The sequence below is a fragment of the Streptomyces sp. NPDC005820 genome (assembly GCF_040630255.1).
GTDB lineage: Bacteria > Actinomycetota > Actinomycetes > Streptomycetales > Streptomycetaceae > Streptomyces.
Genome location: NZ_JBEXXE010000037.1, coordinates 55419 through 108696, shown reverse-complemented (window position 1 = coordinate 108696; position 53278 = coordinate 55419). Strand labels below are relative to the sequence as shown.

61 protein-coding genes, 1 tRNA gene and 1 pseudogene (1 of these 63 running past the window's edge) are annotated in these 53278 nt (G+C 69.4%); 34 read left to right on the top strand and 29 right to left on the bottom strand.

Translation table 11 applies throughout. From position 1 onward, the window contains the following. The 3 genes from ABZ464_RS36870 to ABZ464_RS36860 form a co-directional block, all read left to right on the top strand. Positions 1 to 547, top strand: the 3' portion of a protein-coding gene (locus tag ABZ464_RS36870) for a DUF2017 domain-containing protein (RefSeq protein WP_359284793.1). The gene continues 62 nt to the left of window position 1, outside the view; the window shows 547 of its 609 coding nt (coding positions 63-609); its start codon lies off the left edge, out of view; its stop codon occupies positions 545 to 547. Positions 548 to 879: 332 nt separating this feature from the next. Then, on the top strand, positions 880 to 2319 hold the full coding sequence (locus ABZ464_RS36865) for an amino acid permease (protein ID WP_359284790.1): 1440 nt from the start codon (positions 880 to 882) through the stop codon (positions 2317 to 2319). A gap of 193 nt (positions 2320 to 2512) precedes the next feature. Next, the gene (locus ABZ464_RS36860; protein ID WP_359284788.1) at positions 2513 to 2935 is read left to right on the top strand and encodes a M67 family metallopeptidase; all 423 of its coding nucleotides are present in this window, start codon (positions 2513 to 2515) and stop codon (positions 2933 to 2935) included. On the opposite strand, the gene ABZ464_RS36855 is transcribed toward ABZ464_RS36860, so the two are convergent. Further along, complete coding sequence (locus ABZ464_RS36855) at positions 2898 to 3401, bottom strand: hypothetical protein (protein ID WP_359284785.1); 504 nt, start codon at positions 3399 to 3401, stop codon at positions 2898 to 2900. The two genes, ABZ464_RS36860 and ABZ464_RS36855, sit on opposite strands and share 38 nt — an antisense overlap. Positions 3402 to 3494: 93 nt before the next feature. Between ABZ464_RS36855 and ABZ464_RS36850 the strand changes: the two genes are divergently transcribed. The 6 genes from ABZ464_RS36850 (at position 3495) to ABZ464_RS36825 (ending at position 8891) form a co-directional block, all read left to right on the top strand. Beyond that, positions 3495 to 4517: a LacI family DNA-binding transcriptional regulator gene (locus ABZ464_RS36850; RefSeq protein WP_359284782.1), complete on the top strand. Its 1023-nt coding sequence runs from the start codon at positions 3495 to 3497 to the stop codon at positions 4515 to 4517. An 83-nt stretch (positions 4518 to 4600) separates the two neighbouring features. Then, positions 4601 to 4696, top strand: a complete 96-nt coding sequence (locus tag ABZ464_RS36845; RefSeq protein WP_020132206.1) for a putative leader peptide — start codon at positions 4601 to 4603, stop codon at positions 4694 to 4696. Positions 4697 to 4796: 100 nt separating this feature from the next. Next, on the top strand, positions 4797 to 5075 hold the full coding sequence (locus ABZ464_RS36840; protein ID WP_359284780.1) for a MoaD/ThiS family protein: 279 nt from the start codon (positions 4797 to 4799) through the stop codon (positions 5073 to 5075). 15 nt (positions 5076 to 5090) lie between these two features. After that, complete coding sequence (locus tag ABZ464_RS36835) at positions 5091 to 6041, top strand: cysteine synthase (protein ID WP_359284778.1); 951 nt, start codon at positions 5091 to 5093, stop codon at positions 6039 to 6041. A 232-nt stretch (positions 6042 to 6273) separates the two neighbouring features. Beyond that, entirely contained in the window at positions 6274 to 8331 is a 2058-nt protein-coding gene (locus tag ABZ464_RS36830; protein WP_359284775.1) for a putative Ig domain-containing protein, read from the top strand. A gap of 83 nt (positions 8332 to 8414) precedes the next feature. Next, a complete protein-coding gene (locus tag ABZ464_RS36825) occupies positions 8415 to 8891 on the top strand; it encodes a hypothetical protein (protein ID WP_359284773.1) in 477 nt (158 codons plus the stop codon). Positions 8892 to 8906: 15 nt separating this feature from the next. Here the strand turns inward: ABZ464_RS36825 and ABZ464_RS36820 are convergent, their stop codons facing one another. After that, positions 8907 to 9365 carry a type II toxin-antitoxin system PemK/MazF family toxin gene (locus tag ABZ464_RS36820; RefSeq protein ID WP_359284770.1) on the bottom strand — a complete coding sequence of 153 codons (459 nt, stop codon included), beginning with the start codon at positions 9363 to 9365 and terminating at the stop codon, positions 8907 to 8909. Positions 9366 to 9589: 224 nt separating this feature from the next. On the opposite strand from ABZ464_RS36820, the gene ABZ464_RS36815 reads away from it, so the two are divergent. After that, on the top strand, positions 9590 to 10342 hold the full coding sequence (locus ABZ464_RS36815; protein ID WP_359284768.1) for an MBL fold metallo-hydrolase: 753 nt from the start codon (positions 9590 to 9592) through the stop codon (positions 10340 to 10342). 92 nt (positions 10343 to 10434) lie between these two features. On the opposite strand, the gene ABZ464_RS36810 is transcribed toward ABZ464_RS36815, so the two are convergent. Together ABZ464_RS36810 and ABZ464_RS36805 are read right to left on the bottom strand one after the other, a co-directional pair. Further along, positions 10435 to 11685, bottom strand: a complete 1251-nt coding sequence (locus tag ABZ464_RS36810; protein WP_359284765.1) for a PTS transporter subunit EIIC — start codon at positions 11683 to 11685, stop codon at positions 10435 to 10437. Positions 11686 to 11778: 93 nt separating this feature from the next. Next, a complete protein-coding gene (locus ABZ464_RS36805) occupies positions 11779 to 11958 on the bottom strand; it encodes a hypothetical protein (RefSeq protein WP_359284819.1) in 180 nt (59 codons plus the stop codon). A gap of 140 nt (positions 11959 to 12098) precedes the next feature. On the opposite strand from ABZ464_RS36805, the gene ABZ464_RS36800 reads away from it, so the two are divergent. The 4 genes from ABZ464_RS36800 (at position 12099) to rdgB (ending at position 14344) form a co-directional block, all read left to right on the top strand. Then, positions 12099 to 12332: a PTS glucose/sucrose transporter subunit IIB gene (locus tag ABZ464_RS36800; protein ID WP_133915021.1), complete on the top strand. Its 234-nt coding sequence runs from the start codon at positions 12099 to 12101 to the stop codon at positions 12330 to 12332. 108 nt (positions 12333 to 12440) lie between these two features. Further along, the gene (gene rph, locus ABZ464_RS36795; RefSeq protein WP_359284761.1) at positions 12441 to 13178 is read left to right on the top strand and encodes a ribonuclease PH; all 738 of its coding nucleotides are present in this window, start codon (positions 12441 to 12443) and stop codon (positions 13176 to 13178) included. Between the two features lie 103 nt (positions 13179 to 13281). After that, positions 13282 to 13695, top strand: coding sequence for a hypothetical protein (locus ABZ464_RS36790; RefSeq protein ID WP_359284816.1), 414 nt, complete (start codon positions 13282 to 13284; stop codon positions 13693 to 13695). A gap of 46 nt (positions 13696 to 13741) precedes the next feature. Beyond that, positions 13742 to 14344, top strand: a complete 603-nt coding sequence (gene rdgB, locus ABZ464_RS36785; protein WP_359284759.1) for an RdgB/HAM1 family non-canonical purine NTP pyrophosphatase — start codon at positions 13742 to 13744, stop codon at positions 14342 to 14344. A gap of 55 nt (positions 14345 to 14399) precedes the next feature. Here rdgB and ABZ464_RS36780 read toward each other — a convergent pair. The 4 genes from ABZ464_RS36780 to bcp form a co-directional block, all read right to left on the bottom strand. After that, positions 14400 to 14474: transfer RNA gene (locus ABZ464_RS36780), tRNA-Leu, on the bottom strand. Between the two features lie 15 nt (positions 14475 to 14489). Further along, entirely contained in the window at positions 14490 to 14996 is a 507-nt protein-coding gene (locus ABZ464_RS36775; RefSeq protein ID WP_359284757.1) for an HNH endonuclease, read from the bottom strand. Then, a complete protein-coding gene (locus ABZ464_RS36770) occupies positions 14993 to 15646 on the bottom strand; it encodes an HNH endonuclease (protein ID WP_359284754.1) in 654 nt (217 codons plus the stop codon). The genes ABZ464_RS36775 and ABZ464_RS36770 overlap by 4 nt, the downstream gene beginning before the upstream one ends. A gap of 143 nt (positions 15647 to 15789) precedes the next feature. Continuing rightward, a complete protein-coding gene (bcp, locus tag ABZ464_RS36765; RefSeq protein WP_359284751.1) occupies positions 15790 to 16257 on the bottom strand; it encodes a thioredoxin-dependent thiol peroxidase in 468 nt (155 codons plus the stop codon). Positions 16258 to 16364: 107 nt separating this feature from the next. On the opposite strand from bcp, the gene ABZ464_RS36760 reads away from it, so the two are divergent. The 3 genes from ABZ464_RS36760 to ABZ464_RS36750 all read left to right on the top strand — a co-directional run bounded on the left by ABZ464_RS36760 (position 16365) and on the right by ABZ464_RS36750 (position 17602). After that, positions 16365 to 16694 carry a DUF3618 domain-containing protein gene (locus ABZ464_RS36760; protein ID WP_359284748.1) on the top strand — a complete coding sequence of 110 codons (330 nt, stop codon included), beginning with the start codon at positions 16365 to 16367 and terminating at the stop codon, positions 16692 to 16694. Positions 16695 to 16744: 50 nt separating this feature from the next. Beyond that, entirely contained in the window at positions 16745 to 17104 is a 360-nt protein-coding gene (locus ABZ464_RS36755; RefSeq protein WP_359284745.1) for a co-chaperone GroES, read from the top strand. A 177-nt stretch (positions 17105 to 17281) separates the two neighbouring features. Beyond that, positions 17282 to 17602, top strand: coding sequence for an SMR family transporter (locus ABZ464_RS36750; protein ID WP_359284742.1), 321 nt, complete (start codon positions 17282 to 17284; stop codon positions 17600 to 17602). A gap of 12 nt (positions 17603 to 17614) precedes the next feature. Here ABZ464_RS36750 and ABZ464_RS36745 read toward each other — a convergent pair whose 3' ends face one another. Next, positions 17615 to 20020 (bottom strand): transglycosylase domain-containing protein, encoded by a 2406-nt coding sequence (locus ABZ464_RS36745; protein ID WP_359284741.1) that lies wholly within the window; start codon positions 20018 to 20020, stop codon positions 17615 to 17617. A 213-nt stretch (positions 20021 to 20233) separates the two neighbouring features. Between ABZ464_RS36745 and ABZ464_RS36740 the strand changes: the two genes are divergently transcribed. From ABZ464_RS36740 to ABZ464_RS36725, 4 genes and pseudogenes are all read left to right on the top strand, one after another. Beyond that, a complete protein-coding gene (locus ABZ464_RS36740; protein ID WP_359284738.1) occupies positions 20234 to 21034 on the top strand; it encodes an ABC-2 family transporter protein in 801 nt (266 codons plus the stop codon). Positions 21035 to 21113: 79 nt separating this feature from the next. After that, positions 21114 to 21890: an ABC transporter permease gene (locus tag ABZ464_RS36735; protein WP_359284814.1), complete on the top strand. Its 777-nt coding sequence runs from the start codon at positions 21114 to 21116 to the stop codon at positions 21888 to 21890. Between the two features lie 13 nt (positions 21891 to 21903). Continuing rightward, on the top strand, positions 21904 to 22905 hold the full coding sequence (locus ABZ464_RS36730) for an ATP-binding cassette domain-containing protein (RefSeq protein ID WP_359284811.1): 1002 nt from the start codon (positions 21904 to 21906) through the stop codon (positions 22903 to 22905). A 9-nt stretch (positions 22906 to 22914) separates the two neighbouring features. Beyond that, positions 22915 to 23562 (top strand): annotated as a pseudogene (locus tag ABZ464_RS36725) (DUF1707 domain-containing protein); the annotation flags it as partial. A 77-nt stretch (positions 23563 to 23639) separates the two neighbouring features. On the opposite strand, the gene ABZ464_RS36720 reads toward ABZ464_RS36725, so the two are convergent. Beyond that, positions 23640 to 24929, bottom strand: coding sequence for an SGNH/GDSL hydrolase family protein (locus ABZ464_RS36720; protein WP_359284735.1), 1290 nt, complete (start codon positions 24927 to 24929; stop codon positions 23640 to 23642). Positions 24930 to 25105: 176 nt separating this feature from the next. Here ABZ464_RS36720 and ABZ464_RS36715 point away from each other — a divergent pair, with 176 nt between their 5' ends. Beyond that, entirely contained in the window at positions 25106 to 26416 is a 1311-nt protein-coding gene (locus ABZ464_RS36715) for a DUF445 domain-containing protein (protein ID WP_359284733.1), read from the top strand. A 15-nt stretch (positions 26417 to 26431) separates the two neighbouring features. Here the strand turns inward: ABZ464_RS36715 and ABZ464_RS36710 are convergent, their stop codons facing one another. Together ABZ464_RS36710 and ABZ464_RS36705 are read right to left on the bottom strand one after the other, a co-directional pair. Then, positions 26432 to 27925 (bottom strand): alginate lyase family protein, encoded by a 1494-nt coding sequence (locus ABZ464_RS36710; RefSeq protein ID WP_359284731.1) that lies wholly within the window; start codon positions 27923 to 27925, stop codon positions 26432 to 26434. 67 nt (positions 27926 to 27992) lie between these two features. After that, on the bottom strand, positions 27993 to 28442 hold the full coding sequence (locus tag ABZ464_RS36705) for a hypothetical protein (RefSeq protein ID WP_359284728.1): 450 nt from the start codon (positions 28440 to 28442) through the stop codon (positions 27993 to 27995). Between the two features lie 186 nt (positions 28443 to 28628). Between ABZ464_RS36705 and ABZ464_RS36700 the strand changes: the two genes are divergently transcribed. The 3 genes from ABZ464_RS36700 to ABZ464_RS36690 all read left to right on the top strand — a co-directional run bounded on the left by ABZ464_RS36700 (position 28629) and on the right by ABZ464_RS36690 (position 30374). Then, positions 28629 to 29588, top strand: coding sequence for a helix-turn-helix domain-containing protein (locus ABZ464_RS36700; protein ID WP_359284726.1), 960 nt, complete (start codon positions 28629 to 28631; stop codon positions 29586 to 29588). Between the two features lie 64 nt (positions 29589 to 29652). Further along, on the top strand, positions 29653 to 30150 hold the full coding sequence (locus ABZ464_RS36695; protein ID WP_359284723.1) for a DUF2975 domain-containing protein: 498 nt from the start codon (positions 29653 to 29655) through the stop codon (positions 30148 to 30150). After that, the gene (locus ABZ464_RS36690; RefSeq protein ID WP_359284721.1) at positions 30150 to 30374 is read left to right on the top strand and encodes a helix-turn-helix transcriptional regulator; all 225 of its coding nucleotides are present in this window, start codon (positions 30150 to 30152) and stop codon (positions 30372 to 30374) included. The genes ABZ464_RS36695 and ABZ464_RS36690 overlap by 1 nt, the downstream gene beginning before the upstream one ends. An 83-nt stretch (positions 30375 to 30457) precedes the next feature. Here ABZ464_RS36690 and ABZ464_RS36685 read toward each other — a convergent pair whose 3' ends face one another. The 3 genes from ABZ464_RS36685 to ABZ464_RS36675 form a co-directional block, all read right to left on the bottom strand. Continuing rightward, positions 30458 to 30760 (bottom strand): hypothetical protein, encoded by a 303-nt coding sequence (locus ABZ464_RS36685; RefSeq protein WP_359284718.1) that lies wholly within the window; start codon positions 30758 to 30760, stop codon positions 30458 to 30460. Between the two features lie 113 nt (positions 30761 to 30873). Next, complete coding sequence (locus ABZ464_RS36680; protein WP_359284715.1) at positions 30874 to 31926, bottom strand: CU044_5270 family protein; 1053 nt, start codon at positions 31924 to 31926, stop codon at positions 30874 to 30876. Next, positions 31923 to 32561 carry an RNA polymerase sigma factor gene (locus tag ABZ464_RS36675; RefSeq protein ID WP_359284808.1) on the bottom strand — a complete coding sequence of 213 codons (639 nt, stop codon included), beginning with the start codon at positions 32559 to 32561 and terminating at the stop codon, positions 31923 to 31925. Before ABZ464_RS36675 ends, ABZ464_RS36680 begins: the two co-directional genes overlap by 4 nt. 170 nt (positions 32562 to 32731) lie before the next feature. Here ABZ464_RS36675 and ABZ464_RS36670 point away from each other — a divergent pair, with 170 nt between their 5' ends. From ABZ464_RS36670 to ABZ464_RS36660, 3 genes are read left to right on the top strand one after another with little or no spacing between them, the layout of a single operon-like run. Then, positions 32732 to 33079, top strand: a complete 348-nt coding sequence (locus ABZ464_RS36670; RefSeq protein ID WP_359284712.1) for a metalloregulator ArsR/SmtB family transcription factor — start codon at positions 32732 to 32734, stop codon at positions 33077 to 33079. Then, complete coding sequence (locus tag ABZ464_RS36665; protein ID WP_359284710.1) at positions 33076 to 33495, top strand: SRPBCC domain-containing protein; 420 nt, start codon at positions 33076 to 33078, stop codon at positions 33493 to 33495. Before ABZ464_RS36670 ends, ABZ464_RS36665 begins: the two co-directional genes overlap by 4 nt. 52 nt (positions 33496 to 33547) lie before the next feature. Further along, the gene (locus tag ABZ464_RS36660; protein ID WP_359284708.1) at positions 33548 to 34771 is read left to right on the top strand and encodes a serine hydrolase domain-containing protein; all 1224 of its coding nucleotides are present in this window, start codon (positions 33548 to 33550) and stop codon (positions 34769 to 34771) included. Here ABZ464_RS36660 and ABZ464_RS36655 read toward each other — a convergent pair. Beyond that, positions 34757 to 35503, bottom strand: a complete 747-nt coding sequence (locus ABZ464_RS36655) for a TioE family transcriptional regulator (protein ID WP_359284707.1) — start codon at positions 35501 to 35503, stop codon at positions 34757 to 34759. The two genes, ABZ464_RS36660 and ABZ464_RS36655, sit on opposite strands and share 15 nt — an antisense overlap. Positions 35504 to 35573: 70 nt before the next feature. Here ABZ464_RS36655 and ABZ464_RS36650 point away from each other — a divergent pair, with 70 nt between their 5' ends. Further along, the gene (locus ABZ464_RS36650; protein WP_359284704.1) at positions 35574 to 36764 is read left to right on the top strand and encodes an erythromycin esterase family protein; all 1191 of its coding nucleotides are present in this window, start codon (positions 35574 to 35576) and stop codon (positions 36762 to 36764) included. On the opposite strand, the gene ABZ464_RS36645 is transcribed toward ABZ464_RS36650, so the two are convergent. From ABZ464_RS36645 to ABZ464_RS36630, 4 genes are all read right to left on the bottom strand, one after another. Then, a complete protein-coding gene (locus ABZ464_RS36645; protein WP_359284702.1) occupies positions 36761 to 37699 on the bottom strand; it encodes an NADP-dependent oxidoreductase in 939 nt (312 codons plus the stop codon). The two genes, ABZ464_RS36650 and ABZ464_RS36645, sit on opposite strands and share 4 nt — an antisense overlap. 317 nt (positions 37700 to 38016) lie before the next feature. Then, on the bottom strand, positions 38017 to 38967 hold the full coding sequence (locus ABZ464_RS36640; protein WP_359284699.1) for an SDR family NAD(P)-dependent oxidoreductase: 951 nt from the start codon (positions 38965 to 38967) through the stop codon (positions 38017 to 38019). Positions 38968 to 39174: 207 nt separating this feature from the next. Then, complete coding sequence (locus tag ABZ464_RS36635; protein ID WP_359284697.1) at positions 39175 to 39897, bottom strand: VOC family protein; 723 nt, start codon at positions 39895 to 39897, stop codon at positions 39175 to 39177. An 84-nt stretch (positions 39898 to 39981) separates the two neighbouring features. Next, entirely contained in the window at positions 39982 to 40290 is a 309-nt protein-coding gene (locus tag ABZ464_RS36630) for a hypothetical protein (protein ID WP_307627865.1), read from the bottom strand. 104 nt (positions 40291 to 40394) lie between these two features. Here ABZ464_RS36630 and ABZ464_RS36625 point away from each other — a divergent pair, with 104 nt between their 5' ends. Both ABZ464_RS36625 and ABZ464_RS36620 read left to right on the top strand, forming a co-directional pair. Next, on the top strand, positions 40395 to 40967 hold the full coding sequence (locus tag ABZ464_RS36625; protein ID WP_359284693.1) for a TetR/AcrR family transcriptional regulator: 573 nt from the start codon (positions 40395 to 40397) through the stop codon (positions 40965 to 40967). Positions 40968 to 41055: 88 nt separating this feature from the next. Next, positions 41056 to 41979 (top strand): transposase family protein, encoded by a 924-nt coding sequence (locus ABZ464_RS36620; RefSeq protein WP_359284690.1) that lies wholly within the window; start codon positions 41056 to 41058, stop codon positions 41977 to 41979. A gap of 185 nt (positions 41980 to 42164) precedes the next feature. Here the strand turns inward: ABZ464_RS36620 and ABZ464_RS36615 are convergent, their stop codons facing one another. Next, positions 42165 to 42677 (bottom strand): DUF6879 family protein, encoded by a 513-nt coding sequence (locus tag ABZ464_RS36615; protein ID WP_359284687.1) that lies wholly within the window; start codon positions 42675 to 42677, stop codon positions 42165 to 42167. A gap of 159 nt (positions 42678 to 42836) precedes the next feature. Between ABZ464_RS36615 and ABZ464_RS36610 the strand changes: the two genes are divergently transcribed. Beyond that, on the top strand, positions 42837 to 43694 hold the full coding sequence (locus ABZ464_RS36610; protein ID WP_359284685.1) for a hypothetical protein: 858 nt from the start codon (positions 42837 to 42839) through the stop codon (positions 43692 to 43694). Here the strand turns inward: ABZ464_RS36610 and ABZ464_RS36605 are convergent. From ABZ464_RS36605 to ABZ464_RS36575, 7 genes are all read right to left on the bottom strand, one after another. Next, positions 43682 to 44071 (bottom strand): hypothetical protein, encoded by a 390-nt coding sequence (locus ABZ464_RS36605; protein WP_359284682.1) that lies wholly within the window; start codon positions 44069 to 44071, stop codon positions 43682 to 43684. The genes ABZ464_RS36610 and ABZ464_RS36605 overlap by 13 nt on opposite strands. A 76-nt stretch (positions 44072 to 44147) precedes the next feature. Beyond that, complete coding sequence (locus ABZ464_RS36600) at positions 44148 to 44588, bottom strand: hypothetical protein (RefSeq protein ID WP_359284680.1); 441 nt, start codon at positions 44586 to 44588, stop codon at positions 44148 to 44150. Positions 44589 to 44736: 148 nt separating this feature from the next. Then, positions 44737 to 45210 (bottom strand): hypothetical protein, encoded by a 474-nt coding sequence (locus ABZ464_RS36595; protein WP_359284678.1) that lies wholly within the window; start codon positions 45208 to 45210, stop codon positions 44737 to 44739. An 87-nt stretch (positions 45211 to 45297) separates the two neighbouring features. Further along, positions 45298 to 46146: a helix-turn-helix transcriptional regulator gene (locus ABZ464_RS36590; RefSeq protein WP_359284676.1), complete on the bottom strand. Its 849-nt coding sequence runs from the start codon at positions 46144 to 46146 to the stop codon at positions 45298 to 45300. Then, complete coding sequence (locus ABZ464_RS36585) at positions 46143 to 46883, bottom strand: DUF6879 family protein (protein WP_359284673.1); 741 nt, start codon at positions 46881 to 46883, stop codon at positions 46143 to 46145. The genes ABZ464_RS36590 and ABZ464_RS36585 overlap by 4 nt, the downstream gene beginning before the upstream one ends. Before the next feature lie 128 nt (positions 46884 to 47011). Next, positions 47012 to 47212 (bottom strand): DUF397 domain-containing protein, encoded by a 201-nt coding sequence (locus tag ABZ464_RS36580; RefSeq protein WP_359284671.1) that lies wholly within the window; start codon positions 47210 to 47212, stop codon positions 47012 to 47014. Then, a complete protein-coding gene (locus ABZ464_RS36575) occupies positions 47212 to 48057 on the bottom strand; it encodes a helix-turn-helix transcriptional regulator (RefSeq protein WP_359284669.1) in 846 nt (281 codons plus the stop codon). Before ABZ464_RS36575 ends, ABZ464_RS36580 begins: the two co-directional genes overlap by 1 nt. A gap of 214 nt (positions 48058 to 48271) precedes the next feature. Between ABZ464_RS36575 and ABZ464_RS36570 the strand changes: the two genes are divergently transcribed. After that, complete coding sequence (locus ABZ464_RS36570) at positions 48272 to 48931, top strand: ATP-binding protein (protein WP_359284667.1); 660 nt, start codon at positions 48272 to 48274, stop codon at positions 48929 to 48931. A 13-nt stretch (positions 48932 to 48944) separates the two neighbouring features. On the opposite strand, the gene ABZ464_RS36565 is transcribed toward ABZ464_RS36570, so the two are convergent. Next, positions 48945 to 52022, bottom strand: a complete 3078-nt coding sequence (locus ABZ464_RS36565) for a DUF3427 domain-containing protein (protein WP_359284665.1) — start codon at positions 52020 to 52022, stop codon at positions 48945 to 48947. Positions 52023 to 52209: 187 nt separating this feature from the next. On the opposite strand from ABZ464_RS36565, the gene ABZ464_RS36560 reads away from it, so the two are divergent. Then, positions 52210 to 53211, top strand: a complete 1002-nt coding sequence (locus ABZ464_RS36560) for a YDG/SRA domain-containing protein (RefSeq protein WP_359284663.1) — start codon at positions 52210 to 52212, stop codon at positions 53209 to 53211. The last annotated feature ends 67 nt before the right edge of the window (positions 53212 to 53278 follow it).

Below are 53278 nucleotides of genomic sequence, written 5' to 3'. Positions count from 1 at the left end.
GATCTCCATCATCCGGTCGCTGGCCGTCCAGCTGCTGGAACTGATCGGCCCCGGCCCCGCCGAGGACGCCCCCGACGACCCGCTCGCCGAGCTCTTCGCGGAGGGCCCGAGCGAGCCGCCCGCCGACCCGGTGCTCCGCCGGCTCTTCCCGGACGCCTACACCGACCCGGAGGGCACCCCGGGGCCACGGCAGGCGGACGAGCAGAAGGCGCACTCCGCCGAGTTCCGCCGCTTCACCGAGAACGACCTCAGGGCCGGCAAGCGCGAGAACGCCCTCGCGGTGGTCCGCACCCTGGACGCGCTGGCCTCCGAGGCGGCCGGCGAGGGCGGTGCGGTGCTCCAGCTGGCGCCCGGGGAGTCCCGGAAGTGGCTCGGCGCGCTCAACGACCTGCGGCTGGCGATCGGCGCCCGCCTGGAGATCGCCGACGAGGACGACACCGACGTCCTCTACGGACTGCCGGACGACGACCCGCGCAAGCCGATGGTGATGGCGTACCTGTGGCTGGGCGGGCTCCAGGAGACCCTGGTGACCACCCTTATGCCGTAGTTCGTCCGCATTCCTGTTCGCATTTGTTCGCTCAGAGGACACTCAAATCCGGATAACGATCGCGTCACCGCGACGGCCGGGAGTGTCCTCTTTGTGGCGCGTTCATCCGCTTCTTCTCGTGTCGTGCGCCACATGATCCCGAGGCGATCATTGTTACGGCCGTGATAAATCTTCACGACCGCCCGGCGAACACCACCCGTATGTTCCGCCGGGTGCGCCACCGAGCCGGTTGATCGCCGGCCAGGCACCGCTCCATCAATCCGGGGGGATCGAAACCCGATCCGAGGCCGACGAGAGGCCCGGGTCGGCATGGAGAAAGGCGCACCACACACATGACCTCCGCTCAGGTCGACACGGACGGCAACGGCGCCGAGACGGCACCCGAAGAGGGGTACGAACGAGGGCTCGGCAGCCGCCAGGTCCAGATGATCGCGATCGGCGGCGCCATCGGCGTCGGCCTCTTCCTGGGCGCCGGCGCGAACATCGCCAAGGCCGGTCCCAGCCTCATCCTGATGTACGCCCTCGCGGGCGCGATCGTCTTCTTCATCATGCGGGCGCTCGGCGAACTGCTGCTGTACCGCCCGGTCTCGGGCTCCTTCGCGGAGTACTCCCGCGAGTTCCTCGGCCCGTTCTTCGGCTACTTCACCGGCTGGACCTACTGGCTGATGTGGGTCGTCACCGGCATGGCCGAACTGACGGCCGCCGCGATCTACGTCAACTACTGGTTCCCGGCCGTCCCGCAATGGGTGACGGCGCTGGTCTTCCTGGTGATCCTCTTCGGGGTCAACCTGATCTCCGTGAAGCTCTTCGGCGAGCTGGAGTTCTGGTTCTCGATGGTCAAGGTCACCGCCCTGATCGGCATGATCGTCATCGGTCTCGGCGTCCTGACCTTCGGCTTCAGCAGCGCCGGCGACACCGCCTCGGTCGCGAACCTCTACCAGTTCGACGGCTTCTTCCCCAAGGGCATCGGCTCCTCCCTGATGACCCTCCAGGGCGTGATGTTCGCCTACCTCGCGGTCGAGCTGGTCGGTGTCACGGCGGGCGAGTCCGAGAACCCGGAGAAGACGCTCCCGAAGGCCATCAACACCCTCCCCTGGCGCATCGCGCTCTTCTACGTCGGCGCGCTCACCGTCATCCTGTGCGTCGTGAAGTGGACCGAGTTCGCCCCGGGCGTCTCGCCGTTCGTCGAGGCCTTCGCGAGGATCGGCATCCCGGCCGGCGCTGGCATCGTCAACTTCGTCGTCCTCACCGCGGCCCTGTCCTCCTGCAACTCCGGCATGTACTCCACCGGCCGCATGCTGCGCACCCTGGCCGACAGCGGCGAGGCCCCGGCGGCCTTCCGCAAGCTGTCCGCCACTAAGACCCCGGCCTTCGGCATCACGGTCTCGGTCCTCTTCATGGGCATCGGCGTCGTCCTCAACTACGTCGTCCCGGAGAAGGCCTTCGCCTACGTCACCTCCGTCGCCACCGCGGCCGGCATCTGGACCTGGCTGATGATCCTGGTCAGCCACGTCCTCTACCGCCGCGCGGTCGACGCGGGCCGGCTGCCGGCCTCCTCCTTCCCGGCCCCGGGCGGCGCGAAGTTCAGCTGGGTGGCCATCGTCTTCCTGCTCTTCGTCACCTGCCTGATCGCCTACGACGCCGACTCCCGGATCTGCCTGTACGTGATGGCCGGCTGGGCCGCCGCGCTCGGCATCGGCTGGACGGTCCTCAAGGGCCGCAACCCGGAGGTCACGAGCCGCCGCGAGCCGGACCTGGAGAAGATCGGCTGACCTCCGCCACGGACGCCCGGACGCCCGGCCGCACGGAGCACTCGTGGCGCCCCGCCGCGGCAGCCGCTCATGACGTCCGGCATGTGGGCCGTCCCGTACCGCACCTCGGTACGGGACGGCCCGCCCGTCGCCCACCACCACCCTGCCTGACGCGCTTCGCGCGCCCCTTTGTCGTCTGCTTATCCTGACGAACATGCTGACCATCACCCAGGCCCTCGTCGACCGGATCGTCGCCCACGCGCGCAAGGACCACCCCGACGAGGCGTGCGGCGTCATCGCCGGGCCGGCCGGCTCCGACCGCCCCGAGCGCTTCATCCCCATGCTGAACGCGGCCATGTCGCCCACGTTCTACGAGTTCGACTCCGGGGACCTCTTCAAGCTCTACCGCGAGATGGACGACCGCGACGAGGAGCCGGTGGTCATCTACCACTCCCACACCGCCACCGAGGCCCACCCCTCCCGCACGGACATCTCCCTCGCCAACGAGCCGGGCGCCCACTACGTCCTCGTCTCGACCCGCGACACCGACGGCCTCGGCGAGTTCCAGTTCCGCTCCTTCCGCATCGTGGAGGGCGAGGTCACGGAGGAGGAGGTCCAGGTCGTCGAGGCCTACTGACCTCCCTCGCCGCCCCCGGACCCGGCGGCGCCAGTGGTGCCGCCGCCCCGGTCCACACCCGGTGCAGATGCCGGATCGCCGTGATGTCGGCACGGTCCTTCGGCCGGTCGGCGGCGAGCTTCCAGCGCAGCACATCGCCCAGCCGCATGAACGGCACCCCGTCGATGACATCGGCGTCGTCGATGAGCGGGTCCGTCGACCAGCCCGGCGTCCATCGGTCCATGATCTCGATCGACGCGGTGGGATGGACCACCCTCAGCCCGTACCCCGAGACCGTCGGACCGGGCGCGCCCAGCGCGAGGGCCCGCTGCCAGGCCGCGCCCCGCGCGAGCACGTCGAGGTCTCCCATCCGCGCCCGCAGCCCACGGACGTAGAGGGCGGCGGACCCGCAGACGACGTACTCGCCGCGCGGCAGCCGCAGTGCGGCCAGGGCCGCGAACAGGCCGTCGGCATCGCTCAGGAGCAAGGGTTCCTCCTTCGAAAAGAGCCCGGGGACGGGCTTCGTCACGGTTACCGTTTCCGTCAGGTGACCTTTCAATTCACGCTCACGGAGACGGTGTTGACCCAACGGACGAACGCAAGGCGGCCCACGCTCGAGGATGTCGCGCGGCAGGCCGGGGTGTCGCGGTCGACCGTGTCGCGGGTGGTGAACGGCGAGGCGCGGGTGAGCGCGGAGGTCGTCGAGACCGTCCGCCGGGTGATCGGCGAGCTGGGGTACGTGCCCAACCAGGCCGCCCGTCAGCTCGTCACCCGCCGCACCGACGCCATCGCGGTCGTCGCCACCCCGCCCGAGGGCCGGCTCTTCCTCGACCCCTTCTTCGATCTCCTCTTACGCGGTGTGCGCCGCGAACTCGCCGAACACGGCGCCCAGGCCGTCCTGCTGTTCCTGGAGGAACCGGACGACCACGCGCGCGTGGCCGACTACCTTGGCGGCGGCCATGTCGACGGCGCCGTGCTGTTCTCGCTGCGCCCCGGCGACCGGCTCCACACGATGATGGACCGGCTCGACATCCCCGCCGTCTTCGGCGGCCGCCCCCTGCTGCGCGACGGCGCCACCGTCCCCGGGCACGCGTACGTCGACGGCGACAACCGCGGGGGAGCCCGCCTGGCCGTCCGGCACCTCGTCGGCCTCGGCCGCCGCCGGATCGCGACCGTCGCCGGCCCCTACGACCAGGAGACCTCCGCCGCCGACCGGCTCGCCGGCTACCGGGACGTCCTGCCCGACGCCCCGTCCGACCTCGTGCAGAGGGCCGACTACAGCCGGGAGGGCGGCGCCGGGGCGATGGCCGCCCTGCTGGACCGCCGGCCCGACCTGGACGCCGTCTTCGTCGCCTCCGACTTCATGGCCTCGGGGGCCCTGCAGACGCTGCGCGAGCGCGGGCGGCGGGTGCCGGAGGACGTGGCCGTGGTCGGCTTCGACGACCTGACGTCCATCGCCGAGACCACCGACCCGCCGCTGACCACCGTCCACCAGGACGCGCTCGAGATGGGCCGCCTCATGGCCCGCCTGCTGTTCGAGCACACCGGCCCGCAGGCGTCGGTCGTGGTGCCGACCCGTCTGGTCCGCCGCCGCTCCGCCTGACCGGTCTCACTCACCGGCCCGATTCCGTCCACCATGTGGGATCACATTCCGGAAGCCGGGACGGGAATCGATACGATGAGCCCATGGTTTTGAACGACGTGAGCGAGAAGACGCCGGGCGCACTGCTCGTGGCGCGGCTGCACGTCGACCTGTGCAGGCTAGCCAGCGCCATCTGTTGACGCGGACCCCTGCCGCCGTACGGCCGTGAGCCGCGGCGATGTCTCACCACGCACCTATCCCGCGCTGCCCACACCTTCCTTCCGACAGGAGCCCTGAGCCATGGCCATCGAGGTCCGCATCCCGACCATCCTCCGCCAGTACACCGACGGTCAGAAGGCGGTGGAGGGCAGCGGTGACACCCTCGCCGACCTCTTCAACGACCTCGAGACCCGGCACACCGGCATCCACGCCCGGATCGTGGACGAGGGCAAGCTGCGCCGCTTCGTCAACGTCTACCTGAACGACGAGGACGTCCGCTTCGTCGACGGCATCAACACCAAGCTGTCCGACGGCGACACCGTGACGATCCTGCCGGCCGTGGCCGGCGGCATGGCCTAGGCCGGCAGACCCGGCATGCGTTACGACTCCCCGCTGGCCGCGGTGGGCAACACCCCTCTGGTGCGCCTGCCGCGGTTGTCGCCGTCCGCCGACGTCCGTATCTGGGCCAAGCTGGAGGACCGCAACCCCACCGGCTCGGTCAAGGACCGCCCCGCCCTGCACATGGTCGAGCAGGCGGAGAAGGACGGCCGGCTCACCCCCGGCTGCACCATCCTGGAGCCGACGAGCGGCAACACCGGCATCTCCCTCGCCATGGCGGCCAAGCTCAAGGGCTACCGCATCGTGTGCGTGATGCCCGAGAACACCTCACAGGAGCGCCGGGACCTGCTCGCGATGTGGGGCGCCGAGATCATCTCCTCCCCGGCCGCGGGCGGCTCCAACACCGCCGTGCGCGTCGCCAAGGAGCTCGCCGCCGAGCACCCCGACTGGGTGATGCTCTACCAGTACGGCAACCCGGACAACGCCGGCGCCCACTACGCGACGACCGGCCCGGAGATCCTCGCCGACCTGCCCTCCGTCACCCACTTCGTCGCGGGCCTCGGCACCACCGGCACCCTGATGGGCGTCGGCCGCTATCTGCGCGAGCACAAGCCGGACGTGAAGATCGTCGCCGCCGAACCGCGCTACGACGACCTGGTGTACGGCCTGCGCAACCTCGACGAGGGCTTCGTACCGGAGCTGTACGACGCCTCCGTCCTCACCACCCGTTTCTCGGTCGGCTCGGCGGACGCCGTGACCCGCACCAGGGAACTCCTCCAGCAGGAGGGCATCTTCGCCGGCGTCTCCACGGGCGCCGCGCTGCACGCCGCGATCGGCGTCGGGAAGAAGGCCGTCAAGGCGGGGGAGAGCGCGGACATCGTGTTCGTCGTCGCGGACGGCGGCTGGAAGTACCTCTCCACCGGCGTCTACACGGCGGCCACCACCGAGGAGGCCATCGAGACGCTCCAGGGTCAGCTCTGGGCATAGGGCTCATCAACCACGCGCCAGCCCCCTCCTATGAGGGGGCTAAACGCTGCCTATGGGGCGGCAAAGAAGGCCCGGGGGTACTGCCGGTAACCGGTCCGGCGGGGCTACGTTCTGCCCGCAGTCCCGTCCGACCCCCTGAGTGTCATGCCCATGACCGCGCCTTCGTCCGCCGCTACGCGCGTCACGTGCCTGCACCCATACGAGAACCCCACTCCCGATGGAGGCAGTACCCATGCGTGAGTCACGCCTGCGAAGACTCCTGAGCGTCGCCGTCCCCGCCCTCACCCTCACCGTCGCCGGACTTCTCGCCGCCCCCGCGGCCGGCGCCCACCCCGCCGCACCAGCCGTGGCGCACACCTCCCGCACCACCCAGAACGCCAAGGCCCTCACCGCCCCCGACCGGCAGACCTTCCACTCCACCGGCAAGGCGGGCCAGAAGGTCCCCACCACCCACCTCTGCGGCGACCCCACCCCCGGCCACGTCTCCTGCTTCGCCCAGCGGCGCACCGACATCAAGCAGAAACTGGCCGCCACGCTCGCCGCCGCGGCCGCCGCCCCCTCCGGCCTCAGCCCCGCCAACCTGCACAGCGCCTACAACCTGCCCTCGACCGGCGGCTCCGGACTGACCGTCGCCGTCGTCGACGCCTACAACGACCCCAACGCCGAGTCCGACCTCGCCACCTACCGCTCCACCTACGGCCTGTCCGCCTGCACCAAGGCCAACGGCTGCTTCAAGCAGGTCGGCCAGACCGGCTCCACCACCTCGCTGCCCACCAACGACAGCGGCTGGGCCGGCGAGGAGGCGCTCGACATCGACATGGTCAGCGCGGTCTGCCCCAACTGCAACATCACCCTCGTCGAGGCGAACTCCGCCACCGACTCCGACCTCGGCACCGCCGAGAACGAGGCCGTCGCCCTCGGCGCCAAGTTCGTCTCCAACAGCTGGGGCGGCGACGAGTCCTCCTCCCAGACCGGCGAGGACACCTCCTACTTCAAGCACCCCGGCGTCGCCATCACGGTGAGCGCGGGCGACTCCGGCTACGGCGCCGAGTACCCGGCCACCTCCCAGTACGTGACGGCCGTCGGCGGCACCGCCCTGACGACGTCCTCCGCCTCCCGCGGCTGGACCGAGTCCGTGTGGAAGACCTCCAGCACCGAGGGCACCGGCTCCGGCTGCTCCGCGTACGACGCCAAGCCGAGCTGGCAGACCGACACCGGCTGCACCAAGCGCATGGAGGCGGACGTCTCCGCCGTCGCCGACCCGGCCACCGGCGTCGCCGTCTACGACACCTACGGCGGCTCCGGCTGGGCGGTCTACGGCGGCACCAGCGCCTCCGCCCCGATCATCGCCGGCGTCTACGCCCTGGCCGGCACCCCGGGCTCCAGTGACTACCCGGCGAAGTACCCCTACGCCCACACCGGGAACCTGTACGACGTCACCAGCGGCAGCAACGGCTCCTGCTCCACCGCGTACTTCTGCACCGCCACCACCGGCTACGACGGCCCGACCGGCTGGGGCACCCCCAACGGCACCACCGCCTTCACCGCCGGCACCAGCACCGGCAACACGGTGACCGTCACCAACCCCGGCAGCCAGTCGACCACCACGGGCGGCTCGGCCAGCCTCCAGATCAGCGCCACCGACAGCGCCGGCGCCACCCTCACCTACAGCGCCTCCGGCCTGCCCACCGGCCTGTCCATCGGCAGCTCCACCGGCAAGATCTCCGGTACGGCGTCCACCGCCGGCACCTACCAGGTCACCGTCACCGCGACCGACTCCACCGGCGCCTCCGGCTCGACCTCCTTCACCTGGACCGTCGGCTCCTCCAGCTCCACCTGCACCTCCGCCCAGCTGCTCGGCAACCCCGGCTTCGAGTCCGGCAACACCACCTGGACGGGCAGCTCCGGCGTCATCACCAACTCCAGCAGCGAGTCCGCCCACGCCGGCTCGTACTACGCCTGGCTGGACGGCTACGGCTCCTCGCACACCGACACGCTCTCCCAGTCGGTGACCGTCCCGAGCGGCTGCAAGGCAACCTTCACCTTCTACCTGCACATCGACACCGCCGAGACCTCCACCAGCACCCAGTACGACAAGCTGACCGTCACGGCGGGCTCGACCACCCTGGCCACCTACTCCAACGTCAACGCGGCCACCGGCTACACCCAGAAGTCCCTCGACCTGTCCGCCTACGCGGGCTCCACGGTCACCCTGAAGTTCAGCGGCGTCGAGGACTCCAGCCTCCAGACGAGCTTCGTCCTCGACGACACGGCCGTCACCACCAGCTGACCCGTCGGAGAGAGATCACCCGTACGCCCGGCACGGATCCGGGCGTACGGGTGGTACGTCGAAGGGGGAGAAAGGAGGCCCCCATGCGCCGTACGACCCGTTCCACCGCCCTCGCCCTCGTGGTGCTCACGCTCGCCTTCGCCGGCTGCGGCACCGAGAGCGACGGCGCCGCCGCACCCCCGCGCTCCTCGGTACCCCCGCCCTCCTCGGCGGCGGCCACCGACGAGGACTGCACGGCCACCCCGCCCGCCGAACTCACCACCGCCGACGACGGCCGCACCTTCTGCCTGACCGTCGGCGGACAGCTCCGGCTGAATCTCGACGGCACGAAGGAACGCCCCTGGTCGGCCGTCGCCGTCAAGGGCGACGACGTGCTGAAGCCCATCAACGCGGGAATCGTCGTCCTGCCGGGCGACGCACTCGCCGCCTACGACGCGGTCGCCGCCGGCACCACCCGCCTCAGTGCCACCCGCCCGCTGTGCGCCACGCCCACCGGACCGAGCCAGGTCTCCTGCAAGGGCATCCAGGAATGGACCGTCACCGTCCGGGTGACCAGGTGAGGGGAGGGACGCGGCTCAGGTCGCCAGATGCCGGACCTGGTCCCACAGCACCGGGTCCATCACGCCCACCCGGCGCCGGAAGTCCCGCACCGGGACCTGCCGCAGCTCGTCCGTCTCCAGGAAGCTCGGCCGCCCCCGCGCGTCACCGACCGCGCCCGGCGGCAGCGGGATCACCCCCGCCCGCTCGTCGCGGTATCTGCTGGTGATCTTCGCGACCGTCACCCGTTCGCCCCGCACCCCCAGCACCAGACACGGCCGGTCCTTCTGCCCCGGCCCGTCCTCGAACGGCACGTTCGCCCACCAGATCTCCGCCGGCCGCGGCCGCCCCCGGGCCCCGCGCCCGCGCGCGGCCCGCCCCGGCGGCCGGGTCCTGCGCCCCTCGGGCCGCCGCCCGCGCCCCCAGCCGTCCACGAGCGTGACGACCAGCGCCAGCGATATCACCGCCGCGAGCGCCGGCCACCAGGACGTGTCCATGGGACGACGTTACCGGCGCGCGCACGACAATGCGCGCCCTCAGTCGCGCCCCGCACACCCCTGGTCCAGCCGAACCGGTGACAGCACAGGTGAGTTCGCCCACAACAGCCCCTGGCGGAGGAGCGACCCGGGGTTTTGCGCCTTACGCTCGACAAACCGCACGACCCCCGTCGCCCCATATCCCTCGAAACTCTTCATATCCCGCCAGCGGAGGTTTCTGCTTTATGAAGCTCACCGTCGTCGGCTGCTCGGGGTCGTTCCCGTCCGCGGAATCGGCCTGCTCGAGCTACCTCGTCGAGGCCGACGGCTACAGGCTGCTTCTCGACATGGGCAACGGCGCCCTCGGCGAGCTGCAGCGCCACTGCGGTCTCTACGACCTCGACGCGATCTTCCTGAGCCATCTGCACGCCGACCACTGCATCGACATGTGCGCCTACTTCGTCGCGCGCTACTACCGCCACGACGGCGGGCGCTGCGACCCCATCCCGGTCTACGGCCCCGAAGGCACCGAACACCGCCTGACCACGGCCTACGCCGACACCCCCTCCGCCTCCTCGATGAGCGAGGTCTTCGACTTCCACACGGTCAAGCCGTCCACCTTCGACATCGGCCCGTTCACCGTGCACACCGAACGCGTGGCCCACCCCGTCGAGGCGTACGGCATCCGCGTCGAACACGGCGGGAAGTCCCTGACGTACTCCGGCGACACGGGCGTCACCCCGGCGCTGGTCGAGCTCGCCCGGGACACCGACCTCTTCCTGTGCGAGGCCGCCTTCACCCACGGCAAGGAGAACATCCCCGACCTCCACCTCAACGGCCGCGAGGCCGGCGAGACGGCGGCCCGGGCCGGCGCGCGCAGACTCGTGCTGACCCACATCCCCCCGTGGACCGACCCCCGGGTCAACCTCGCCGACGCCCGGGCGGTCTACGACGGCCCGGTGGAACTGGCGGCGCCGAGGGTGTCGTACGACATCTGAATCCGCAGCGATGCCGTACGAGGTTCAGGCGCACGGCATCGACGAAGGCCCCGGAGCACACTGCTCCGGGGCCTTCCTCGTGCGGGTCGGGGCTATGCCTTCGTGAGGTCCTCGAGCTCCTCCTCGGGCTCCCGGCCCGGGGTGGGGAGGTTGAACTTCGTGATCGCGAAGCGGAACACGAAGTAGTAGATCGCGCCGAAGACCAGTCCGATCGGGATGATCAGCCACGGCTTGGTGGCCAGATTCCAGTTCAGGGCGTAGTCGATGAAGCCCGCCGAGAACGTGAAGCCGGTGTGCACCCCGAGCGCCCAGGTGACCGCCATGGACAGGGCGGTGAGCACCGCGTGGATGGCGTAGAGCAGCGGGGCGATGAACATGAACGAGAACTCGATCGGCTCGGTCACACCGGTCACGAACGAGGTCAGCGCGACCGAGATCATCATGCCCAGCACGGCCTTGCGGCGCTCCGGACGGGCGGTGTGGGCGATGGCGAGCGCGGCGGCCGGGAGACCGAACATCATGATCGGGAAGAAGCCCGACATGAACTGACCGGCGGTCGGGTCCCCGGCGAAGAAGCGGGTGAGGTCGCCGTGGACGATGTCGCCGGACGCCTCCTTGAAGTCACCGAGCTGGAACCAGGCGACCGAGTTCACGAACTGGTGCATGCCGACCGGGATCAGCGCGCGGTTGATCAGACCGAACAGCGCGGCGCCGAAGGCCCCGAGACCGGTGACCCACTCGCCGACGTCCGAGATGCCCTCGCCGATCGGCTTCCAGACCAGGCCGAAGAAGACACCCATGAGCGTGCCGACGAACGCCATGATGATCGGCACCAGCCGGCGGCCGTTGAAGAAGCCGAGCCAGTCGACCAGCTTCTTGCGGTGGTACCGCTGCCACAGCACCGCCGAGAGCAGGCCCATCAGGATGCCGCCGAGGACACCGGGGTTGTTGTAGGTGGCGGCTATGTCGGCGCCGGCCTGGACCTTGGCCTCGGTGACCGGGAACGCCTTCAGCACATTGCTGTAGACCAGGAAGCCCACCAGCGCGGCGAGGGCGGTCGATCCGTCCGCCTTCTTGGCGAAACCGATCGCGACACCGATGCAGAACAGCATCGGCAGGTTGTCGAAGATGGCGCCGCCGGCCGTGCCGAACACCGCCGTGACCTTGTCGGGCAGGTGGAGCTTGTCTTGCACGTCCGTCTGGCCGAGGCGGAGCAGGATGCCCGCCGCCGGCAGTACGGCGATGGGGAGCTGAAGGCTGCGGCCGACCTTCTGCAGGCCCTGGAGCAGGCCGGATCCCCGCTTCTTCGCGGGGGCCGCCGATGGCGCGGTGGCGGTGGTCATGGTTCCTCCATCTGGGTGATGGTCTACACCACTCAGTGGTGTAGACCATGTTGTAGCAGATGAAGAACGCATAAGGAACCCACTGCGCGGGCGCTATGCCTTTGTGACGTCTTCGTGCTCTTCCTCACGCTCCCGACCGGGCGTTTTCAGGTCGAACCGGGCGATCGCGAACCGGAAGACCACGTAGTAGACCACGGCGAAGCCCAGCCCGTCGTCCCCGAACACATCAGGCTGCCCCAGCCGGTTGAGGATCCCCGCCGCCGGCGGCCTCATTGTCGGAACTCATGGGTTGGCGACCACCTGTCATGTGGTGTAGACCAGTTACCGACGATTGGGTTGCTGTGACGTCATCCTTCGGTACGCACGACGCAATCGCTCGCGAAGCTGGGCCAACTGTGCGTGAGGAGACCGACATGGCCACCAAGGCAGAGAAGATCGTCGCCGGACTCGGCGGCATCGACAACATCGAGGAGATCGAGGGCTGCATCACCCGTCTCCGCACCGAGGTCTCCGACGCCTCACTGGTCGACGACGCCGCCCTCAAGGCCGCCGGCGCCCACGGCGTCGTCAAGATGGGCACCGCCATCCAGGTCGTCATCGGCACCGACGCCGACCCGATCGCCGCGGAGATCGAAGACATGATGTGACCCGCCCGCGGCACCGCGGCGGACGTCACCTGTAGCGGACATCACCTGTAAGGGGCTTCTCCCACCACGGGAGGAGCCCCTTCCCCGTCTACGACTAGGCTCGGCGCCATGTCACGCATCGACGGCCGCACCCCCGAACAGCTCCGCCCCGTCACCATCGAACGCGGCTGGAGCAAGCACGCAGAGGGCTCCGTCCTCATCTCCTTCGGCGACACCAAGGTCTTCTGCACCGCCTCCGTCACCGAAGGCGTCCCCCGCTGGCGCAAGGGCAGCGGCGAAGGCTGGGTCACCGCCGAGTACTCCATGCTCCCCCGCGCCACCAACACCCGCGGCGACCGCGAGTCCGTCCGCGGCAAGATCGGCGGCCGCACCCACGAGATCTCCCGCCTCATCGGCCGCTCCCTGCGCGCCGTCATCGACTACAAGGCGCTCGGCGAGAACACCATCGTCCTCGACTGCGACGTCCTCCAGGCCGACGGCGGCACGCGTACGGCGGCCATCACCGGCGCGTACGTCGCCCTCGCGGACGCGGTCGCGTGGGCCCAGGGCCGGAAACTGATCCGGGCCGGCCGCCAGCCCCTCACCGGCACCGTCTCCGCCGTCTCCGTCGGCATCGTCGGCGGCGTCCCCCTCCTCGACCTCCGCTACGAGGAAGACGTCAAGGCCGAGACCGACATGAACGTCGTCTGCACCGGCGACGGCCGCTTCGTCGAGGTCCAGGGCACCGCCGAGGCCGAACCCTTCGCCCGCGAGGAACTCAACTCCCTGCTGGACCTCGCCGTCTCCGGCTGCAAGGAATTGACCGCCCTCCAGCGCGCGGCACTTGATACCGTCCTCGAAAAGTAAAGGGCGGACCAAGAGATCAGGGTGCGCGGTGGCAACCCCACCGCGCGCCACGGCGTCTTGGGCAATACGCACCGCACCAACGGGGAGGAACCCAGCCATGGCCATGTCCGCGAGCCGCCGACACCGGGGCCGAGCCCGCCGTACCGCCATCGCCGCGGCCACGGCGGCCGTCGCTCTCACCCTGGGCTTCACGGTGACCGGCTGCGACGCCGTCAACAAGGCCCTGGACTGCGTCCAGACCGCCGACGCCATCGCCGACAGCGTCACCGACCTCCAGCAGGCCGTGGAGAGCGCGTCGAACGACCCGACACAGCTCGACGAGTCCCTCACGTCCATCGAGAACGACCTCGACCAGATCGGCGACAAGACGGACAACACCGACGTCAACAAGGCGGTCGACGACCTGAACAAGGCCGTCACCAACGTCCGTACGGCGGTGGACAACGGCGACACCACCCCTGACCTCAGCCCGGTCACGGACGCGGCGGGCGAACTGACGAAGGTCTGCACGCCGTAACGAACCGGTGGCGGGGCTCGGTGGCGGGGCTCGGGATACTGGGAGCATGACCCGCCTGATCCTCGCCACCCGCAACGCCGGAAAGATCACCGAACTCAGGTCGATCCTCGCCGACGCAGGTCTCCCGCACGACCTCGTCGGCGCGGACGCCTACCCGGAGATCCCCGACGTCAAGGAAACCGGAGTGACGTTCGCCGAGAACGCCCTCCTCAAGGCCCACGCCCTCGCCCGGGCCACCGGCCTCCCGGCCGTCGCCGACGACTCCGGCCTCTGCGTGGACGTCCTGAACGGCGCCCCCGGCATCTTCTCCGCCCGCTGGTCCGGCACCCACGGCGACGACAAGGCCAACCTGGACCTCCTCCTCGCACAGCTCTCCGACATCGCGGACCCCCACCGCGGCGCCCACTTCGCCTGCGCCGCCGCCCTGGCCCTCCCCGACGGCACGGAACGCGTGGTCGAGGGCCGCCTCCGCGGCATCCTGCGCCACACCCCCACCGGCACGAACGGCTTCGGCTACGACCCGATCCTCCAGCCGGAGGGCGAGACCCGCACCTGCGCGGAACTGACGGCGCAGGAGAAGAACGCGATCAGCCACCGGGGGAAGGCGTTCCGGGGGTTGGTGCCGGTGGTACGGGAGCTGCTGGGCTGACTTAAGGATCAAGCCCCGCACCTTTGAATCGAAGGTGCGGGGCCCGCCTTATGCGTGGGCCCGGTGGGACTCGAACCCACGACATACCGGATCTAAACCGGCATCCTCTTGCCAGCTGGGATACGGGCCCGCAGCGTTGCCTACTCTACTGGTCGCTGCGGGCGCTTCGCTGTCGGCTGCCTCCTCTGCACCAGGTGTTGGTGACCGCGTGGCAGTTAGGGCACAACAACCGCAGGTTCTCCCGCCGGTCGTCACTCCAGTCCCCGTTGATGTGATCGACCTCCAGGGTCATGGGCTTGCCGAGCCACTCGGGGCCGACGCCGCAGTCGGCGCACTCCTCCGGCGCGCCCACTTCCAGGAGCGCTCTACGCAGCAGATGGGTTCTCGTCCGCCTCGTGCCGTCATGCTGGACCAGGATGTCCGCGGCGCGCCTGAACGGCACGGTGCCGGGGCCGCCCCTTTGATGTGCTTGCCCGAGGAAGTGTGCCGTCGTCAGATCCTCCTCGGCGATCCACTCGCGCAGTAGCGCACGCTGCGTGCCGTTTTCCGGACGCCCCAGCCTGCGCAGTACCCCGGCGATGGAGACCGACTCGGTGACAGCCTCGCCCAATTCTTGCGACGTGGGCCGGGGCAGCCTGCACCACTTGCTCACAGGGCACCGCCTTGGTTGCGCCCCTTGCCGCGACTCCGGTAACTGTCAGTTGTCGAATGACAGTTGGGGCACAGGAAGCGCAGGTTCTCGATGCGGCTGTTCCGCCAGTTGCCGTCGATGTGATCGACCTCCAGCGGCAGTGGCCGGTCTTGCCAGACTGCCTCCGTTCCGCACAGGGCGCATTGTTCTGCAACCCCCGTGGTCGTCATCGCCCATTTCAGCCTGTCACTGGGGATGCGTCGGGCGGCACCGGCAGGCTGCTCGACAAGCAGGCCTTCGGGTGTCCGGGGACGCCATGGCTTGCCTCGCCGGGTGGGCACATGGAAATGCGAGGTGTCGATCTCGTACGCCTTGATCCGGCGGCTGATGTGCGTGTGGTGCCCGCCGACGACCTCCAGTCCGAGACGCCGCAAGACCTCGCACATGTTCGTCGAGGCGGCCACGGCGGACTCAAGGATCGCCCGCGTCCACTTCACCCCCTCCCGCTCGAAGTGTGATGTATCGACGCCCAGCTTCCTCATCCGTTCCCGGACATATCTCCGCGTCGCACTCCCCGGCTCCACCCCCAGCCTCCCGCAAGCCTCCGACAACGTCCGCGCCCCCCGAGCCGCCTCCTCCAGCCGCTCCCTGCTGTACGCGCTCGTGCCCATCCGGAACCCCCTCCGTCTCCGGCCACCCGTTCGTGGCCCGTACGGAGTAACGAACCGTTTATCGGACAGTCACGCCTGAAACGTGAAGCGGCCCGCGTCGGGGTCCTCCGACGCGGGCCGCCAGGCAGCGGGAACGGGAAGCCTCAGATCCCCAGGTCCTTGATGATCTTGGCCACGTGGCCCGTCGCGCGGACGTTGTAGAAGGCGTGCTCGACCTTGCCCTCCTCGTCGACCACGATCGTGGAGCGGATCACGCCCATGTACGTCTTGCCGTAGTTCTTCTTCTCGCCGAACGCCCCGTACGCGTCGAGCGCCGTCTTCTCGGGGTCGGCCAGGAGGGTGACCTTCAGGGACTCCTTCTCGCGGAACTTGCCCAGCTTCTCGGGGCTGTCCGGGGAGATGCCGACGACGTCGTAGCCGGCGCCGGCCAGGAGGTCGAGGTTGTCCGTGAAGTCGCAGGCCTGCTTGGTGCAACCGGGGGTCAGGGCCGCCGGGTAGAAGTACACGATGACCTTGCGGCCCTTGTGGTCCGACAGGGACACCTCGTTGCCGTCGGCGTCGGGGAGGGTGAAGGCGGGGGCCACGTCCCCGGGCTGGAGTCGCTCGCTCATCGGTCCAGCGTAACCGGGGGTCCTGACAGTGCGGTCGCGGGCAGAGCTGACAGACTGTCCAGAACAGGTATCGGCAACAACGTATCGGCGACTTCGGAGGCCTCACCGTGGCGGACACGTCGGACACCAGAACCCCGGCGCAGATCGAGGCGGACATCAAGGCCCGCCGTGCGAAGCTGGCCGAGACGCTGGACGAGCTCGGGGTGCGGGTGCACCCGAAGACCATCGTCGGAGACGCCAAGGCCAGGGTCGTCGCCAACGTGGACCACACCCTCGGCAAGGCCTACGTCCAGGTCAACCGGGTCGTGACGGACGTCAGGGCGCAGTTCGTGGACGAGGACGGCGCACCCCGTCTGGAGCGGGTCGTGCCGGTCGCGCTCGTCGTGGTGGGCGTGGTCGGGCTGCTCGCCCTGAGCGGCCGGCGCCGCAAGAGGTGAGGAGCCACCCGGTAGCCCTCCCGTACGGCGAAGGCAGGTAGGTTCGAGGCGTGAGCGGTAAAAGAAGCGACCACAGCGGTCCCCAGCACGACAAGCTTCCCATCCGGATGCTCCACGACCGGGTCCTCGTACGGCAGGACACCAGCGAGGGCGAGCGGCGTTCCGGCGGCGGGATCCTGATCCCCGCGACGGCGGCCGTGGGCAGGCGTCTGGCGTGGGCGGAGGTCGTCGCGGTGGGGCAGAACGTACGGACCGTGGAGCCGGGCGACCGGGTCCTGTACGACCCGGAGGACCGGGCCGAGGTGGAGGTGCGCGGCGTGGCCTATGTGCTGATGCGCGAGCGCGACCTGCACGCGGTGGCCGCGGACCGGTTCGAGGGCTCGGAGGACACGACCGGCCTGTACCTCTGACCGGCTACCTCTGAATCAGTGGCCGAAAGGGGCTGGTGACCATCGTCACCAGCCCCTTTTGCCGTTCCTTTGCTAGTTTTGAAAGTGCCCGACGAGACGCGCCGTACCGGGATGTACGTGAGTACGCAAAGACGACGCACCTGTGAAGACAGAACGCTCGCGTCTCGGAGGTGCCCCATGGCCTGGGTCCTGCTCGTCGTCGCCGGTCTGCTCGAGGTCGGCTGGTCGATCGGTATGAAGTACACCGACGGTTTCACCCGGCTCGTGCCCAGTGTGCTCACCGGCGCCGGGATCGCCGCCAGCATGCTGCTGCTGTCGTACGCCGCCCGTTCCCTGCCCATCGGTACCGCCTACGGCGTCTGGGTGGGGATCGGTGCGGCCGGTGCGGCGGTGCTCGGGATGGCGGTGCTGGGGGAGCCCGTCACCGCCGCCCGGATCTTCTTCGTGGCCCTGCTGCTGGTCGCCGTGATCGGCCTCAAGGCGACCGGCGGCCACTAGGTCAGCTGTCTCCTAGTCGATCTCTCTGCGGGTCGTGAGCTGCGTCCCCGTCCCCGTCGTCGTGCCCTGGGAGCTGCCGGGGGTGCCGGTGTCGCCGGTGCCGGTGGTGGTGCCCGCGTCGCCCGTGCCCGTGGTGGTGCCCGCGTCTCCGGTGCCGGTCGTGGTGCCCGCGTCGCCGGTGCCGCCGTCGGCGGTGCCGGTGGTGGTGCCGGCGTCGGTGGTGCCGCCGGAGCTGTCCGTGCCGGAGGTGGCGGAGCCGCCGTCCGTCGTACCGCCGTCGGTCTGCCCCTGGGTCTGGCCCTGCGTCTGGCCCTGGTCGCCCTGGCCGCCGGTGTCGGCCTCGTCGCCGCCGGGGGAGGCGGCCGGGGAGGACGGGGTGACGGGGAGGCCGGTGTCCGCGGAGCCGGCCTGGACGTCGAGGTCGAAGTCGTGGGCCGTGGTGCCCTTCAGGGCCTCCTTGGTGAACTGCGCCCAGATCTCGGTGGGCGCGCCGCCGCCGTTGATGCGGGCGAGGCCCATCGCGCCCTTGAGGGACTTGTGGGCGGCGGTCTCGGGGTCCTGGCCCATCACGGCGACGACGGTGGCGAGGTCGGGGGTGTACCCGGCGAACCAGGCGGCCTGGTCCTCCTCCGCGGTGCCGGTCTTGCCGGCGGCGGGGCGGCCGGCGGCGAGGGCGGCGGTGGCGGTGCCCTGGTTGACGACGCTCCGCAGGACGGAGGTGGTGGTGTCGGCGGCCTCGCGGCTGACGGCCTGGGTGGTCTTGCGCCGGGGCAGCTCGACCGTCTTGCCGTCCTTGGTGAGCTTCTCGATGATCGTGTACGTGCCGTGCTTGCCGTGGTTGGCGAGCGTGGCGTACGCCTCGGCCATGTCGAGGACGCTCGCGGTGGCGGTGCCCAGCGCGATGGACGGGTACGGCTGGAGGTCGGGGGTGTCGGTGGGCAGGCCCAGGTCGATCGCGGTCTGCTTGACCTTGGCGGGGCCGACGTCGACGGCCATCTGCGCGTACACGGAGTTCACCGACTTGTCGGTGGCCTGGCGCACGGTGATGTTGCCGTAGTTGACGTAGTCCTCGTTCTCGGGGGCGTAGCTGCCGCCGTTCCAGCCCTGCACGGGGCGCCTGTTGGTGCCGTCGTAGACCGTGTTCGGGGTGATGGTGCGGCCGTCCTGGGTGGTGGAGTCGTTCTCGACGGCGGAGGTGAACACGAACGGCTTGAAGGTGGAGCCGACCTGGAAGTCCTGGCGGGTGGCGTTGTTGGTGTACTGCTTGACGTAGTCGATGCCGCCGTACATCGCGAGGATCTTGCCGGTCTTGGGGTCGACGGCGGCGCCGCCCGCGCGGACGTAGGTGTCGACCTTGCGGTTCTTCTTGTCGAGCTTGTCCATCAGCTTGTCGTTGACGGCGTCGACGAAGGCGTTCTGCTTCTTCTTCTGGATGGTGGTGGTGATCCGGTAGCCGCCGGCGTCGAGCTGGTCCGAGGTGACGATCTTGTTGTCGAGCAGATAGTCCTTGATGGCGTTGACGAGGTAGCCGCGCTGTCCGGACATGCCGGTGGCGGCGCCCGAGGTCTCCTTCGGCGTGGGGAACTTCATGCCCTCGCGCTTGGACTCGTCGAGCCAGCCCTTGGTGACCATGCCGTCGAGGACGTAGTTCCAGCGGGCCTCGGCGGCCTTCTTGTTCTCGGGGTGGGCGATCACGTCGTACTCGCTGGGCGCGTTGACCAGCGCGGCGAGGTAGGCGCCCTGTTCGGCGGTCAGTCCGGCGGCGTCGATGCCGTAGTAGGCCTTGGCGGCGGCCTCGATGCCGTACGCGTTGCGGCCGAAGTAGCTGGTGTTGAGGTAGCCCTCGAGGATCTCGTCCTTGGACTTCTCGCGGTCCAGCTTGATCGCGATGAAGAACTCCTTCACCTTGCGGGTGACGGTCTGCTCCTGCGCGAGGTAGTAGTTCTTGACGTACTGCTGGGTGATCGTGGAACCGGACTGCTTGCCCTTGCCCGTGGCGGTGTTCCAGCCGGCCCGCAGCATGGCCTTGGGGTCGATCGCGGACTCGGTGTAGAAGTCGCGGTCCTCGGCGGCGAGGATCGCGTGCTGGGCGTCCTTCGAGATCTGGGAGAGGTCGACGTTCTCCCGGTTGATCTCGCCGTCGCGGGCGATCTCGGTGCCGTCCGCGTACAGGTAGACGTTGGACTGCTTGGTGGCGAGCGCGTTGGCCGGGGGGATCTTGACCGTGGAGTAGCCGAGGTAGAACAGGCCGACCAGGAGGAGCACGCCCAGGACGAAGGTGGCGAGCACCATCCGCCAGGTGGGGATCAGCCGCCGCCAACCGGTGCGCTTGGGGCGCTTGGGCATCTTGGCCTCCCCCGGTTCCTCACTCGGTGCCCAGCCCTCGGTCGGCTGCTGCGGCTGCGGCTCGTCGCTCATGTGCTGCTCGGACTCCTGTTTCGCGTCGTACGTTCCCGTACGCCTCATACGCCATTTGCGCCCCCTGTTAGAGACTCTCGCACCAAGCGTTCCGTTCCCGGCAATCGGCACGAGTTGTGCCGGAAAACGCGTGGCACGTCGCTGTGCCTGCGGGCTAGGCTCCTGCGCTTCGGTGTCGTAGAGGTGGACGAACGGGCGAGGAGGAAGGTTGCCGTGGGTTCGGCGCGGTTGTACGCGGCCGTCGCAGCGGGGGGTTTCAGAAGGTACGCGACCTATCGGGCGGCCACTGCCGCGGGGGTGTTCACCAACACGGTTTTCGGCCTGATCCTCGTCTACACATACCTGGCGTTGTGGGACGAGCGGCCGCACCTCGGGGGCTATGACCAGGCCCAGGCGGTGACGTTCGTGTGGCTGGGGCAGGCGTTGTACGCGACGCTGGCGATCCAGGGCGGCGGCTTCGAGATCGATCTCATGGAGCGCATCCGTACGGGTGACATCGCGATCGACCTCTACCGTCCGGCGGATCTGCAGGCGTGGTCGCTGGCGAACGACCTGGGGCGGGCGGTGTTCCAGTTGCTGGGGCGCGGTGTGATCCCTTTCATGTTCGGGGTGTTGTGCTTCCCCACCGCGCTTCCGGGTGATCCGGGGACCTGGCTGGCCTTTCTGGTCACGCTGGTGCTCGCGATGATCGTCAGTTTCGGGATCCGCTTCCTGGTGGCGCTGAGCGGCTTCTGGCTGATGGACGGCACCGGCGCGTTGCAGGTGCTGATGGTCACGGGGATCTTCTGTTCGGGGATGACGCTGCCGCTGAACGCGTTCCCGGGGGCGCTCGGCGAGGCGGTGCGGGTGCTGCCGTGGGCGGCGCAGCTGCAGATGCCCGCCGATGTGCTGATGGGGGAGGCGGATCCGCTGCCGGTGTTCGCCTTCCAGGCGGCGTGGGCGGTGGCGCTGCTGGCGGCGGGCCGGCTGATGCAGTCGGCGGCGACGCGGCGGGTGGTGGTGCAGGGTGGCTGAGGATCTTCGGTTCGCCGCGCGCGACCCGATCCCGCCCGTCGGGCGCGGCCGGGTCCTGGAGGGGCTGCGGACCTATCGGATGATCGCCGGGATGTGGATCCGTTCCACGATGGCCTACCGCGTGTCGTTCGTGATGACGGCGCTCGGCGGGGCGGTGGTGACCGGGCTGGACTTTGTCGCGATCTTGCTGATGTTCTCCCGGGTGGACAGCATCGGCGGTTATGAACTGCCCGAGGTCGCCCTGTTGTACGGGCTGTCGGCGACGTCCTTCGGGATCGCGGACCTGGTGATGGGGTCGGCGGGCCGGCTGGGCACGCGCGTGCGTGACGGCACGCTGGACACACTGCTGGTGCGGCCGGCGCCGGTGCTGGCGCAGGTCGCCGCGGACCGGTTCGCGCTGCGCCGGCTGGGCCGGATCACCCAGGGGGCCGTCGTGCTCGGGTACGCCCTGCTCGCCCTCGACGTCCACTGGACGGCGGCGAAGGCGGTGCTGCTGCCGCTGACGGTGGTGTGCGGCGGGGTGATCTTCTCCGCGGTGTTCGTGGCGGGAGCGTCCTTCCAGTTCGTCGCGCAGGACGCCTCGGAGGTGCAGAGCGCGTTCACGTACGGCGGTCAGACCCTGCTGCAGTATCCGCCGACGGTGTTCGGCAAGGAGCTGGTGCGCGGGGTGACGTTCATGTTCCCGCTGGCCTTCGTCAACTGGGTGCCCGCCGCCTATGTGCTGGACCGTCCGTATCCGCTGGGGCTGCCGCAGTGGGCGGCGTTCGCCCCACCGCTGGTGGCGGTGGTCTGCTGGGTCCTGGCCGGGCTGGCGTGGCGGGCGGGGCTCAGGTCGTATCGGAGTACGGGGAGTTGATCCGGAGGTGACGGTGGAACGAGAGCCGACGGTGGACGCTTTCATCGAACTGGACCGCGTCGAGAAGGTCTTCGACGTGCGCAAGAAGACCGGCTTCCTGAAGCGGGAGGTGCGGCGGGTGCGGGCGGTCGACGCGATCTCGTTCACCGTGGCGCGCGGCGAGATGGTCGGCTACATCGGGCCGAACGGCGCGGGGAAGTCGACGACGATCAAGATGCTGACCGGCATCCTGGTGCCGAGCGGCGGCCGGCTGCGGGTGGCGGGCATCGATCCGTCCCGGGAGCGGACCCGGCTCGCACACCGCATCGGGGTGGTGTTCGGCCAGCGGACGACGCTCTGGTGGGACCTCCCGCTCATCGACTCCTACCGGCTGATGCACCGCATGTACCGCATCCCGGACGCCCGTTACCGCGACAACCTCGACCGCCTCGTCGAACTCCTCGACCTGGAAGCCCTGTTGGACGTCCCGGTACGCCAGCTCTCGCTCGGTCAGCGGATGCGCGGCGACATCGCGGCGGCCCTGCTGCACGACCCCGAGGTGCTCTACCTGGACGAGCCGACGATCGGCCTCGACGTCGTCTCCAAGGCGCGGGTGCGGGAGTTCCTGCGCGAGCTGAACGCCGAGCGCGGCACGACGGTTCTGCTCACCACCCATGACCTCCAGGACATCGAGCAGCTGTGCTCCCGGGTCATGGTCATCGACCACGGGCGCCTGGTCTACGACGGTGCGCTCGCCGGGCTGCACGAGGCGGGGGAGAGCGAGCGGACCCTGGTGGTGGACCTGGAGCGGGAGGTGCCGCCGATCGAGGTGGTCGGCGCGCGGGTGGTGAAGGTGGAGGGGCCCCGGCAGTGGCTGGCGTTCCCGGCGTCGGCGTCGGCGGCGCCGCTGGTCGCCAGGATCGCGGCGGAGTACCCGCTGCTGGACCTGTCGGTGCGCGAGCCCGACATCGAGGCCGTCATCGCGCGCATGTACGTCGAACGGGAGACCGTAGTGCCGGGCGCGCAGAGCTCGTAGGCTGCTGTCATGACCGACGACGCCGCAGTCCCGGACCTGAGAGCATCCGACGCCGACCGTGAACGGGTCGCCGAGGTCCTGCGGGACGCCCTGGCCGAGGGGCGGCTCGACATGGCGGAGTTCGAGGAGCGGCTGGAACAGACGTACCGGGCGCGGACGTACGGCGAGTTGACGCCGATCACCCGCGATCTGCCGGCCGCCGGGGTCGCGCCCGCCGTCTCCCTGCGCAAGGAACCGGTGCCGGAGGGCAGTTGGGCCGGGCGGATCGCGGGCGGCGAGGGTTCGTCGACCTGGGCCGTGGCGCTGCTGTCGGGGTTCCAGCGCAAGGGGCGCTGGATCGTGCCCCGCCGGTTCACCGCGGTGGCGTTCTGGGGCGGCGGGGAGATCGATCTGCGCGAGGCGGACTTCGCGGCCGGCGAGGTCGAGATCAACTGCGTCGCGATCATGGGCGGCATCCAGATCGTGGTGCCGCCCGGGGTGGAGGTCGTGGTCCGGGGCATCGGGATCATGGGCGGCTTCGACCAGCGGGAGACGGGGGTGCCGGGGGAGCCGGGCGCGCCCCGGGTGATCGTGAGCGGCTTCGCGTTCTGGGGCGGCGTGGGCGTGGAACGCAAACTGAGCCGAGCGGCCCGCAAACAGGCAAAGCTGGAGCGCCGGGCAGCACGGAAGGAGCTCTGAGCGCAGGGCGCAGCGGCACCCTTCGGCGGGCGGCGCCTGGCCCCACCCCCGAGCGCCTACGCCGCCGAGCCCCGAAGGTCCCCCAGGTCCAGCGTCTGCGCCATCACGCGGTAGCCCAGGTCGCTCGGATGGAGATGGTCCCCCGAGTCGTACTCCGGCCGCAGACTGCGCGGGTCGTACGGATCCCGCAGCGCCTTGTCGAAGTCGACGACCGTGTCGTACACCCCGCCCGCACGGATCACCTCGTTGATCCGCTGCCGTACGTCCTCACGGGCCCGTGTGTAGCCGCGGTGCCCGTGGAACGGGGTGAGGGTGCTGCCGACGACCTCGATGCCGTGGGCGTGGGCGCGCTCGGTGAGGGTGCGCAGACCGGCCACGATCGCGTCGGGGTCGGCGCGCCCCGGGTCGCGGAGGATGTCGTTTACGCCGAGGTCGATGACGACGACCTTGACGTTCGGACGGCCGAGGACGTCCCGTGCGAAGCGGTTGAGGCCGGCGGCGCCCCGGCGGGGGTCGTCGGCGAGGACCCGGTTGCCGCTGATGCCCTCGTTGACGACGCCGTGGTGGGGCGCGTCGGCGCCGGAGCGGGCGGCGGCGCGCAGTCGGTCGGCGAGGACGTCCGGCCAGCGGCGGTCGGCGCCGGCGGTGGCGGTGACCCCGTCGGTGATGGAGTCGCCGAGGGCGACGACGGTGCCGTCGGCCTCGGTGCCGAGGACGTCGAGCGCGGTGAGGTAGCGCCAGCGGTCGGTGGTGCCGGTGTAGGCGGCGCCGGTCTCGTCCCCGGTGTGCTCGCCGTCGGCGACATAGCTGGTCTGCCGGGCGTGCGGATGGTAGGTGACCGGGCCGGCGGAGGTGGGGGCGTAGGTGCTGACGACGACGTCGGCGTCGGACGGGACGGCGACGGGGACGGGGTCGCTGACGGTCTGGCCGCCGGGCGGGACGGTGACCGTGCCGGAGCCGCCGAAGGTGAGCCGGCGCAGGGTGCCGGGGGCCACGGCCGGGCCGTCCGCGCCCGCCGCGACCGCGAGGGTGGCGTGGGTGACGGTCAGCGGGCGGGTGCCGTACAGGTTGGACAGGGTGACGCGGGCGCTCGTGCCGCCGACGCTGGTGTGCACGATGTTGCGGACCGTGCGCCCCGCCATGCCGTCGGCCGCGGTGCCCGGTTCGCCGCCGACGGGGGAGGCGCCCCAGGTGCCGACCCACACCCCGGCCGAGGCGGGGGTGACGGACCCGGCCCCGCCGCGGCGTGCCGCGGCGTCGGCCGCCCCGGCGTAGATGCCGGCGGACAGGGCCACGACGAGTGCGACGACCGCGCACAGCAACGCGTAGCCCTTTTGCCTGGTCATACGGTGTGGTTCTCCTCGGTGCGGGAGCCGTGGGGCCCCGGCGGACAGCGCAGGAGTTCACCGTCGAGCTCCCCCGTACGAATGACGTCGGGAACTCTTGTTCCGTTCCGGGAGTCGGTCAAGCAGGGACAATATTTGCGTGCGGGACACGGGGGATCGGGGAACGGGTGGAGTTGATGGATCGTACGGATGCGGTACCGACCGGGAAGTCCCCGGCGCGCGCGATGACCGTCTTCAGCGCCGCCGACGAGGAGAAGCAGCGCGGCGTACGGCGGATGAAACTGACCGCCGCCGGGCTGCTGCTGTTCGTCGCCGTGGTCTACGGGCTCGCGGAGTGGGCGTCCCACCGGGGCGCCGGCCCCTGGGCGGGGTATGTGGCGGCGGCGGCCGAGGCCGGCATGGTGGGTGCGCTGGCCGACTGGTTCGCGGTCACCGCCCTCTTCCGCCATCCCCTGGGCCTGCCCATCCCGCACACGGCGATCATCCCGAACAAGAAGGACCAGCTGGGTGTCTCGCTGGGTGAGTTCGTCGGGGAGAACTTCCTCTCCGAGGACGTCGTACGGCAGCGGCTGCGGGTCGTCGGCATCGGCACCCGGCTCGGTTCCTGGCTGGCTGAGCCGGAGCACGCGGACCGGGTCACGGCCGAGCTGGCGACGGCCCTGCGGGGCGCCCTGACCGTGCTGCGCGACACGGACGTCCAGGCGGTGGTCGGCGAGGCGATCACCCGGCGCGCGGACGCCCAGGAGATCGCGCCCGGCATGGGCAAGATGCTCGAGAAGATCGTCGCGGACGGCGGGCACCGGCGGGCGGTGGACCTGGTGGTCGCGCGGGCCTACGACTGGCTGACGCTGCACGGCGACTCGGTGATGGACGCGGTGGAGGGCGGCGCCCCCGGCTGGACGCCCCGCTTCGTCGACAAGCGGATCGGCGAGCGCGTCTACAAGGAGCTGCTGCGTTTCTGCGCCGAGATCCGCGACATGCCCTCCCACCCGGCCCGGGGCGCCCTGGACACCTTCCTCACCGACTTCGCCTCCGACCTGCAGTCCGACACGGACACCCGGGCGCGGGTGGAGCGGCTCAAGGGCGAGGTGCTGGGCAGGGGCGAGGTCCAGGACCTGATCGCGTCCGCCTGGACCGCCGTACGCTCCATGATCGTCGCGGCGGCGGAGGACGAGCGCAGCGAACTGCGGCTGCGGGTGCGGGCCTCGCTGCTCACGCTGGGCGCGCGGATGGCGACCGAGCCGAAGGTGCAGGCGAAGGTCGACGGCTGGGTCGAGGGCGTGGCGGTGCACGTCGTGACGACGTACCGGAAGGAGATCACCTCCCTGATCACCGACACGGTGGCGGGCTGGGACCCGGAGCACACGACCCGCAAGATCGAGGCCAACATCGGCCGCGACCTGCAGTTCATCCGTATCAACGGCACGGTGGTGGGCTCCCTGGCGGGCCTGCTGATCTACACGGTGGCCCGGGCGCTGGGGGCGTAGGCCCGGGCAGGGGGACTACTCGGTTCCGCGCCGCACCCGATCCCGACGGCGCAGCAGAAGCAAACCTCCCGCGAGCGCCGTGAGACCCGTGGCCGCGGTCCAGGCGACGACATCGCCGGACCCCGTGGCGGCGAGGTCACCGCTTTTGCCCTGCGCGCTCTTCCCACTGGAGCCGGAGGCGGAAGCAGAGGGAGACGTCGAGGCGGACGCGGGCGCAGACGCAGAGGCAGACGCTGTGGGGCTGCTCGAAGCCCCGCCGGATGCCCCGCCGGAAGCGCCGCTCGCCCTGTCCCGGGTGAACGCCAGCGTCCCGAACCCCAGCTGGTCGTACCCCCCGCTGGCGTCCCCGTAGTCCCCGCCCCCGCCCTCGGGCGCCGCCTTGGCCGCGATCTGCGTGAGGTAGGGCGCCGACAGCCCCCGCCGCTTGGTGTAGTGGTTGGCGATCATCGCCCAGACGGGCCGGGTCATCGCCGGGTCCACCCCGGCCGCGGCGGACGCGGTCTCGCTCCCGGACCACCCGTTCACCGCGCCCTTGCGACGCGTGTTGGCGGTGTACGTCGCCTTCCCGCCCATGGCCCACTTGGCCACGTACTGCGCGCCCTTGAAGAAGCGGTTGTCGTCGTAGCCGTACAGATCGATGCCCTGGTTCCACGCCATCTCGCACACGGTCCCCATCAGCCCCACCCCGAGCAGCGTGTGCCCCTGGTCGCGGCCGGCCTCCAGCCATTCGGCGAGGCCGTCCTCGTGGACGACGGGGATGGCGTTCCTCACGGAGCCCAGCCCGGTGCCGTGCTTGAAGTACTCCACGGCCTGCTCGACCTTCGCGCTGTCGTCGCAGAAGATCCCGGTCGCGAGGACGCAGGCCATGGCGGTGAGGTCCCAGTTGGGCCAGTAGTTGGTGAGGACCGCGCCGTTGTGCTGGACCAGGAAGCTCTCGCTGAGCGGCGAGAACACGGTCGTCAGCATCTTCTGGAAGCGTTCGAGTTCGAAGTCCGGCCGGTCCCGGACGAGTTCGGCGGCGTTGGCGGCCTGGTAGCCGTACAGCCCGGCGGCCAGGAACCGGTCGGCGGAGCCCGCGAGCGAGGTGAGCGTCCCGGACCAGGCGTTGAGGATGGCGACGGCGGTGTCGGCGTGGGCGGTGTCGCCGCCGACGTGGTAGCGCAGACCGTTCTGGTAGGCGGCGGCCAGGTCCTTGTAGAGCAGCGCGTAGTTCTGGGGCGAGCCCGCTCCCCGGTACACGGTCTGCTGCGGACGCGGCGTCCAGCTGCTGTGCGAACGCCCGTTGGCGGTCAGCTTGGCGTATCCGGCGGTGTAGGGCGCGGCGCCGGCCTTCACCTTGGCGGCCATCCGGTCCAGGTCGGCGCGGGTGTGCAGCAGCCCGGGGTGGGCGTAGCCCGCGGCGCTCGCCGTGGGGGCGGCGGTGACACCGAGGGCGCCGGCCCCGGCCGCCGCCCCGGCGGCCTTCAGCATGCTGCGGCGGCTGATCTGCAGAGGTCGAGTCAGGTGCATGCCCGAGGAGACGGACTGCGCCCCACGGGATAACGAAAACTGCCCCCGCGGTCGGTCGCCGACGTCTCTACGCCCCGGTGGTCGACCCCGGCCGTACGATCATCAGAACCGTCACCGTCGCCCACAGCAGGTTGAAGATCCCGGTGAACATGGCGAGCCGCACGGTGGTCTCCCGGCCGCCCCGGCCCTCGACGAGGACCTCCTGCCGGGGCAGCACGAGGACGAGCAGCACCCCGGCGGCCAGCACGGTCAGCACGGTCGACGCGATCAGCCAGCTGTCGCCCATCACCCCCATCGCGCCCGCCGTGGCGAACCCGAACACGGGGACGGCGATGCCGACGGCGGCGTACACCTGGCAGATGCGATGCAGCAGCCGTACGGTCGCGCCCGCGCGTTCGTCGTCGGGTGCCGCGAGGAAGCGGCGGGCGGCGGGCGGGAACATGCTGGCGGCGACGGTGACGGGACCGACGGCGCATATCGCGGCGAGGACGTGGACGGCGAGCAGGAACTTGGTCACGCCCCGACGCTAGGCGGCGCGGGTGATCCCGGAGAAGTGGCGGGACTGCCAGGGAGCGACGGATTCTCGCCACCCGGCGATCGCGTGCGACCGGGGCTGCCGAGGCGATGGCCGGGCCGCCGAGGCCATGGCCGGGCCGCCGAGGCGATGGGCGGCGGGAACCCGTCGTATCCCTACACTCTCGCCATGCACACCGTGGCCGTACTCGCACTGGACGGGGTCATCCCCTTCGACCTGTCCGCCCCGATCGACACCTTCGGCTGGGCCCGGCTGCCCGACGGCCGCGAGGCCTACCGGGTGCGGGTCTGCTCGCCCGAGCCGGGCGGGGAGGTGCGGGCGGGGGCGTTCACCGTGCGCGCGCCGTACGGCCTGGAGGCGCTGGCGGAGGCGGACACGATCGTGCTGCCGGGGGTCGCGCAGCCCCCGGAGACGCTGCCGCCGGGCGTGGCGGAGGCGCTGCGCGAGGCGGCGGCGCACGGCACGCGCATCGCGTCGATCTGCGTGGGCGCGTTCCTCCTCGCCGCGACCGGTCTGCTGGACGGTCTGCGCGCGACGACGCACTGGATCGCCGCGCCGGACCTGGCGGCCAGGTATCCGAAGGTCACCGTCGACCCGAACGTCCTGTACGTCGACAACGGCCGGGTCCTCACCTCGGCGGGCGCGGCGGCGGCCCTGGACATGTGTCTGCACATGATCCGCAAGGACTACGGCTCGGCGGTCGCCGCGCACACGGCCCGCCTGTCCGTCATGCCGCTCGAACGGGAGGGCGGCCAGGCCCAGTTCATCGTCCACGACCTGCCGCCGGCGCCCGCCGGGGCCGCTCTGGAGCCGCTGCTGTCCTGGCTGGAGAACCACTGCGAACGGGACTTGACGCTGGATCAGATCGCGGAGCGGGCCGGCATGAGCAGCCGCACCCTCAACCGCCGTTTCCGCGAGCAGACCGGGACGACCCCGCTCCAGTGGCTGCACCGGGCGCGGGTGCGGCGCGCGCAGCACCTGCTGGAGACCACGGCCCACCCGGTCGAACGCATCGCCGCCCAGGCGGGCTTCGGCTCCCCGACGGCGTTCCGGGAGCGCTTCCGCCGGGTGGTGGGGACGAGTCCGCAGGGGTACCGGAGGGCGTTCCGGACAGGGGCGGACGCGTAATCAGCCTATTGAGTTCCGATAGAAACCTATTGATTTTCGATAGGGGTCGATCGACAATCGATGCATGCATCGACTCTTCGTCGCCGCGCTGCGCGCCGGCATCATCGCCGCCTTCCTGGGCGGACTCTTCGGTCAGATCGTCGTCATCCCCGGCACCGCGGCCGACGAGGCGGACCGGTTCCCGCCGTACGAGCCCTTCGCCCTGCCCTACGCCACCGTGGCGATCCTCGGGATCGTGTGCGTCCAGGTCGTGCTCGTCGCGATGTGGATGCTGCTCGGCATGATCGAACGCGACGCGATCTTCACGGCACGGGCCTTCCGCTGGGTCGACGTCATCATCGGCGCCGCCGTCACGGCCACCCTGCTGGCGCTCGGCACCACCGGCCACCTGGCCTTCGCCGACATCCCGACCCCCGACGGCAACATGCAGATCATCAGCGCGCTCGGGGCGGCGGGGCTGGCGGTCGGGGTCGGGGCGGCGTTCGCGATGCTCGTCGTCGTGATGCGCGGGCTGCTGCGCAAGGCGACGGACCTCCAGACCGAGATCGCCGAGGTCGTCTGATGGCGATCGTCGTCGACCTCGACCTGCTGCTCGCCCGGCGCGGTCTGTCGGTGGGCGAGTTCGCCGAGGCCGTCGGCATCACCCCCGCCAACGTGGCCGTCCTGAAGAACGGCCGCGCCAAGGCGGTCCGCTTCACCACCCTCGACGCGATCTGCCGCACCCTCGACTGCCAGCCCGGCGACGTGTTGCGCTGGGTGCCGGACGAGGGCACGGAGGGGGCCTGAGGGCCTCCCGGGGAACCCCTGAGGGCCTCCCGGGGAACCCCTGAGGTGAGGGGGATCGGGGCTCGGCCCAGCCGGTCCCCGGCTCAGCCCCGCCGGTCCGCCACCGCCCACGAGGCCAGCGCGACGGCACCCGCCACACCGAAGACGGCCGGCCAGGCGCCCACCTTCTTCGCCAGCGGATGCGACCCGGCGAAGGCGGCGACATACGCGGCGCCCAACGCCCCCGCGGCCTTCCCGCCGGCCCGCTCCCGCCACTGCTGCGCGGCCGCCGCCCCGGCGACGGCCAGCACGACCCCGCCGAGCTGCCGCTTCCTGGTCCACCGGGCCACCCCGTACCCACCGACAAGCCCACCGGCCGCGATCACCGAGCTGGGAACCCTAGCCATGTCCGCCTCCTCCACAAGGCCCTTCTCCGCAAGGCCCTTCTCCTGGCTACGAGGCTAACCACGCCTCTCTTCATCCCAGGACGGACCCCCGAATCGCGAGCCCGTGGCGCGCCCTAACTCCGCGAGACCCGCCGCCGCCCGCTCGGCTCCTGCCCCCGCTTGTCGACCACCGCCCGCTCCAGCACCGCGCGGGTGTCGAACACGGTCCCCGCCTTGCCCATGGCGGAAGTCCGGGTGAGCACGGACCGCTCGCCGAGATATCCGAGGGTGTCGGGGTCGAAGATCCACTCGGTGCGCAGGCCCATCCGGGCGTCCTCCCGCGCGATGGCGATACCGTGCCGCCCCGCCGCGTCCACCGCGTCGGCGACCTCCGTCACCCCCGGAATCCGCGCGGTGGCCTGGTAGATCGCGGCGGCCGTGGCGGACGGCAGGATCTGCTCCTGGACGAGTTCACCGATCCGCGAGAACACGGCCTGGTCCCGGTCCTCCCCCTCGGAGACGGGCGTCTCGGCGTACAGCTTCTTCAGCAGCGCGCCGGGATCGGTCGGCAGCGTGGCGAGCCAGGCGTAGGTGGGCCGGTCGATCCCGGCGCGTTCCCCGTCCGAGCCCTTGGGCACCAGGATCCGGATCGCGTAGTCGTCCCCGTTCTCCCGACCGAGCCCGTACTCGACCAACGGCCCCTGCTCCTGCGAGAACCACACCTCCCGGTCGTGCAGCGCGCCGGGCTTCACCGGCTGCCCCCAGTCGGCCTCGTTCTCGGAGGCCCGGGTGCGTACGTACACGAACTGACTGTCCTTCACCGGCCCGACCTCGGTCCGCATCGCGACGGCGGCGATCCGGTCGAGCGTGACGACCGCGCTGTGACTCCCGCCGCTGGGCGCGCCGCTCACCGCGGCACGGTCGGGCGTGGTGCCCGCGTCCCGGCCCGCGCCGATCCCGAAGGTCAGCCCGGCGGCCAGCGCGACGGCGACGGCCCCGGCGAGAAGAGCGGGCCGGGGGAGCCGCACCGGCGAGGTGCGAGGGCGGCGATCGCGGTCGTCGTCCCGGTCGATGAGCTGCATCAGTACGTCCTTGTGGTGAGAGTGACGCTCAGCAGGCAGCCCCCGCTCGACGGGAGCGACCGGCAGCAGCCGGCTCAGTTCCTCGCGCTCGTCGTGCTCGTTCATCGGGCTTCCTCCTGAAAGGGCAGGGCCACGAACGCGGCCTCACTCTCTACCTCTCCGCGACGCGCGAGCGGTTCCATAAATCCCGTACGAGACGTATGCGCCGTACGTCCCTCCTCCTCCACGAAGGTCCGCAGCCGGGCCCGCGCCCGCGACAGCCGCGACCGTACGGTCCCGACGGGCACCCCGAGCGCCTCCGCGGCCTGGGCGTAGTCGAGCCCGCCCCACGCGCACAGCGCGATGACCTCGCGCTCGTGCCGCCGCAGCCGCCCCAGCACCCGCCGCACCTCGGCGAGGCGCCGGGTGTCGTCCACCCGCCCCGCGACGTCCTCGGCGAAGTCGTCGACCGCCTCCTCCGTGGACCGCCGGGCGAGGAAGGCGAGCCGCCGCCGCAGACCGCGGTCGGCGTTGCGGGCCTTGTTGGTGGCGATCCCGAACAGCCAGGGCCGCAGCGACCCCCCTCCGGCCTCCACGTCCTCCCGCCCCCGCCAGGCGGCGAGAAACGTCTCGGACATGACCTCCTCGGCCGCCGACCAGTCGCCCGTCAGCCGCAGGGCGTGGTGGTAGACGGCCGTGGAGTGCAGCTCGTACAGCTCGGCGAACGCCTCACGTTCCCCGCCCCGCACCCGCCCGCGCAGCCGGCCGTCGTCGTCATCGTTGGACCTTCCAGACCTCACAGACCTCACACATGTACCTCTCCGGGCCACACGGCCGGTTCCCGTGGCGTGGCTCACAGTCGAGAGGCCACCCCCGCCTCCCCCGCCGGCCGTCATTGACGCGTCGGAAATCTCCGACGTATCGTCGGGTCATGCCCCCGGACGTCTTCGGCGCCCTCGCCAATCCCGTACGACGCCAACTCCTCGATGCCCTGAGGGACGGCCCCCGCGCGGTCAACGACCTAGCCGGCAGCTTCGCACTGAGCCGCCCGGCCATCTCCGAGCACCTCCAGGTACTGCGCCACGCCCACCTCGTACGCGAGGAACCGCGCGGCCGCCAGCGCTTCTACCACCTGGAACCGGCACCGCTGGCCGAGGTCGGCGCATGGCTGCACCCGTTCGAACACTACTGGCGCACCCGCATGAGCTCGTTGGCCGACGTGCTGGACGAGCAGAGCGGGCAGAACGAGCAGAACACCACAGAGGACCCCCCGTCATGAGCAAGCCCCCCGTGATCCACTGCGACCAGTTCCTCCCGCACCCCCCGGCCACCGTCTGGAAGGCCCTCACGGATCCGGACCTGCACGCCCGCTGGTGGGCCGCCGGTGACGTACGCCCGGTCGTCGGCCACCGCTTCACCCTCGACATGGGCCCCTGGGGCGTACAGCCCTGCGAGGTCCTGGCCGCCGACCCGGAACGCCTGCTGCGCCACAGCTTCGCCGAGGGCAGCCTCGATACGACGATCACCTGGCGCCTGGAGCCGGAGGGCACCGGCACCCGTCTCTTCCTCACCCACGAGGGCTTCGACCTCGACTCCCCGCTGGGCAGGGCGGCGCTGGACGGCATGGGAGAGGGCTGGCCGCACGTCCTGGCCCACCTGGCGAAGACCCTGGACGAGCTGCCGCCCGGCCGGTGACGGGTGGCTGAAACCGCGCTCGCGCAGGAAGCGCACTGCCAGGATGGGCGGCATGACGACGACCGAGGGCAGCGACGGCAACAAGGGCTTCAAGGGCATCGAGGGTGAGGTCGCGCCCGGGTTCGAGCCGGTGCGCGAGGCGTTCGCGGCGAACTTCGCCCAGCGCGGCGACATCGGCGCGGCGGTGTGCGTGTACCACCGGGGCCGCCCGGTGGTGGACCTCTGGGCCGGGACCGCCGACCCGGAATCGGACACGGACACCGGCCGCCCCTGGACCCGGGACACCCTCCAACTCGTCTACTCGGGGACCAAGGGCGCGACCGCGACCGCCGCGCACCTGCTCGCCCAGCGCGGCGAACTGGACCTGGACGCGCCGGTGGCCGAGTACTGGCCGGAGTTCGCCGCGCAAGGCAAGGCCGACATCCCGGTGCGGTGGCTCCTGTCCCACCGGGCCGGCCTGGTGGCGCTGGACCGGCCGGTGCCCCTGTCCGACGCCCTGGCCTGGCACCCGATGGTCGCCGCCCTGGCGGCCCAACGCCCCGCCTGGACCCCGGGAACCGCCCACGGCTACCACGGCCGCACCTACGGCTGGCTGGTCGGCGAGGTGATCCGCAGGGTGTCCGGCCGCACCCCGGGCCGCTTCTTTGCTGACGAGATCGCGGCCCCCCTCGGCCTGGACGTCTTTATCGGCCTGCCGGAGTCGGAGCGTGCCCGGGTGAGCCGCATCGTCTACCGACAGCCGACGGTCGACTTCTCCACCGTCCCCCTGGAGGCCGTCCCGGAGGAGTTCCGCGCCGCGGTGGCCGCCATGCTGGACCCGGACTCCCTGGCCAACAGGGCGTTCGCCATCACGGACCCGCCGGAGATCGACTTCAACTCCCCGGAGGTCCAGGCGGCGGAACTCCCCGCCTCCAACGGCATCTGCACCGCCCACGGCCTCGCCCGCATGTACGCGGCCCTGATCGGCGAGGTCGACGGCGTACGCCTGCTCACCCCCGAGACGGTCGCCTCGGCGACGAAGGAACAGTCCGTCGGCCAGGACCGCGTCATCATGCTGCCGATGCGCTTCGCCTCCGGCTACATGCTCCCCACCGACACCGCCCCCCTCACCGGCCCCCAGGCCTTCGGCCACCCCGGCCGAGGCGGCTCCCTGGGCTTCGCCGACCCAGAACATGACATCGCCTTCGGCTACGTCATGAACCACATCAGCGAGGACCCGACCGACTCCCGGGCGGCGTTCCTGGTGGAGGCCGTGAAGACCTCACTGGCGGGCTGATCCGCCCGCGGGGCCGCGTTCGCGGAGGTAGGTGTTCAACTCGGCGGCCCCGCCCAGCAGCGCACGCCCACGATCGGCCAGCCGGCCGTGCCAGTCGCCCAGGGCGGACTCCAGCGGCTCCAGCCCGCCGGCCGCCCGCACCTGCGCGATCAACGGCGCGATCTGCTCCAGCAGATAACCGCCCCGCCTGAGCTGGTGGGCCAGCCGGGCATCCCGTACGTCGGCGTTGTCGTACACCCGGTACCCGGTCCGCCCATCACGCCGCGGCCGCACCACCCCGGCCCGCTCCCACGCCCGTAGCGTCGCGGGCCGGATCCGCAGCGCGCGTGCCAGCGGCCCGATGAAGGTCGCACCACCCCCGGACACCTCCATGGACTCCCTCCAGTCCAGATCCCGCAGCGCACCCTCCACGGCCCGCAGGGTCCGCCGATCGTCGAGAAGCTGGGCATGACTCTCGTCGATCAGCCGAAACGCCTCCTCCTCCGCCCCCTCGTTCACGGCCCGCATGATCGCCGCGGCCGTCCGATGCCCGTGCCCCGGCACCAGGGCGAGGAACGCGCGCAACGCCGCCGCGTGCAGCGGGGTGTAGGTGCGATAGCCGTGCGCGGTCCGCGCGGCGGCGGGAAGGATCCCGTCCTCCTCGTAGTTCCTTACGGCCTGGGTCGACAACCCATGCGCACGCGCCAGATCGACAGGCCGAAGGCGCTCCCGGGTTTGAAACTTCTGCCCCATACCCCCGCCGTTTTCTTCGCCGATTTCTTCCCGAAGTCTCAACCGAATGTTCAACGATAGCGTTGAAGGCATGGCGACTGACATCAAGGACACCGCCCATGCCGTCGACGCCGCCTCCGTGATGAGGCTGCTCGGACGCCGACCGCGCCTCCTCGCCCTGGGCGAACCCACCCACGGCGAGGACACCCTGCTCGAGGCCCGCAACGACCTCTTCCGGCAACTGATCGAGCACGAGGGCTACCGGACGATCGCGATCGAGAGCGACTGCCTGGCGGCCCAACTGGTGGACGACTACGTCACGTCGGGCACAGGCACCCTCGACGAGGTCATGGAGCACGGCTTCACCCACGGCTTCGGCGCATCGGCGGCCAACCGCGACCTCGTACGCTGGATGCGCGCCCACAACGAAACCCGCCCCGCCCGGGACCACGTCCACTTCGCGGGCTTCGACGGCCCCCTGGAAATCACCGGAGCGGAAAGCCCCCGCCGGGCCCTGACCGGACTCCACACCTACCTCGCCCCACTGACCGACCCGGCACTGCTCCCCACCCCGGACAGGCTGGACGCCCTCCTCGGCCCGGACACCCGCTGGACCGACCCGGCGGCGATGCTGGACCCGACGGAGTCATGCGGCCACTCACCCGAGGCGAAGGAACTCCGCCTCCTGACCGACGACTTGACGGCCCTATTGGACACACAGGTACCCGAGCAAGGGGCCAGGGAGGCGTGGAACCGAGCCCGCCTCCACGCCCGCACCGCCACCGGCCTCCTCCGCTACCACGCGGCCATGGCCGACCCCTCCGAGAGCCGCATGTCCCGACTCCTCGCCCTACGCGCCCGCATGATGGCCGACAACCTCCTCGCCCTGACCGAACACGCCCCCACCCTCGCCCACGCCCACAACGCCCACCTCCAACGCCCCGAGAGCAGCATGCGCATGGGAGGCCGCCACCTGTCCTGGTGGAGCGCCGGCGCCCTGGCCGAAACCCACCTCAACAAGGACTACGCCTTCCTGGCCACAGCCATAGGCACCATCCCCCACCACGGCGTAACCACCCCACCCCCCACCACCCTCGAAGGCCTCCTGTACGACCTCCCACCCACCCCCCACCTCATCGACGCCCCTCGCCTGTTCACGACCCTCACCGCCCGACAGCCCGCTGCCCGGGTGTCTCCGTACTACGGCTACGCACCCCTGGACCCGTCCCACCTGGCCACGTACGACGGACTCGTCTTCATCAGGGACATCGCACAGACCTAGGGAACGAGGACGATCTTGCCCTGGACCCGGCCCGTCTCGCTGAGGTCGTGGGCCTTCGCGGCCTGCGTCAGCGGGAGGGTCTCGGCGATCGTGGGGCGTATCCCGTGGGCGTCGACGAGCTCGGCGAAGGCGGTCAGCACCCGCGGGGTGGGCTCGAGGAAGAACTCGACGAACCGTACGCCGAGTTCGGCGGCGCGCGCCGTCACCTCGGTCCGGTCGACGCCCACGCCGACCACGTCGACGAGGATGCCGCCCGGCTTGAGGGTGGGCAGGGAGCGCGGTCCGTAGTCGTTGCTGATGGTGTCGAGCACGGCGTCGATGTCGCGCAGGGTGGAGAAGTCCTCCACCGTGTAGTCGACGAGCTCGTCGGCGCCCAGTCCGCGCACGTAGTCGTGCTTGGCGGCGCGGGCGGTGCCGATGACGTACGCGCCCCGGGCCTTGGCCAGTTGTACGGCGAGGTGGCCGACGCCGCCGGCCGCGCCGTGGATCAGGACCCGCCGGCCCGGCTGTACGTCGGCGAGGGTGACGAGGGCCTGGTAGGCCGTGAAGCCCGAGATCGGCAGCGCGGCGGCACCGATGTGGTCCAGGGTGCGAGGCCCCGGTGCGATGCGGTCCTCCGTCACCACCACGTGGTCGGCATGACTGCCGTGCGGCGGGACGGTCCAGCCGTACACGTCCTCCCCCACCGCGAAGCGGGTCGCCCCCTCGCCCACGGCCTCGACCGTGCCGCTGAACTCGTGGCCGAGTACGTACGGCGGCGGCCCGAAGAAGTCCACCTTGCCGATGCGGACCTTCCAGTCCGCGGGGTTCATGCCGGTGGCCCGTACCCGGACCAGGACTTCACCTGGCCCCGGCGAGGGAAGGGGGATCTCGGCGAGTTCCAGTACGTCGGAGCCGCCGATGGCCCGCTGCGTGATCACTCGTGTCGTCGTCATGTTGATCATTTTCTACACGCCGGTCAGGAACACGAACGGATTCCGGCCTCCGGACTCCGGTGGTCCTGGGCCGCCGGCGCCCAGGACCTCGGACTCGACCGACCAGTAGGCCGTCTCTTCCGGATTTCGCCCGACCCGCGCCGCCCCGGCACCGCACCTCTCTCCCGGCTACCGCTGGGAGGTGCCCCCTGCGTTGTCGAGACACCCGAGTACGTCCGGTCATCGGGAGCCTTTCCGCCTTGCGAGGCGCGGCACCGGACGACGCGGGCTCAACCGGCACTGGGCCACCGGATGGCCGCTCTGGGTGCGGCTCCGGCCTACCGAAAGCCGAGGTACGGATCTGTGCCGGCCAGCTCACCGCTGGCGGCCCACAGGCGAGCGGCGACGGCCGGGTCGGCCATGTGAGAGGGGACGGGCTCACGCCGTGGTATGCCACGCAGGCCGAAGACCCTCGGCCCCCACAGCTGCCCTCCCTGCACCTGCGAGTCGAGGACGGCCCGGACGACGGGCCATGCTCCGGCGTCCTTGCCCTGCACCAAGAGCCCGGCGGGCAAGGCTCGCAGCCGCTCACCGGGGGTTGTCACGTGTACCGGTGGGCGGGACGGAGTGAGGGAGTCCAGTGCGCCGCCGGGGTGGGCCACCACACTGAGCACCGTGCTGCCGACGGCGCGCAGGCGGCGATCGAGTTCGAAGCCGAAGCACATCTGCGCCAGCTTCGATCGGCCGTAGGTGCGCTTGGGCTGGTAGTCCTGGGTCGACTGCAGATCGCCCAGGTCCAGTCGCTCGGACCGCGCAGCGAAGCTTCCCGTCGTCACGATGCGACCCGCCGGAGCCGCGGACAGCAGGGGGGCCAGCCACTGGGTGAGCGCGAAGTGCCCGAGGTGGTTGGTGCCGAACATCAGCTCGTGGCCGTCCTCGGTCTCTCGACGCGGCGGGTCGTCGAGTGCGACCCCTGCGTTGTAGACCACAGCGTCGAGACGCTCGAGGTCCAGCCTGTCCACGGCGGTCTTCAGGGACGACAGGTCGGCGAGGTCCAGTTGAAGGTGCCGCACATGCGCGCCGGAGACGCGCGAGCGGATCGAGGCCATGGCGGCCTCGGCCTTCGTCGCGTCCCGGCAGCCGAGTACGACGACGGCGCCGGTGGCGGCGAGCTGCTCCGCGGCGAAGTAGCCGATCCCGGCGTTACCCCCAGTGACCAGGAAGATCCTGCTCTGGGCAGACGGCAGCCGGTGAACGTCCCACGGTCGACTCTGGGATGCGGAAGACACGATGACAAGCTCCTGGCTCTCTGGGACAGCGTGCTCATGAGGAGCACCAACCCACCCAAGGTCGCAACCTCCACCGACATACCGCCGACAGATCACGGACACCGCCGACAGGCTTCCGACACCCCTGCGGAGAACTACCGAGAGCAAGAAGGCTGCTAACAACTTGGTGCGCGATTGCTCGGGGCAACGCGTTCGGGCGGAGCGGGACTATCGGACGTGCTGGGTAAGGCCGAACAGAGCGCCGGTGGGATCGCGCATGACCACGTCTCCGTTGGAGTCCTGGCGAACTTCGGTCGCACCGAGCTGTCGGGCCTGCTTGGCGTCGGCATCGGGTCTGTTGCTGGCGAAGCTGACCAGCCAGAGTGATCGCTGCACTGTTGGTTTCCCTGGCGGCTTGCCGTTGGTGGCGATGGAGTTGTCCGGCAACCGGAACTCGGTGTGCTCAGGGTTGGAGTTCCAGTGCAGTGCTGGTCGGTAGAAGGCGGCGGCATGCGCGGAGTGCTCGGTGAGAAGGCTGATGCCGGCGAAGGTGCCCGGTTCGTGGTTCAGCTGCATGCCGGTGTGGGTGCCGGGCTGCCAGAGTGACAGTGGTGCGCCGACGGGGTCGAGAGCGACGGCGTAGTGGCCGAGGGTCCCGACTGCGGTGGGTGCCACGATGATCTGGGCGCCCAGGTTCGTGAAGCGGGTGGCGGTGGCTTGGATGTCCGACACGGTGACGTTGGTCGTCCAGTAGGGTGCGCCTGCGTCCTCGGCCGGCCCCAGGGCGGCGACGAGATGTCCGCGCAGCGTACAGAGCCGGTAGCCGTCGGGGTCCGGTTGGGCGACGGTCCAGCCGAACAGCGCGGTGTAGAACGCCGTCGTCGTCCCCATATCGGGAGTGCCGAGGTCGATCCAGCTCACGGTGTTCTCGGGGTGCCGCGTGATGTTCATCGAGATGCCTCTCCGTTGGGACCGCCTCGCCCCGGCAGTGGAGCGAGGCAGTGTCCAGAGCTGACTCCGCGGCGCCCTGCGGTGTCAGGTGTAGTAGGGCGAGTTCAGGTCGATACTGGCGTCCTTGACGATGTCGCCGTCGAACAGTCGTGTCGTTGCCGGGGCTCCAGCCCGGCGGGCTTCTTCGGCGAAGGGGCCCTGGGCGAAGGCCAGGGCGTTCTCGGCGCTGTCGAACTCGTAGAAACCACCGATGGTGTGGGTGCCGATCCCGGACAGCCACGTCTTGCGGATCAGGCCCGGCGCTGTCTTCAGAGCCACGTTGACCTGGTGCCAGTCGAACTGATCGAACGGTACTGCCGCCTGGATCTCGGTGTAGAGAAAGGTCTTGCCCATCACGAACCTCCGGTTTCGGGGGCTGTCCAGCCCACGCTACTAGTACGTGCGTCCTAGTGGGCCGAGCATGGACTAGGATGGCCGTACTAGTCAAGGGGGTCGCGATGGCCGCGGACACGAAGTCCCGCATGATCAGCGCAGCGATCGGACTGCTGCAGCGTCACGGCCTGGCCGCGATGTCCTTCACCGACGTCCTGGCCGAGAGTGGTGCCGCGCGCGGAGCGATCTATCACCATTTCCCGGGCGGCAAACAGCAACTCGCGCTCGAAGCCGCTCGCCGCAACGCGGAGGACGTCCGCAGCCACCTGCGCGAACTGCCGGCCCGCACGCCACGCGAGGTCGTGGAGGCGTTCCTTGGCAACGTCCGCCCTGTCGTGCAGGCGTCCGCGGGGGGCGGCGGTTGCGCAGTCGCGGCGGTCACCGTCGACGGCGGTGCGGCCATTGCCGACCAGGGCAGCCTGCGCACTGTCGCGGCCGAAGGGTTCGCCGGCTGGGTCGGCGAGCTCACCGGCAAACTCACCCACGCCGGAATGAGTTCATCCCAGGCTGCTGATCTGGCCACCCTCATGATCGTCACACTTGAAGGCGCCCACATCCTGTGTCGCGCTGCGGGCAGCGTCGCCCCTTTCGATAGAGCTGCTGCGGCCCTGCTCTCCGGCCTCCCGAGCTCGGGTTGAGCCGGTGCCGGAACACCACAACGTGGCGCGCTGACACGATCAGGCTTCTGCGATGGCAGGCACAGGGCCGTGCGGCCTGGGTGTGGCTGTGACGCAATACCTTGGCCGCACGGCCTTGTCCCATCGTGTCTTCACCGGCCTGAAGCGCCGTCGACTCGGTTCGCTGATCGCAGAGTTGGCCGAGGCGTGGATGGCCGCCGAGGAGGGCCGCCTGCACGAGCGTCGAGGCCGCAGCCGGTTGCGTGCGGCCGGCGCGGGACCGAATCACCAGCTGGTGTTCACCGACCGGGTCATCGCCACGCTGGTCGTCCTGCGATTCCAGCTCCCGCACGGGGCTCTGGCCCTGCTCTACGGAGTGGACCGCTTCACGATCACCCGGGCTGTCCACGAGGTCCGTCCCCTTCTGGCCGCTCGTGGCTTTGCTGTTCCCGGGCAGGGTGACCGGCGGCTTCGCACGCTCGCGGACGTCTTCGCCTATGCGGCGGCTGAGGATGTCGAGCTGCGGCTGGACGAGACGGAGGTCCGGGTTCGACGACCCCGGGCGAACAAGCCGGGCCGTCGCGCCTACGTCTCGGGCAAGATGCGGCAGAACACCAAGAAGGCCGCCGTCGTCACTGACGGGCAGGGCCGCACCCTGTGGGCCGGGGCCTTCCGGCCCGGCCGAATGCACGACCAGACAGCCGTGAAGACCGAGGGAATCTGCGAGCTGTTCGAGCAGTACCCCCAGGTCAGGGCCAAGGCCGACGCGGGCTACCGGGGACTTGCCAAGCAGTTCCCCGACCAGGTCCAAGCCCCGCCGCTCAAACCGAAGAAGGGCGCCGCGCCCGAAGACATCGCCGCCTGGGACGCAGCCCGCCATCAGCAGTGCTCGGAGCGCATCTGCGTCGAGCACGCCAACGCTGAACACAAGCAGTGGCGAACCCTCCAGCGCTACCTCGGACGCCGCGAGTACTTCGACGAGACCTACGCGGCAGTCGCCGCCCTGGTCTCCGACCGCGCCGCCGAGAGGTGAGCACCCATCAGGCAACCCGCCAGGCCAACACGCCCCGACCTCATTCGTACACAAGGCCGTAAGGCCCTGGCGGGGCCCGCTCAACAGCACGTGGGCCACCGCACCAGCTCATCGGCCACCGCCACGCCGCCGACCACTCCGAAGAAGCGATGCTGCACGCCATCAGCTGAGCCGCCCCGTGCCGATCACACGATCCGGTAGGCGGAGTGAGGTACGCCCAGTTCCCAGACCGACTCGAAGGCGTCGGCACACAGCTCGACCTCATGCGGATCCGCGCTGGTGGACGACTCCAGCCACTCGCCCTCGCCGTCGAAGTGGTTCACCAGCAACAAGGACGAGTCGAACAGCCAGAAGTCGTTGCCGGGCAGGGCGATGCCGGTGGCCTTCCTGCGCGGCAGCCAGCGCACCTCCTCGCCTGCCGCGATGTTCAGGCCGTCCGTCACCTCGTACTCGAACCGGATGTACTGGCTCACCGGCTCGGACACAATGCGTGCCCGCCGCACGTTCACCCCCCGTCGCGTGGCCTCCGAGACCAGACCAAGCCAGTCGGCCCACCGCTCAGCGGGATCGAAGGCGACACCGGCGACCCAATCCACGTAGGCCGGGTCCGACTTCATATAGCTGTCCCGCATCTCGAGATGGACCGCCGACTCACGGCAGTCGCGGAACAGTTCCTCAAACGTCGGAACCGCGGTCACCCTGTACCTCCAGGAATAACTGGACCATGCGTCGCGGGATCTTTGATCACGGGGCCTTCCTACCCGTGGAGGCTTGTTCTGCTCCGGGCGTTCAGGATGGTCAGCGCGTGTCCGGAGAGACGAAAGTCGCATACGGGCCCTGCTGCTACGGTCCCTTGTATGACGCTCCCGGTGGCCTCTGTTCGCTCCGTTGATCTCCGCGTTCAACCGGTCGGCGAAATCCTCGATCGCGTCGGGCGCTCCTTCCAAACGGACTTGGACCTGAACACCGTCGTACGCAAGCGTCGATCCGTGGGAGCCCGTACAGACCGCGGCACCTGGATCCGGGTAGAGCGCCGCCTGCTCGAAAGGATCGGTGACCAGGGCTGGAACGGAACAGAGCGCGCCGCTCGGCTCGCGGACATCGCCCAACCCGCGTGGCAGGGGTGCGTGGTCTGGCAGGACCCGAACGAACCCGTGATGTGGCGGGCGGACGAGACCGAACTCCTGCCAGGGAGCCCCGTAGGCGCAGCCGTGCTGAGTGACGATCCCGAGCTGGCGGACACGTGGTGGCAGGAGTTCAACGACTCGCTGGACGCGCTCGCGGCGCAGCACACCGGCCGCACGGCCACGCCGGACACCGTCACCATCACCCAGACCCTGCTCACCGAGACCATCCGCACCGCGTTCCCCGACGACTTCGACACCACCGTCGAGCGGTGGGTCCCGGCCCACGCCGATCTGAACTGGGCCAACATGACCGCCCCGACGTTCTGCCTCTTCGATTGGGAGGACTGGGGGACCGCCCCGCGAGGACTGGACTCCGCGACCTTGTGGGGAAGTTCCCTCGCCGTCCCGGCCCTGGCCGACCGCGTACTGCACGAACGGCGCCACGACTTCGAGAGCCGGGACGGCAAGCTGATGACCCTTTTCACCTGCGCGAAGATCCTCGGCCCGGGCGCGCATCCGGAGGACCCTCGCCTGGAGCCGGCCCGCCGTAGGGCGGAGCAGGTGATCTCGGAGCTTCAGGCGGGCTGACGCAGGCCGGAGTGCGACAGCGCGATCCGTCCCGTCATGAGGATCTCGTGGTTTGCGAACAGTGCCCCGAGCTCGAAGCGTCGGCGGATGTGTGCCGTCCACTTGGTGTCCGGCAGATCGGTGTACGCCTTGACCATGCGGGCCCGGCCGGCCTGGGTGAGGATCCAGCGAGCCTGGTCCGCACCCTGGGTGCGACCACCGAGGTCACGGGCGAGGCGCCACAGCTCTTCGCCGTCGGCCTGTTCGTCCACGACCGTGACGAGCCCGATGTCCCCGAGCCCGCGCGCGTCGCTGGACTGGGTGGTGTAGGCGACGGTGAGTTCCTCCAGGGGGAACACGGTCACCCGACTGGTCGCGGTCAGCTCGATCAGGGACACGAGGACGAGTCCGTTCTGGTGTGGGGAGGAGCGGGCCGACTGCGGGAGGGCCGACCCGCAAGGGGAGGAGCAGGCGTCAACAGCCGTCGCCGTCGCCGCAACAGGCCGGCGGATTGCAGTCGGCGGCCGTACCCCACAGCCGCTCGTCGACCTCGAACCCGGCCGCACGCATGCGGCCGACGACATCGACCATCAGCCCACGCGTACGGACCTTGGCGTTCGGCTGGTGATGCAGGAAGTAACCGAAACTCCGCTCACACCAGTCGGCGTACCAACCGGTGTGCAGGATGAGCGTGTGCCACCCCGGATCGACCTGCTGCGACGGCGCCATGCTCGCGCCCTCACCGCTGATGCCCATCACGTAGACGAGCGCGAGCGCCTGGTCGACGACCCGGTCCGCGACACAGCGCTCCAGGCCGTACTCGTCGGCACAGAACGCGGCGAGTGTGCCGAACTCGGCGTCGGTGACGAGGGAGCGGCCGGTGCGGGTCCGGGCGGCGACGGCAGTCGAGGGCATGGGGGTACTCCTTTGTCGTGGGGACTTTCTGGAGAGCCCCTCCCAGATCGCGGGATGCGGATTCGCCTGCTCTGCGAGAGGGGTTCGCGCCCGTCGCGCAGCCCCAGCCGGAGCGAGGCGCGCAACGGTACGTGGAGGTGAGGAGCGGTCAGTAGGACCGCTGCGGCGGCCTCGGACGGCCATTCACCGAGCGCGCCTGGTCGAATGCTGCGCTGAGTTCCACCGGGTCGGTGAGGTCGCCGGAACCGTCGGGACGCTCCAGCCATCCGCGTTCCCCGACCGGCCGCAGAACGGGCGGGCACATGAGCGGCCAACCGGATGCATGCACGGTTAGCTGTCGTATGTGGTCCAGCCCGCCACCGGGATCGGCAGGGATCAGCCACCAAGCCAGCCCGGCCGCGACATCCACCAGGACCGGGCCAAGTCGCCCAGCCCCCAGGAACTTCATCACTCGGAGAGACGGAAGCAACGAGCCCTCGGCCACCATCCAGTGGCCGCCGCTGGGGATACAGGCGCACTCGTCGGCGGCCCACGCCCGGCGCACGGCCGTGGGATTCCGGGCGCAGGACAGCAACCAGTCCTGACCTGCCAACCAGGTCGGCTGAGCGAGTTGTGGTGCCATGAGCAGGACGTTAGGTGGCGCAATTGCTCACGTGCGCGGCGATTGCGCGCGATTGCGCAGACGACCGTGGCGCTTGCAGCCGATTACCTACGAGAGATCCAAGCAAGCCCTCGCCCGACCGATCAATCGGCGAGCGGGTGCCCCGTACTCGGCAGATTCGGCGAGCCAGTCCCACGCCCGTTCATACAACTGGAGGTCCTCGTCACCGGTGAGCCACAGTTCTTCGCTGATCGTCTCGACGATGACAAGCCGACGATCGTAGATCCAGAATGCGTGCGGTGCCGTACGGCGCAACTGCGTACCGAAGGGCAGGACGCCGACTTCGACACGGTGCCGGCCGACGAGGTTGTACAGCCGGTCGAGTTGCTCGGCCATCACCTCGGCGGGGCATGAGCGGTGGTACAAGGCCGCTTCGCACAAGAGGAATCGGAAGGATTTCGAGGGGTCGTACAGCGCCTCCTGGCGACGCATCCGTGCCTCGACGGCCGCTTCCGTAGTCGGCGCGATGCCCCGGAACTCCGCGTTGGAGTCGAAGATGACGCGGGCGTATTCCGGCGTCTGGAACAGCCCGGGCACGCGGGACACTTCGAGGCCACGAATGGTCTTCGTGGCCTCTGTCTGACGTACGGCGATCTCCTGGCGACCCCGGTGCCCACCGGCCAGTTGGCGTCGCCACGAGCGGTGCCTCTGCTTCATCTCCAGCCCGGCTCGCAACCCCTGAAGCTCGGCCTCGACATCCGGTCGATCGCAAGCCCGCGCCCACGCGGTCAGGTCAGTAGCGGTCGGGGTCTGCTTGCCGTTCTGGAGCCGTGACACCTTCGACGGCTGGCAGCCGATCCTGTCGGCGAGGCCCTTCCCTTCCAGACCGGCCTCGGTGCGCAGCTCGCGCAGCCGCGCCCCGAGGGCTTCTCTCGCGGTCTGGTAGTCCGTGCTCACATGGTGGAACGTACTCGCTCGGCGAACTCTTCGGTACGGACGGCATGGTGCCAGGCGGCGTCCCGTGCCTGGCAGGCCGCGAGTACGTCCGCCGGGTCTTCGCTGACGTAGACCCCCAAGGTCACGTCCTCGTCGTCGAACGCGAAGCGAGCGACGGTCTTCGAGTCGAAGAGCCAGAAGTCGTAGTCGGGCAGCCGCAGCTCGCGTGCCTGGGCACGGGTGAGGTTACGGATGTCCTCCCCTGCGGCGACATTGCCGGGAGCGCTGGCCAGGAGGAACGCTTGCCCCTGCGTGAGGGGTTCGTCGACCAGCCTCACTCGCTCGAACCGCTTGCCCTGTGCCGTCTGCGCTCGGACGTTCTCCCGCCAGGCGTTGTCCGGGTCGCGACCGATGTCCTCACCTGAGAGGAACCGGGCCCATTTGGCGCTGTTCCGGTCGGAGGCGTAGCCAGGCCGTGTCTCCAGCCGCCAAGCGGTGTGCCTGAACTCGCGGAAAAAGGAGGAGATCGAGGCGAACGGCTGGAGTGCCGGCGCCTCGGCCGTGGGCGCGTAACGGATCAGCAGACTGCGCGGCACACGGACGAACGTCTCGGACTCTTTGACGTCCCTCAACTGAGCCAGATGCTCCGGGTCCGTCTCCCGCTCGCCCTGGACGAGGATTTCGTTGGTCCCCTGAATGTCGTACAGGGTGGGGCAGTCGCCGTCGTCGCTGCTCGTACCGATGAACCTGAGCGTCATGCTTGGCCTCCGGCTGTGGGGGATGGGAGATCCAGGATGTGGCTACGTGAGAGGGGCCGCCCCGACGATTGCAGCTGATTGCGCAAGCTGAGCGATGTATCGAGATTGCGAGCAATTCATAGGCACCCTCAGTGATCGCCTTCCCCTCGCGGTAGCGAGTCCACAAAGAGGATCCACGTTTGATGCTGGACGGCTATGACAGGTCCTCTGTCGCGCTTGGAGTCTCGTACGAGGATGCTGCCGACCTCACGCGCGCACTCCACACACTCAGTCCCACTGCCGCCGCTGTAGGAGGACTTGAACCATTCATGCGGGGAGAGTGAGGTCATCAAGACTCCTTGCTTATACGGTCGATGATCTCCGCCGAGGACTCGAGATCGAGTGCCTGGGCGCTGAGGTACTCGAACGCCAACCTATAGCGGTCCAACTCCTGCGGCTTCTCCATGAAGAGACCGCCGCCGATCAGGTCCACATAGACCACGTCCAGTTCTCGGGTCGGGCCTCGGAGGACGGCGAAGCTCCCCACGGCGGCTGCATGTGCTCCCTTGGTGAACGGCAGGACCTGGACTGTCACATGGGGGCGTTGAGACACCGTGAGTAGGTGTCGGAGTTGCTCCTGCATGACGTCGACACCGCCCACCCGGCGCCGTAGCGCTGCCTCGTCGATCACGCACCAGAGATGGGGAGGTTCAGCTCTGTCCAGCAGTTCTTGCCGCTTCATGCGAATGTCCACCATGTGCTGCACCTCCCGCTCTGGACACTGCACCTCTGACGCTCGATGCACGGCTTCGGCGTATGCGCGTGTCTGGAGGAGCCCGGGGATGTACATGGAGGCGTAGTGGTCCTCACGTACGACCTCGTCCTCAAGGGTGAGCATGAGGTTCATGGACTCGGGGATGGGGTCGGCGAGTGATCGCCACCAGCCCTGGATCTTGGCTCCCTTGGCGAGTTCGACCAGGGCGAGTCGCTCTTCGTCTGGGGCGCCGTACTCGCGGCACAGGGCGTCTACCGCTGGCCACTTGACGGTGCCCTCCTTGGTCTCGTAACGGCTCAGGGTCGCCTTGGAGATCCCCACTCGTGCGCCTGCCTCCTCCAGAGGGAGGCCCTTCGCTTCGCGAAGGCGGCGTAGGGCGGCGCCGAGTTGGCGTCTGCGGGTCGTGGGTCCAACTGCCATGTTCGGGACCTTTCGTGTTGATCCGTTAGATCGTGCGCGCCCTCGGAGCGTGAGAGCAAGACAGCGTGCGCCGGGGGCGTGCCCATGAACCTCGCGCTTCTCTTCGTCCCTCTTCGCGCATTCTGAGAGTTCCATTTTGAGAGTTTCAGTGCAACTCTCGGTGTGTCACCGATTGCGAAGAGCGACCGAGCTCACGTGGGAAGGACTTGCCGTGATGCAGAACGACCTGTGCACGCTCAGGAAGCCGTGGAGCCTCGCCTTCGCGGCAGAGCCAGAGGAAGCGGCCGCCCTGCGCCGCTTGCTGCGCCTGCACTTGGGCCTCTGGGGGCTGTCCGAAGTCGTCGAGGACGCCCAACTGTGCGTGACCGAACTGGTTTCCAACGTCATTGCGCACGTAGGTGCCGGTACGCCAACCACCCTCGCCGTCTCCATGAACGGACCCCGCCTACGGATCGAGATCCAGGACCCGGACACCCGGGCTCTCCCCACCCTGCTCCAGTCGGGAGCTGATGCCGAAGGTGGTCGTGGGATGGCCCTCGTCGATGCCGTCGCCGCGCGCTGGGGTGTTGAGCTTCACGGAGATCGGAAAGTTACGTGGTGTGAGTTGGCGGCAGAGCGAGGCTTGCCCATCTCGAGGCATGACAGCCCGCGTCTGAGCAGAGCGGAGGGGCTCCTGGACCTCTACAGGGTTCAGGAGGTTCCGATTGCGGCAACTGCCAGCTCGCAGCGGCTGAGTGTCGCCTTGGCGGAGGAAGCGGCGATCGACATCATTACCGACCTCCTCCATTGGCTTCACCAGCATGGCAGGGACGCCGACGACCTCCTTGACAGAGCTCAGACGCACTTCGAGGCAGAGTCCCAGCCCTCTGCCTGAGCAAGCGGCTGGATCAGCTGGTAATCGAAGCGTACGAGCTCACATCGGCAGGAAGCCCGTGGTGCAGATCCCAGGTGATCGCCATGGGCTTGCTGCCGGTGTGCTCCTTGTAGGTCGCGGGCCCCAGGAGCATCCACGGCTCGGCCTTGCCGATGCTGTTGCGCTTGTAGCGGCGCAGGAAGAGCAGGACATGGCTCCCCTGCTGGGCGTGTTGTTGGTAGCGCAGACCAGTCGCGGAGTTTTCCGGAGTCGTGCTCTGAGATTCCCAGTGAAAGCGTGTTGGGCTGAGGGCGTAGTCCTTGTAGCGGACCGTCGGGGAGAAGTCGCGCTCGCTCTTTTCCAGGGTGATGAGGAGGGCGTCGGTCTTGAGTTCCTCGACCCAGCGCACTCCTTGCCCGAAGTCCCTCGGCATCTGGCCGCCCAGTTGGGCCACACCCAGGGCCGACAAGATCTCGGAGCGGTTGTAGGAGCTGTGGATCTTCAACGGGATGTGGGCGAGTGGACCTTCCAGCGGGAGCGGGAAGTGGTCAGCCGCTTCGAGGGCGTACGACAGGATCTGCTGGAGTTCGTCACGCAGCACTGGCTGGGCGCGCAGTGATTCAAGGCCCTGGTGGTACCTGGAGAAACCGCCGGCGTTGTCCCACAGGTTGAAGAAGAGCATGCGGGCGTATGCCTGCTCCTTCACCGACAGAGAGTCATAGTCCGGGGCGTCATCTGCGAGCAGCCGCAGATACGCCTGGATACGGTCAGGGTCGTCGACGTGCAGGAAGGCGTGAGCACGCTTGAGGAGCTCTGCTTCGCCCGACGGCGCGTCCTCGCGGAGGAAACCTGCCTTACGCAGCACCTTGGTCCAGGAGTTGTCGCTCTTGTAGAGCTCCTGGATGTCTCGTCGGCTCTCGCGAAGGTAGTCGGCTAGCTTGGGAGTGCTGTAGTCCCTTGCCTCCTTGGCCAACGTGGTGATGGTGGCCTTGAGCTGAGTGCGGATGTTGTCGAGGACTAGGTCTTTGGCCTTGCCCTCCAGAATGATCTGACACCCGGACGGCAGCAGCGGGAAGTCGTGCTCCATGCTCTCGACGAGGCGGTTCCGGGAGAGATTGGTCAGGGCGCGGAACTGCTCTTCGAAGCGGAACTCGGCTCGATGCTGACCGATGAAGTCAAGCACGGTCAGGACAGGCTTGTTGGGCGTGCGGCGCAGACCTCGTCCAAGTTGCTGGAGGAAGACGGTCGCGCTGTTGGTAGGGCGCAGAAGCAGGAGCGTGTCGACGTCGGGGATATCCAGGCCCTCGTTGAACAGGTCGACGGAGAAGATCACCTGGATACGACCTGCCTTGAGATCGTCAAGCGTCCGCTGGCGTACCTCAGCTTTGGAGTCACTGTCGAGGGCCGCGGCTTGGAACCCCGCTCGGCGGAAACACTCCGCCATGAAGTGCGCATGGTCCTTGGTCACGCAGAAGCCCAGCGCCCGCATGGTGGCAGGGGCAGAGATCTTGTCCTCGACCTGCCTGATGACGATCCGTGCCCGAGCCTCATCAGCCGTGTACAGCCGGCCGAGCTGCTCCCTGTCATAGACACCCGAACGCCAGTCGAGACGGGTGAGATCGGTGCCATCTGGCAGTCCGAAGTAGTGGAAGGGGCAGAGCAGGTCGTTTTCCAGGGCCTCCCAGAGCCGTAGCTCGGCAGCGATCCGCCCGTTGAAGAACTCGTCCTGCACATTGCGCCCGTCCATCCGCTCCGGGGTGGCCGTGAGGCCCAGGAGCTCGGCCGGCTTGAAGTGCTCGATGACCCGGCGGTAGGTCTCAGCGGTGGCGTGGTGGAACTCGTCGATGACGATGACATCGAAGTGCTCCGGGTCGAGCTGCTCCAGCCGCTGGACGTTGAGTGACTGGACGCTTGCGAACACGTGCGTCCAGTCGCGTGGTTCTTTGCCGCTGTGGAGTAGCTCGCCGAAGGAGGCGTTGTCGAGCACCTCTTGGTAGGCCCGCAGGGACTGGTTCAGGATCTCCTTGCGGTGGGCGACGAAGAGGAGGCGGGGAAGTTGGCCGCCGCGTGTGTCGCGCATGGTGCGGTAGTCCAGTGCAGCCATGACCGTCTTGCCCGTCCCCGTCGCGGCAACGAGAAGATTTTGATTGCGGCCGCGGACGTCACGCTCCACACGAAGGCGCTCCAGCATGTCCTTCTGATGCGGGAGGGGATGCACCTCCAGACCGGAGAGGCTGATTCTGAGGTCCCCAGCAGGTCCGGTCCCGCCCGCTCGGGTGAGCGCCTCATCGAGTCGCTCACCATCGCGGTCAGGGTCGTAGGCCTCGAAGGCCACGTCGGCCCAATACGCATCGAAAGTCGCCTCGAACTTGTCGAGCACCCTGGGGGTGGCGACCGAGGACAGTCGTACGTTCCACTCCAAGCCGTCAAGCAACGCGGCCTTCGACAGGTTGGAGCTGCCCACATACGCCGTGTCGAAGCCGGTGTTACGGCGGAACAGCCATGCCTTTGCGTGCAGACGTGTCGACCTGATCTCGTAGTTGACCTTCACCTCGGCGCCGAACTCGCGCACCAGCCGATCCAAGGCGCGACGGTCGGTGGCCCCGATGTAGGTGGTCGTGATGACTCGGATCGGGACGCCACGTTGCTTGGCTGCCCGAAGTGAGTCCTCAAGAACTCTTATGCCGTACCACTTCACGAACGCGCAGAGCAGATCGATACGGTCGGCGGTGGCGAGCTCTGCCCGCAACTCCGCGCCCAAACTCGGATCATCCGGGGCATTGGTGATTAGCGCCGTCTCAGACAGAGGAGTGAGGGGCCTGATGGCGTAGACGCCAGGGGCCTCCTGCTCAGCCAGGGCGAGTAGTTGGCGTGGGCCATCGATGATGGTGGTCACGGCTTCGGCTACGTCTGGGTCCGGCACGCTGTTGACCAGAGACTGCATGATCTGGTTTGCCGCGGCGACCTGCTTCTCATGAGGCAGTTGACTCAACCGTCGCCCCACCGCGTCGCCGATGTAGCGCGCCAGCACGTGAGGCGAAGACTCTGCGCTGACCTCGGCGTGAATGGGTTTCCAACCGGCCGCGTTCAACTGGTCGATCTGCGCCTGCATGCCTTCAGTGATGAGCTCTTCGTATACACCCGCGACAGGTTGTGACAGATCCCCTGGCTGAACCACGCTGGGCCCCCTCGATCGCTTGTTGCGCCATGACCAGTTCTAACAGGGGGCACTGACACAGGAGGGGTGGGGGTTGGGAACCGCAGCTGACCGATCATAGTTGAAATCTGACGTGACGTAAGTGATCGTCTTCGGTCAGGATGGTGCGATGGTAGAGCGAGTTATCGGTCACATAGATGGCGTCGTGCCTGGTGAGGTCTTTCCCGGGCGTGCTGAAGTGAGGGCCGCGAAGCTTCATGGCGACAACATGCGAGGGATCTCCCGCGTGAAGGATGCGGACGGCGTCTACGTCGCCGACGCCGTCGTCCTTAACGGGGGGTACGAAGACGACGAGGATGGCTGGGCCTGGATCCAGTACACCGGCGCATCACCAGACAAGGAGAAGGCCAAAGACGGCAAGACGCTTCTGCGGAGTCAGTCTTGGGAGTATCCGGACAACGCGGCGCTCAAGCTCAGCTTCGAGCGGGGGCATCACATTCGCATCATCCGAGGCCCCAAGGGGGATCGGCGGTACTCCTTACCTAAGGGCTACCGATATGACGGCCTGTACAAGATCACGGCTGTACGTACAGCTATATCGAAGTCACCGGCGCCCGACGGCTCACCCATCGAAATCTGCCAGTTCGTTATGGAGCGGCTTTCCGATCCTGAACAGGAACTGACCCCGGCTGAACGCCGGATCGCTGAGGTGTTGGTCCAGCAGGAGGATGGAGAAGGGAAGTTCCCTACGACGCGTGCCACCCAGGTCCAGCGCATCGTGCGGGATGCTGCCGCGGCCAGGCGCGTCAAGGAACTCTACGACCACGAGTGCCAGATCTGCGGTGTGCGCTTGGTTGGTCCAGATGCCCAGCCCTACAGCGAGGGCGCTCACATACGCCCCTTGGGTAAGCCTCACCATGGCCCCGATGTAGAGCGGAACATTCTATGCCTTTGCCCTAATTGTCACGTCAGGCTAGACATGGGGGCGATCGTCATAGACGACGATTGGTCGATCATCGTTCGCGCCGGAATTCTCGGCGAAAATGTGCGAGCGAAGCTCAATAGGGACGCGAAGCATAAAGTGCACGAAGAGTATGTTCGGTACCACCGGGAGCGGTGGGAAGGGGCTGCTGGCGCCAGCTAGGCGTGACGTTGGGTGCCTATCTCCGGTAGGTGGGCTCGGCAGTTGCCGTAGGGCCACTCGCTTCTTG

Excerpts from the sequence above, each read along its gene's own strand:
- ABZ464_RS36865 (WP_359284790.1), top strand. The coding sequence starts at position 880 with ATGACCTCCGCTCAGGTCGACACGGACGGCAACGGCGCCGAGACGGCA.
- ABZ464_RS36860 (WP_359284788.1), top strand. The coding sequence starts at position 2,513 with ATGCTGACCATCACCCAGGCCCTCGTCGACCGGATCGTCGCCCACGCG.
- ABZ464_RS36845 (WP_020132206.1), top strand. The coding sequence starts at position 4,601 with ATGGTTTTGAACGACGTGAGCGAGAAGACGCCGGGCGCACTGCTCGTG.
- ABZ464_RS36840 (WP_359284780.1), top strand. The coding sequence starts at position 4,797 with ATGGCCATCGAGGTCCGCATCCCGACCATCCTCCGCCAGTACACCGAC.
- ABZ464_RS36835 (WP_359284778.1), top strand. The coding sequence starts at position 5,091 with ATGCGTTACGACTCCCCGCTGGCCGCGGTGGGCAACACCCCTCTGGTG.
- ABZ464_RS36830 (WP_359284775.1), top strand. The coding sequence starts at position 6,274 with ATGCGTGAGTCACGCCTGCGAAGACTCCTGAGCGTCGCCGTCCCCGCC.
- ABZ464_RS36825 (WP_359284773.1), top strand. The coding sequence starts at position 8,415 with ATGCGCCGTACGACCCGTTCCACCGCCCTCGCCCTCGTGGTGCTCACG.
- ABZ464_RS36820 (WP_359284770.1), bottom strand. The coding sequence starts at position 9,365 with ATGGACACGTCCTGGTGGCCGGCGCTCGCGGCGGTGATATCGCTGGCG.
- ABZ464_RS36815 (WP_359284768.1), top strand. The coding sequence starts at position 9,590 with ATGAAGCTCACCGTCGTCGGCTGCTCGGGGTCGTTCCCGTCCGCGGAA.
- ABZ464_RS36810 (WP_359284765.1), bottom strand. The coding sequence starts at position 11,685 with ATGACCACCGCCACCGCGCCATCGGCGGCCCCCGCGAAGAAGCGGGGA.
- ABZ464_RS36805 (WP_359284819.1), bottom strand. The coding sequence starts at position 11,958 with ATGAGGCCGCCGGCGGCGGGGATCCTCAACCGGCTGGGGCAGCCTGAT.
- ABZ464_RS36800 (WP_133915021.1), top strand. The coding sequence starts at position 12,099 with ATGGCCACCAAGGCAGAGAAGATCGTCGCCGGACTCGGCGGCATCGAC.
- rph (WP_359284761.1), top strand. The coding sequence starts at position 12,441 with ATGTCACGCATCGACGGCCGCACCCCCGAACAGCTCCGCCCCGTCACC.
- ABZ464_RS36790 (WP_359284816.1), top strand. The coding sequence starts at position 13,282 with ATGTCCGCGAGCCGCCGACACCGGGGCCGAGCCCGCCGTACCGCCATC.
- rdgB (WP_359284759.1), top strand. The coding sequence starts at position 13,742 with ATGACCCGCCTGATCCTCGCCACCCGCAACGCCGGAAAGATCACCGAA.
- ABZ464_RS36770 (WP_359284754.1), bottom strand. The coding sequence starts at position 15,646 with ATGGGCACGAGCGCGTACAGCAGGGAGCGGCTGGAGGAGGCGGCTCGG.
- bcp (WP_359284751.1), bottom strand. The coding sequence starts at position 16,257 with ATGAGCGAGCGACTCCAGCCCGGGGACGTGGCCCCCGCCTTCACCCTC.
- ABZ464_RS36750 (WP_359284742.1), top strand. The coding sequence starts at position 17,282 with ATGGCCTGGGTCCTGCTCGTCGTCGCCGGTCTGCTCGAGGTCGGCTGG.
- ABZ464_RS36745 (WP_359284741.1), bottom strand. The coding sequence starts at position 20,020 with ATGAGCGACGAGCCGCAGCCGCAGCAGCCGACCGAGGGCTGGGCACCG.
- ABZ464_RS36735 (WP_359284814.1), top strand. The coding sequence starts at position 21,114 with ATGATCGCCGGGATGTGGATCCGTTCCACGATGGCCTACCGCGTGTCG.
- ABZ464_RS36720 (WP_359284735.1), bottom strand. The coding sequence starts at position 24,929 with ATGACCAGGCAAAAGGGCTACGCGTTGCTGTGCGCGGTCGTCGCACTC.
- ABZ464_RS36715 (WP_359284733.1), top strand. The coding sequence starts at position 25,106 with ATGGATCGTACGGATGCGGTACCGACCGGGAAGTCCCCGGCGCGCGCG.
- ABZ464_RS36710 (WP_359284731.1), bottom strand. The coding sequence starts at position 27,925 with ATGCACCTGACTCGACCTCTGCAGATCAGCCGCCGCAGCATGCTGAAG.
- ABZ464_RS36700 (WP_359284726.1), top strand. The coding sequence starts at position 28,629 with ATGCACACCGTGGCCGTACTCGCACTGGACGGGGTCATCCCCTTCGAC.
- ABZ464_RS36695 (WP_359284723.1), top strand. The coding sequence starts at position 29,653 with ATGCATCGACTCTTCGTCGCCGCGCTGCGCGCCGGCATCATCGCCGCC.
- ABZ464_RS36690 (WP_359284721.1), top strand. The coding sequence starts at position 30,150 with ATGGCGATCGTCGTCGACCTCGACCTGCTGCTCGCCCGGCGCGGTCTG.
- ABZ464_RS36685 (WP_359284718.1), bottom strand. The coding sequence starts at position 30,760 with ATGGCTAGGGTTCCCAGCTCGGTGATCGCGGCCGGTGGGCTTGTCGGT.
- ABZ464_RS36680 (WP_359284715.1), bottom strand. The coding sequence starts at position 31,926 with ATGAACGAGCACGACGAGCGCGAGGAACTGAGCCGGCTGCTGCCGGTC.
- ABZ464_RS36670 (WP_359284712.1), top strand. The coding sequence starts at position 32,732 with ATGCCCCCGGACGTCTTCGGCGCCCTCGCCAATCCCGTACGACGCCAA.
- ABZ464_RS36665 (WP_359284710.1), top strand. The coding sequence starts at position 33,076 with ATGAGCAAGCCCCCCGTGATCCACTGCGACCAGTTCCTCCCGCACCCC.
- ABZ464_RS36660 (WP_359284708.1), top strand. The coding sequence starts at position 33,548 with ATGACGACGACCGAGGGCAGCGACGGCAACAAGGGCTTCAAGGGCATC.
- ABZ464_RS36655 (WP_359284707.1), bottom strand. The coding sequence starts at position 35,503 with ATGGGGCAGAAGTTTCAAACCCGGGAGCGCCTTCGGCCTGTCGATCTG.
- ABZ464_RS36650 (WP_359284704.1), top strand. The coding sequence starts at position 35,574 with ATGGCGACTGACATCAAGGACACCGCCCATGCCGTCGACGCCGCCTCC.
- ABZ464_RS36645 (WP_359284702.1), bottom strand. The coding sequence starts at position 37,699 with ATGACGACGACACGAGTGATCACGCAGCGGGCCATCGGCGGCTCCGAC.
- ABZ464_RS36635 (WP_359284697.1), bottom strand. The coding sequence starts at position 39,897 with ATGAACATCACGCGGCACCCCGAGAACACCGTGAGCTGGATCGACCTC.
- ABZ464_RS36630 (WP_307627865.1), bottom strand. The coding sequence starts at position 40,290 with ATGGGCAAGACCTTTCTCTACACCGAGATCCAGGCGGCAGTACCGTTC.
- ABZ464_RS36625 (WP_359284693.1), top strand. The coding sequence starts at position 40,395 with ATGGCCGCGGACACGAAGTCCCGCATGATCAGCGCAGCGATCGGACTG.
- ABZ464_RS36610 (WP_359284685.1), top strand. The coding sequence starts at position 42,837 with ATGACGCTCCCGGTGGCCTCTGTTCGCTCCGTTGATCTCCGCGTTCAA.
- ABZ464_RS36600 (WP_359284680.1), bottom strand. The coding sequence starts at position 44,588 with ATGCCCTCGACTGCCGTCGCCGCCCGGACCCGCACCGGCCGCTCCCTC.
- ABZ464_RS36595 (WP_359284678.1), bottom strand. The coding sequence starts at position 45,210 with ATGGCACCACAACTCGCTCAGCCGACCTGGTTGGCAGGTCAGGACTGG.
- ABZ464_RS36585 (WP_359284673.1), bottom strand. The coding sequence starts at position 46,883 with ATGACGCTCAGGTTCATCGGTACGAGCAGCGACGACGGCGACTGCCCC.
- ABZ464_RS36580 (WP_359284671.1), bottom strand. The coding sequence starts at position 47,212 with ATGACCTCACTCTCCCCGCATGAATGGTTCAAGTCCTCCTACAGCGGC.
- ABZ464_RS36575 (WP_359284669.1), bottom strand. The coding sequence starts at position 48,057 with ATGGCAGTTGGACCCACGACCCGCAGACGCCAACTCGGCGCCGCCCTA.
- ABZ464_RS36570 (WP_359284667.1), top strand. The coding sequence starts at position 48,272 with ATGCAGAACGACCTGTGCACGCTCAGGAAGCCGTGGAGCCTCGCCTTC.
- ABZ464_RS36565 (WP_359284665.1), bottom strand. The coding sequence starts at position 52,022 with ATGCAGGCGCAGATCGACCAGTTGAACGCGGCCGGTTGGAAACCCATT.